This window comes from Cobetia sp. 5-25-4-2, from assembly GCF_013374075.1.
Lineage (GTDB): Bacteria > Pseudomonadota > Gammaproteobacteria > Pseudomonadales > Halomonadaceae > Cobetia > Cobetia marina.
This window is the reverse complement of sequence record NZ_BLWK01000012.1, coordinates 1-52686: the sequence shown is the minus strand read 5'-3', so window position 1 is coordinate 52686 and position 52686 is coordinate 1. Positions and strand designations below refer to the sequence as shown.

The window sequence follows — 52686 nt, the reverse complement described above, 5'->3', positions numbered from 1 at the left end:
GTGAAACCGCTTAGCGCCGATGGTAGTGTGGAGTTTCTCCATGTGAGAGTAGGTCATCGTCAGGCACTTATACTGAACCGCCCCTGCAGCCCAGCTGCAGGGGCGGTTCTCTTTGTGCGCGGAAAAAGTGGCACGAAAGAGAAGAGAGACAAAGGAAGGACTGCGTCGTGCTTGCCAGGAGAAGCTGTAGACGGGGAGCAGAGTTCCAGGGAGTCGCAGGGGGCAAGAGAGCAAGAGGGTGTGGAAAACCTCGCTGCACGATTCCTCAGGGTATTCACATCGTGTCTGTCGAGGTGATGCACGTGAGCGCCGTGAGGCTCGCATGAGTCCGTTGTTTCCGAGAGCGAAGGAAGTGCTAGGGAGGCTTATCTTTATCGAGCGTCAAGCGTCGCGGGTTTCGCACCTCGGAGTTGCTCGACTTTTTCTTCATCAGGGTGAACTAAAGCGTCATGCCAGACTCTGAGTAGGTGAGTTTCGACGTTCCCTTGCTTAGAAACTTGTCTGTGCTATCCCATCAGCAGACTTTTTGAGATATGGCACTCCTGCCTTGCAGTCGAGCAGCCAGTCCGCCGGCCACTTCCCCAGTGGCCGGTTTTTTTATGTCTGCCGTCTGGCTCCTTGCCTTGCAGGCAAGAAAAAGCGGCCGGATGAGTGATCATCCGGCCGCTCTGGTATCTGATGGAGTCCTCGATGTGAAGACCGCATCAGGGAGGGAGGAGCTGTTTAGCTGTTCTGCTCGATACCCTGAATGTACCAGTCTGCACCATCGCGCAGCTCACGGACCAGGTGCCAGGTCTCGTTGAACTCGTTCTGCTCGCCATTCTCGTCGAGCACGCCGTGGAACAGCACTGTCGCTTCCGCCTGCTTGCCGATTTCCTGCACGCTGCCCAGTTCAGCGAACAGACGCACGACTTCGGTACGGTTGTTGGCTGGCTGCTGAGCGCGTTCTTCGCGCAGCATGTTGTAGAGCTCCGGCGTCACGTATTCCTGGATGCGCGGCAGGTCATTGTTGTCCCAGGCGCGTTGCAGGGTCATGAAGTGCTCCTTGGCACCACCGAGGAACTGTTCCTTGTCGAACCAGGCAGGCTCACTGACGGGAGCTCCGCCGCCCAGCCCTGCACCGATACCGCCAGCAGGCGCCAGCGACTCGCCCTGCTCCTGGTGCGCTTCACGTGCCTGCACGTTACGTGGCTGATCATCGTGACGGGGGGAGGCGCTACCGCTGCCTGCCGGCCCGCCGCTCGCCATGGCGGCCTTCTTGCGCGCGCTCAGGAACTTGAAGGCGATGAAGGCGATCACCGCGATGATCAGGAAGTCTGTCATGCGCAGACCATCGAAGGCGCCGCCGAAGAATAGCGATGCCAGCAGACCACCTGCCAGCAGACCTGCCAGCGGACCGGCAAACTTGGACAGACCGCTGGAGGGCTTGGACTTCGCTGCAGTGCTGCTGTTGGTGGCCTTGTTGCTGCCAAACAGTGAGCTGGAGGATTTTCCGCTGTCAGCGGATCGTGAGTAGCTACCGAAACTCTTGCCGCCGCCGAGGCGCTTGGCCTCCGCGTGTTCGACGCTCAGACCGAAGCCGAGCAAGCCGACCATCAGCATGATGAACAGATGGCGCATGTGGGATCTCCTTGGATGCGCTAGCGTGTAAGTGGAAGCCCCATTCTAGCCCTAGAATCGACGTGGGAGGACCAATGGACGACGAAAAGTCTCAACACCTGATGGCGAGACGGTCATTGTTGTTGCTGATCGACTTTCAGGCTCGCCTGATGCCGGTGCTGAGTGGCGGAACCGAAGCCATCAACAGTGCCATCTGGCTGGGCGGTATCGCCCAGGCGCTGGAAATTCCCGTGTGGCTGACGGAGCACTGTCCGGACAAGCTGGGCGAAAGTGCTCCCATGACACACTTGCTGAGCGAGCGAACCCGCTGCTTCACCAAGCGCAGCTTCAGCGCGCTGGAGGCACAGGATTTTCGAAAGGCGCTGGAGCAGAGCGGATATGATCAGCTGGTGGTATGTGGTGCCGAGGCGCATGTCTGCGTGATGCAGACCGTGCTGTCACTATGCGGTGCGGGGTATCGAGTGGCGCTGGTAGCTGATGGTGTCGCCAGTCGCCGCCCGCGTGAGGCAGCATTGGGAGTGACCCGCTGCGAGGCGGCGGGGGCCAGTGTCGTCAGCGCCGAGATGGTGGCTTACGAATGGCTTGGAAGCGCGGATCACGTCCTTTTCGGCGATATTCATCGCCGTTATCTCAAACCCCGGGCAGGAGAGCACCTGGCGTTCCCCGGGCTGGGTGGGTGAGTCGCAGGGCGACCTGCAAGGGCGACCTGCAAGGCGCGCGTCAGGCGCGTGCCGCGTCGGCTTCACTGCGCGTGAAGACCAGCGTATCGCCCTCTGAGGCGGCATTGGAGAAGCGGTAGCCGGCCACATCGAAGTCCTTGAGGTCCTCGGCCGTCTCGATATCGTGCTTGAGCATCCAGGCGCTCATCAGGCCGCGTGCACGCTTGGCGTAGAAGCTGATGATCTTGGACTGACCGTTCTTCTCGTCCTTGAAGACCGGCGTCACGATACGGTGGCGGAATGCCTTGGCGTCGATGGCCTTGAAGTACTCGTTGGAGGCCAGATTGACCAGTATCGGCGTGCCACTGTCTTCGACGGCCTGCTCCAGTGCCGGCGTCAGCGTCTTGCGCCAGTAGGCGTAGAGGTCCTTGCCGGCCGGGTTGCTCAGGCGGGTGCCCATCTCCAGGCGATACGGCTGGATGAGATCCAGCGGGCGCAGTAGCCCGTAGAGGCCGGAGAGAATGCGCAGCCTGTGTTGCGCGCGCTCGAATTCTTCCTCGCTGAACGTTTCTGCCGCCATGCCCTGATAGACATCTCCCTGAAAGGCCAGTACCGCCTGCTTGGCATTGTCTGGCGTGAAGGGGGGCTGCCATTCCTGAAAGCGAGCGGCATTGAGGCCGGCCAGCTTGTCGGAAAGCTTCATGAGGCTTGCGATGTCCTGCGGTGATTGCTCGCGCAGGATATCGATCAGTGGTTGAGCCTGATCAAGAAAGTCGGGTTGGGTATGACGGGAGGTCACGGGGGCGCTGTCGAAATCCAGCGACTTGGCGGGCGAAATCACACTCAGCATGAAGACCTCCTGACAGGGGAAAGGTCTCAGTATATCAGGCAGACAACATGGCCCCGAGTCCGTCGGGACTATCGGGGCCATAGATTGCGATGCGTGACGCCAAAGGCATCAATAGCGTCGGATCAGGAAGACGCCAGCGAACAGCAACAGCACGCCCGCCACGCGCCCCAGCGAGAGATCATGCTGCGGGAAGGTTGCCCAACCGAAGTGATCCAGAACGACCGAAGCCGTCAGCTGGCCCGCCAGGAAGGTGGCCATCATGGTGGCCGCGCCCAGCTTGGGTACCAGGATCACGCTGGCTGCCACGAAGAAGGCCCCCAGCAGACCACCGGTCCAGCTCCACCAGGGAGCCGCTTTCAGGGCACCAATACCCGGCATGGGCAATCGCATGGCCAGCACGATACCGATCAGGGCGATCGAGCCGATCACGAAGCTGACCATGGCGGCCATGAGCGAACTGTGGGTCTGCAGGGCCAGCGTGGAATTGACGCCGGCCTGGATCGGCATCATGGCACCGGCGGCCACGGCCATGAGAATCATGCTCAGTTCAGCGGGATTCATGGGGTTTCCTTGGAGACGAACAGGCCGGTCATCACGACCGGCCTGTCGGGTTGCGCGTCAGGGGCAGATCAGGGGCAGGGGTTCGGCGCGGTGTTGTGGATCATCTCGATCTCGGCCAGCACCTCGTCGCTCAGTTCCACCTCGAGGCTTTTGATGTTGCTCTCCAGCTGCAGCATGGTGGTGGCACCGATGATGTTGCTGGTCAGGAACGGACGCGTGTTGACGAAGGCGAGTGCCATCTGCGCCGGGTTCAGGCCATGACGGCGTGCGATATCCACGTAGCAGGCGATGACGTGCTGGGCCGGCTCCGCGTTGTAGCGCTGGAAGCGCTCGAACAGGGTCAGACGCGCGCCTTCCGGACGGGCGCCATCCAGGTACTTGCCGGACAGGGTGCCGAAGGCCAGCGGCGAATAGGCGAGCAGGCCCACATCTTCGCGGTGCGCGAACTCGGCCAGCCCGACCTCAAAGCTGCGGTTGACCAGATTGTAGGGATTCTGGACGCTGGCGACGCGCGGCAGATTCAGGCGCTCGGCCAGATTCAGGCACTGCATCACGCCCCAGGGCGTCTCGTTGGACAGACCCACGGCGCGAATCTTGCCCGCGGTGACCAGTTCGCCAAGGGCGGAGAGGCTTTCTTCCAGCGGCGTCATGTCCTCGTCTTCCACCGGCTGGTAACCCAGCTTGCCGAAGAAGTTGGTCTTGCGATCCGGCCAATGCAGCTGATAGAGGTCGATGTAATCGGTGCCCAGACGGCGCAGGTTGTCGTCACAGGCGGCGATGATCTGCTCGCGGGTCAGGCGTGAACCACCGCGGAGGTAGTCCATGCCCGGGCCGGTGACCTTGGTGGCGATCTTGACCTGGTCACGGTTGCCGCGTGCGGCCAGCCAGCTGCCGATGTACTGCTCGGTGCGGCCCTGGGTCTCGCCATTGGGCGGGACAGGGTACATCTCGGCGGTATCGATGAAGTCGATGCCGGCATCGAGCGCACGATCCAGCTGCTGGTGGGCATCGGCTTCGCTGTTCTGCTCACCAAAGGTCATGGTGCCAAGGCACAGCAGACTCACGTCAATGCCGGTGCGGCCTAGAGCTCTACGTTGCATGCAGGATTCCCCTGTCGGGTGGTTGGCAAAAGCGGGTAAGGCGAGCGTGCGTCGCCTGCGTGTGTCAGGGCAGGTGCAGCGGCGGTTTCACTCGCGGGACGGCGCACATATTAGCAGCGTAACAAAAACCCACAAGGCGGGCTTGAGTCCCCCTGATTGCGCGAGTATGCTTGGCGCCCCGTTGTCAGGGGAGCAGCCTCGCGAGGCCGCCCGCATGGGCAAACTGACAGCGTTGGCAAGGAGAACAGCGTCGCAGGCTCAGGAAAGGGCCAGATACGGCGTCATCCCTCTTATCTGTTTCAAGGTTACTCGTCATGCCGCAGGCCTCAACCCTGATGACCGGACTGAAATACCGCCTGGCGGAGCGTCTGTTCCACGCCTCCTGGCTTTCCGGCTCTCAGCAGAAGCATCGTCTGACCATGCGTCTGTTCAATCACTGCGCCAAGGCCGGTCATACCGGTGCGCTGTCATTGTACGGCCACATGCTGTTCCAGCGCGGCAGTTCGGCGCAGGAAAAGGCCAAGGGTGCCCGTTTCGTCGTCAAGGCGGCACAGGCGGGTGACATCCATGCCCAGTACCAGGCAGGGTGCATCTACGAGCATGGCTGCGCGCAATACCAGAGTGACCCGGCCAAGGCCGTGACCTGGTATGCACGTGCGGCAGAGCGTCATCATGCGCTTGCCGCGCAGCGCCTGGCACGTGCCTATCGTGAAGGCTCGCTGGGGCTGGCGGTCTGCCCGCACAAGGCGGAGCATTGGGAAGCGCATGCACGCAGCGGTGACGAAGCCGCCCTCCACTGAGCCAATCCGACGGCTGCTGCCGTCGTCGATCGCCTCCTCTGACAGCGCCCTCCTCGTGAGGGCGCTGTCGTCTCCGTCTCTTCTGATGTCAACCGGATGAGCAGGACTCGCCAAACGGGGGGCAATTCCCGTAACCTGAAGACATTCAACCCCTTCTTGCCTGGTCCTTGGCTGCCTGAGATACCGTGGGAGACGCGTGTGACGCTGCCTATTCTGCTCGATATTGAAGCCTCCGGCTTTGGCCGCGGCAGCTACCCGATCGAGATCGGTCTGGCGCGTACCGATGGCAGCAGCTGTGCCTTCCTCATCCAGCCGCTGGAAGAGTGGGTGCACTGGGACCCCAAGGCTGAGTTGTTGCATGGCATTTCACGCGCCCGATTGGCACGTGAAGGCCGCCCGGTGCGGGAAGTGGCGCAGTGGATCAATGATGAGCTGAGCGAGACACGTATCGCGTACAGCGACAGCTGGGGCTACGACAATACCTGGTTGTCGTTGCTGTTCCATCATGCCGGCATGCTGCCGCACTTCCGGCTGGAAGCGCTGCGCCGGCTGCTGGATGAGGAGCAGCTGAATCGCTGGGCCGAGCTCAAGGAAGCCGTGATCGCCGAAGGCGGCATCCAGCGCCATCGCGCTGGAGATGATGCCCGTCTGCTGCAACTGACCTGGCAGAAGGCCCAGGCCATCGAGCGCAACGACTGAGCGTTCAGCCCGGCGAAAGATGACCGGCGTGAAAGCCCCTGCAGAAGGCAGCCCATCGGGCTGCCTTCTTGCGTTCTGCCAGTCGACGACGGACTCAGGCCCCGCTTACCGCCAGCAGCACCTTGCCGGTGCTGGCGTTGTCCTGCACATAGGCATGTGCAGCCTCGGCGTCCTGGATCGGCCAGCTCTTGTCGATATGCGGACGTATCTCGCCTCGCGCCAGGCGTGGCCAGACGTGGACATAGAGTGCATCCAGCACCATGCCCTTGCCCTTGGGCGAGCGGGAACGCAGGGTCGAGCCGATCAACCGCTGGCGCTTCATCAGCATGCGTCCCAGATCCAGCTCGTCCATCCGCCCGCCCATCAGGCCGATCAATACCATGCGGCCATCCTGATTCAGGACCTGCTGATTGCCTGACAGGTAGCCGCCGCCGACCGGGTCGAGAATCATGTCAGCGCCGCCCCATTCGTTCACGGCATCGACGAAACTGCCATCGTGGCGATTCCAGCCGGCATCGGCCCCCAGCCGCAGGCAGGTGTCCAGCTTCTCCTGACTGCCGACGGTCACGAAGCAGGGATGGCCGAACAGGCCGCACAGCTGGATGGCAGTGGTGCCGATACCGCTGGCCCCGGCGTGCAGCAGGACGCGTTCCTTGTGCTTGAGGTTGCCCTCGATGAACAGGTTCAGCCAGGCGGTGGCGAACATCTCCGGCAGGGCGGCCGCCTCACGCAGGCCGTAGCCCTCCGGCACCGGCAGTACCTGCAGGGCATTGACCACCACCTCTTCGGCATAGCCTCCGCCTGCCAGCAGGGCGCAGACCGGGTCCCCCACCTGGAAGCGTTCCACGTGTCTGCCCACCTCGAGGATGGTGCCGCTGACCTCGAGACCGAGAATCTCGCTTTCCCCGGCCGGGGGCGGATACTTCCCGGCGCGCTGCATCAGATCCGCGCGGTTGACGCCGGCCCAGGCCACCTGGATACGCACCTCGTCCGAGGCGATACCTGAAGGGGCCTCGGTTTCCTGCCAGACCAGCGCCTCGTTCTCGACGGCTATCGCATACATTCGCTATCTCCTTGGCTTGGCAATCGTGGCTGCCTTGCTGTGATCGCTCCGTCCTCAGACGGATGTCTGTCATCTCACTGTACGGGGACTGTGACGCACCTGTCATGAAGTGGCGCGATTCTGACGTGATATCAAGCCTCTGTTTCAGACTGCGAGTGACGCACCGCGTTGCGCAAAGGAGTGAGCATGATCGATACCGCCCGTGTCATCGCCGCCAAGTATCCCGCCTTTGCCAGGCGCCACCCTCTGATTCGTCGCCCGGCGCTGGCGCTGCTGCGGCGTCTGGTTCACGAGAGCGAGATCAATGCCTTCCTCGCCGAGCATGCCGGTCTGCGCGGTTTCGACTTCATCGACCGTGTGCTCGATCACTTCTCCTTCGCCTACTCCGTCTCCTCGCGGGAGCGCGAGAACATCCCTGCCTACGGGCGAGTGGTGATCGTCGCCAACCACCCGCTGGGCTCGCTGGACGGCCTCGCGCTGCTCAAGCTGGTCGGCGAAGTGCGCCGTGACGTGAAGATCGTCGCCAACGACATCCTGATGAAGGTCGAGCCGCTGGCGCCCTTGCTGCTGCCGCTGGACAACCTCAGTCGCCGTGGGTATCGCAGGAGCAGCACCCAGATCTGCGAGGCACTGATGAATGAAGAGGCCGTCATCATCTTCCCGGCCGGAGAGGTCTCGCGCGCAGGGCCGACCGGGCCGCGTGACGGCAAGTGGCTGTCGGGCTTCCTGCATTTCGCGCGCAAGACCAACGCGCCGGTACTGCCGATTCACGTCAGTGGTCGCAACTCGACGCTCTTCTATACCCTGTCATCGATCAACCGTGGCCTCGGCACGCCGCTGCTGGCCCATGAGATGTTTCGCCAGCGCGAACGTCAGCTCAAGCTGCGCATCGGGGAACTGATTCCGCTGGCGCGTCTCGACAGTGATGCCCTGAGCACCAATGCCAAGACACGCCTGCTGCGCAAGCACCTCTATCGCATCGGCCGCGGCAAGCGCGGGCTGTTCGTGACCGAGAAGGCCATCGGTCATCCGGAGGAGCGCCAGGCGCTGCGTGAGGAACTGACGCCGTGTGAGCTGCTGGGTGAGACCCGCGACGGCAAGAAGATCTACCTGTTCGATGCCTTTCCCGGTTCCAGCGTGATGCGCGAGATCGGTCGGCTGCGCGAATTGAGCTTCCGCCGCGTCGGCGAAGGGACGGGAGAGCGTCGTGACATCGACCGTTACGACGCGCATTACCGTCATCTGGTGCTGTGGGATGACGCCGATCTCGAGATCGCCGGGGCCTATCGCATCGGTGAGGTGGGCAAGATCATGGCGGTGCATGGCGAGAAGGGGCTCTACAGTCCGACCCTGTTCCGCTTCACGCCGGAGATGTTCGCGCATATGCAGGAGGGCCTGGAGCTGGGGCGCAGCTTCGTGCAGCCACGCTATTGGGGGCGCCGCAGTCTCGATTACCTGTGGCAGGGGCTGGGTGCCTATCTGCGCCGTCACCCCGAGATTCGCTGGCTGTTCGGCCCGGTCACGCTCTCCAACAGCTACCCGGAGGCTGCTCGGGCGTTGATCGTCAGCTATTACCGCCACTACTACGGGGATGAGGAGGGGCTGGCGCGTGCACGGGCACCGGTCGCGCAGAGTGCACCGGGCAGTGCCGCCCATGAGGCGGAGCGTCTGTTCGATGGTCAGGATGCCGAGGGTGATTTCCGTCGCCTGCGCGCCCAGCTGGACGCGATGGGCGTGACGGTGCCGACCCTCTACAAGCAGTACGCCGAGGTCACCGAGCCCGGCGGCACTCGCTTCCTCGACTTCAGTGTCGATGCCGATTTCGGCTACTGCATCGATGGGCTGGTGATGGTCGATATCCGACGCATCACCGCCAGCAAGCGCAGCCGCTATCTCGGGGAGCCGGCCTGTCGCGATCAGGCCGGTGCACGACACCCCGTCACGGAGGCTTGACCCATGCTGCTTGCCGTCAGGCCTGCTCGCCTGACGAGGGGGCCAGGCGGTCCAGCAGGGGAGTGATCTCGCGTTCGCTGATCAGGCGGGCGCGAGTATCCGCGTCGAGGAAGCCCGCCTCGACGGTGCGATCCAGAAATTCCAGCAGCGGCGCGTAGAAGCCGTCACTGTCGAGGACGGCGATCGGCTTGGCGTGAAAGCGCAGGTATTGCCAGGTCCAGGTCTCGAACAGCTCCTCCAGCGTGCCGATCCCGCCCGGCAGGGTCACGAAACCATCCGCCAGCGCGGCCATCTGCGCCTTGCGCTCATGCATGTCCGCCACTTCGATCAGCCGAGTCAGCCCGGTGTGTGCCTTCTCGTTGCGCACCAGCGCCTGCGGGATCACGCCGACCACCTCTCCGCCTGCGGCCAGCGCGGCATCTGCCAAAGCGCCCATCAGTCCGGCACGTGCTCCTCCATAGACCAGTCCCCAGCCACGTTCGGCGATCGCGGTCCCCAGTGCCTCGGCCTGCTGGCGGTGATGCGGGGAGGCCCCCTCGCGGGAACCCAGATAGACACAGATGCGATGCATGTTGCTCTCCTGAAGGTGTGTTGTGGCACGCAAGGTCGAGTGCCACGCCAGAATGTCGTGGTCTCCATCCTACCCGAGTTGTGCGGCGGGGCCATGACGCCTTGGCGCAACCTTGCCTTGCAGAGTGAGAGAGCATGCTCGGCGTGGTACCTGCATTCACGGGCCTGCTCTGCTACCCTTGCCGCCCCCGCAGGCGACGGCTGGCGGGCGCTGACGCCCATGAGCCTTTTCATCGGGGTGCACTCCAACATGACGCGACGTCCTGACGGCGGGCGCGGGACAACAAGGCAGGAGAGACAGATGGCGCAGGTGCGCGGACGCTTCGCCAGTCGGCTGGGCTTCTTGATGGCCGCCGCTGGTTCGGCAGTAGGGCTTGGCAACGTCTGGGGCTTCCCGTCCCAGACCGCCAACAACGGAGGCGGGGCCTTCGTGGTGATGTATCTGGTGCTGGCCTTCCTGCTGGCGTGGCCGGCCTTGATGGCCGAGCTGGTCATCGGGCGGCATGGTCAGGCCAATATCGTCACCAGCATGAGTCTGGGGCGCGGCATCACCAAGCGCTTCGGCGCGCTGGCGGGCTGGGCGGGCATGTTGACCGCCAGCCTGATCCTGGCCTTCTACGCCATCGTCGCGGGCTGGCTGCTGGGCTATACCGCCGCGCCGGTCAGCGAGGCGTTGGGCATGTCGTCCGCCGCCAGCTGGCTGACCACCTTCGACTTCACGCGCAATGTCTCGCTGACGGCGGTCTTCCTCGCCCTGACCATGGCGATCGTGGTCGGTGGCGTGCGCGGCGGGATCGAGAAATGGTCCACACGTCTGATGCCGCTGCTGCTGGCCCTGCTGGTGGGGTTGATCGGCTACGTGCTGACCCTGCCGGGCGCCGATGAAGGCCTGAGTGTCTATCTCACCCCGCAGTGGGATCGCATCTTCGATGCTGACCTGATGCTGAGCGCGATGGGCCAGGCATTCTTCTCGCTGTCGCTCGGCGTGGGGGCAATGCTGATCTATGGCTCCTATCTGGGGCCGGAGCAGAACCTGCCGCGTCTCGGCGTGCTGGTGACGCTGATCGACGTCGGCATCGCCTTCCTGGCCGGCCTGCTGGTGATTCCGGCCATGTATGCCGCGCGTCATCTGGGCGTCGAGATCTTCGATGCCGACGGCCTGCTCAAGAGCTCCGACACCCTGCTGTTCGATACGTTGCCGGCGCTGTTCGGTCAGATGGGTGGCGCGGGAGACGTCTTGATGGTGGCGTTCTTCGCGCTGATGAGCGTGGCGGGCATCACCTCCTCCATCTCGATGCTGGAAGTGCCGGTATCCTTCGTGGTCGAGCGTGGCTGGCTGGGACGGCGTGCCGCCACCCTGGCCGTCGGGGCCGCCATCATGGCCATCAGTCTGACCATCGCCGCCAACTTCGGGGCGCTGTTCGGTCTGGTGATCATGTTGACCACCCAGTACAGCCAGCCACTGGTCGCGCTGGTGATGTGTCTGCTGGTCGGCTGGGCAATGTCGCGCCATGCGCTGCTCAAGGAGATCCAGAGCGGGGCGCCGGACATCGAGTCCAGCCTGTTCTGGAAGATCTGGCCGTGGTACGTGCGCCTGATCTGCCCGCTGTGCATCGCGTTGGTGTTCGCGCACTCGCTGTAAGCCGAAACGCCCCCTGCACGACGCAAGAAGCCCGCCAATTGGCGGGCTTCTTCGTCTTGTGCCTCCTGGCCGACGGCCTCTGCTCGAGGGATTGAGTGTCGGCTAGATCGCAGGCAGGGCTCAGGGCAGCTCGGACAGCACGTCGTAGTGGGCATCGACCCAGTGCCCGATGGCATTGCCCTCGGCATAGGCGAGGTGCTGGGCGTACTGGGTGTGCAGGCAGCGCACCTGATTCCAGTCGCGGATGCCGCCGACGCCACGCTCGCGCATCAGCTCAGCGAAGCCCTGGGACTCGATGGCGCTGCGCTCGGCCTCGCTCATGAAGCTCCAGCGCTCGGCGACATAGGCTTCATGACTGGCACGATAGCGCGCCAGCAGTTCCTCGTCGGTCTTGAGGCTCTCTTCCAGCTCCTTGATCACGCCTTCGGCCTCGATGCGTGACAGCGAGATCTTGAGGCGCTCGTCGCTCAGCCAGTAGAGGGTCGGGAAGGGTTTGCCATCCACCAGCGAATGCATGCGCAGCACCAGCGGGGTGCCCTCGCCATCGGTGGCGGCCACGGCCTGGATGCCGCGCGGCTTGCGCCCGAGCTGGCGCTCGATGATCTCGAGCTCACGCGCGTCGGGACTATGATTGGTCAGGATCACCATGCTTGCAGTCAGGCTCCAGCACACACTTGTTGGACCGGGAGACGGCCCGGAAGAACGCCTGGTTGAGCTGCTGGGGGCTCGGCACATAGCCATGCCACTCGCGCTCGCAGTAGTCACTGCCGCGCGCCATCAGCTCCGGGGCCAGACGATTGAACCAGCCATCATAATCGTAGGGGTCAAGGCCCGGCAAGCTGATGTGCGGGTAGTCGGCGAAGCGCTCGCCGAACCACTGCTCCAGCGAGGCCTCGACCTGCGCATGCAGCTCGGTCATGTCCGGATAGATCCACTTGCTGTAGCGAATGCCCATCGGGCCTCCTCGCTGGCGTGGCGGCAGGGAGCGTCAGGGTGACAGGTGGCGAGAGCCTCAGTCCTCACGCGCCAGCGGCGCGAACTGCCCATTGCCCAGTTCACACAGTAGCGCGGGAGCGAGACCGATCTCCAGTCCTCGGCGTCCACCGCTGATGAACATCTCCTCCACCCCCTCGGCGCTGTCATCCACCCACAGCGGCAGCCGCTTCTTCTGGCCCAGTGGACTGATGCCGCCGACCACATAGCCGGTGGCGCGCTCGGCGGCCTCGTGGGGGGCCAGGGCTGCCTTGCGGGCATGGCAGGCACGCGCCAGTGCCTTGAGGTTCAGCGTGCCGGTGACGGGCACCACGGCGACCACCAGCGGCTGGCGGGCACTGCTGCCTTCCAGCTGACAGACGAGTGTCTTGAAGACCCGTGCCGGCTCAAGCCCCAGCGCCTGGGCAGCCTCTTCGCCATACGCAGGCGCCCGAGGGTCATGGGCATATTCCAGGGTACGGTGAGGCTTGCCCTTGAGCAGCTTGAGCGCGGGTGTCATGCCGGTACGCTCCCGGCGGGCGCCGTGCTGTGCGTGCCGAGCGCGCGGGCTTTCTCGCGCAGAGCAGGGAGATCCAGCTCGGCGCTGTCAGTGTGTTCGTGCAGGTGGGAGAGCAGGGTCGTGCGCAGCTCGCCTTCGATGCGCTGCGATTGCTTGGCGTGATGATCGAACTGCACCAGCACGCAGTGGCCACGCGCCCCGCAGACACCGCGCTGCCAGGCTTCCTGGGTCACGGTGAAGGAGCTGCCGCCAAGCCGCGACAGCCAGGTGCGAATCTCGACATCCTGGCCGTATTGCAGCTCGGCGAGAAAGTCGACCTCGATGCGCGCCATGATCAGCGGCCATTTGCGCGGGTCGAGATCCGGCACGAAGACGCGGAACAGGTCATTGCGCGCCCACTCGAACCAGGCCGGCAGGCGCGTGTTGTTGATATGTCCGAGGGCATCGGTATCGAAGAAGGCCGGCTCCAGCGTCTTGAAGTACATGTCATCGCTCCTGTGCGTCCTTGCGGGCTTTTCAGCCTATCAGGAAGCTCAGACGCTGGCTGTACGCCGTGCGGCTAGTCGCCGTTGCAGCGGCGTGAACACGCCGAGCCATGCCGTCGCGATCACGAACCCCAGCAGGGTGCCCGCCGCGACCCCCATGCTCGGGTAGCTGAGCGAGACCACCAGTGAATAGCACAGCAGCGAACCAAGGCCCGCCGGGTAGTGCTTGATCACGGTGGCGACAGCGGCCGGCCCCTGAGTCAGATGCAGAATGATCAACAGCGGATACATGGTGACAGGGAAGGCCGCCACCAGCCCGGCCCAGGACGGTGGCAACAGATGGGCCAGCGCGGTGATGCCGAACACGATGCCGGCCGCGAGGCCCGCACGCGCCAGCAGCGAAGGCCACGAGAACGGGGCCTTGCGACTGCGGGTTTCCGGTACGTCGCGGTACAGGCGCATGCACAGCATGATGGCGATCAGCGTCACGATCACGCCGCTGACGCGGGTGAACTCGAACTGCGCCAGGACCACGCTGGCCGCCAGCCAGCCCAGCAGGCCACCCAGAGTACCGTTGATGACGCCGCGCAGCCCCTCTGCACGCCCGCATAGCCAGTAGCCGACCCCCAGGGCGAGGGTCGAGGAGAATCCGGCCAGCGTGTAGATGGCACTCTCACCGGCGAATTCGGGGGAAATCTCGACCCCGATGAAGCCCAGCGTGATGGCCGTGCCGAGCGGATAGCCGGACAGCAGCCCGGCCATGCGCGTCGAGAGACGCTCCGCGATCAACGACAGGCCGATCACCACCGCGACCGAAATCAGCAGCTTGAGCAGCTGCAGGCCCAGCTCCCCATGCAGTACCGCTGTCATCAAGTGGCGTCCCAGAACTGGCGGCGCAGCAGGGAGATCTTGCCCAGTGCCTTGCCGGAGGCCTGATGTCGGTGTGCCTCGGCGACTTCACGGAAGTCGAACTGGCGCTCGTCCAGGCGCACCTTGAACTCGCCTTCCTCGACCAGTTCCACCAGCTTGCCCAGTGCCTGACGCTGCTGCTCGTGACCGATGCCGGCGCTGAGCGGCAGCAGGATCGACAGCACTTCCAGGCTGCGACTACCGGCATGCAGCGGCGAGAGATCTACCGTGGTGCGCGCATTGATGGTCACGATGCGCCCGCCCAGCCTGCTGGCGGCGAAGCTGGCGGCCAGGTTGTCACCCCCGACGCAATCAAAGACCAGATCAAAGCCCTGGCCAGCCGTCAGGCGCTCCACGTAGTCGGCCACCGCTTCCTCGCGGTAGCGAATGACGTGGTCCGCGCCACAGGCACGTGCCAGCTGCGCCTTGTCATCCGTGGAGACGGTCGTGGCGACTTCCGCACCGATGCATCGGGCGATCTGCAGTGCGACATGACCGACACCGCCGGCGCCGCCGTGAATCAGTACGCGTTGACCCGCCTCCAGCTGGCCACGTTCCACCAGCGCCTGCCAGGCGGTGATGAACACTGCAGGCAATGCCGCGGCTTCCATGAAGCTCAGGCGGCGGGGCTTGCGGGTGATCAGACGCTCATCGGCGATCATGTAATCCGCCAGCGCCCCGGGGTGAGACGCGACACCCCCGGCAAATCCGAGCACTTCATCGCCCGGTGAGAAGGTCAGCACATCGTCTCCGACGGCATCGACGATGCCGGCGACATCACCATGCAGGATGCAGGGTTCGGGGGGGAGAAGGGCGACCTGCCCGCTGGCCAGCTTGAGATCGAGCGGGTTGACGCTGGAAGCGGCGACGCGAATGCGCACCTGTCCGGGGCCGGGTTCCGGCAGTGGGCATTGCGTGCATTCGAAGTCGGCATCCGGGCCGGGGTTGCGCAGCACCATGGCGTGCATGGAAGCGAGCATGAGACGTCCTCGTTGAAACGAATTCCGGCCAGTTCGGCCAGTGAGCGCCACACCCTACCCATTGCGCTGCGCCGCGGCAATGCGACTTGGGTGGTTTCCGCCGTCCTGGTGACGGAATTGCATGATCGACAACGAAAAAGCCCCTGCCGAAGGGCAGAGGCTTTGGGTCATGCGGCGGGTGACGACTGCGTCAGACCCGCCTGAGAGGGAGAGGTGTCACGCGTTCTGGCGCTTGGTCTCCTTGTCGATCGGGGCGATCTCGCCGGACTTCAGCTTGGCGAGGTACTGGCTCAGCTCGCGCTTCACGACCGGCATCAGGTAGTAGAGACCGATGATGTTGGCGATGGACATGGCGAAGATCATGGCGTCGGAGAAGTCGATGACCGGACCGAGGCTCATGGAGGAGCCGATGACCACGAAGGCGAGGAAGATCAGCTTGTAGACGATCTCGGCACCCTTGCTCTCACCGAACAGGTAGGTCCAGGCTTTCAGGCCGTAGTAGGACCAGGACAGCATGGTGGAGAAGGCGAACATCAGCACCGCCAGCGCCAGCACATACGGGAACCACGGGAAGGCGGTCTCGAAGGCGTAGGACGTCAGCTGGACGCCGCCGAGGCCTTCGACCTGATAGGCGCCGGTGATGACGATGACCAGTGCGGTCATGGTGCAGATGACGACGGTATCGATGAACGGTTCGAGCAGCGCGACGATGCCTTCGGTGGCCGGCTGGGAAGTCTTCACGGCAGAGTGGGCGATGGCGGCGGAGCCGATACCAGCTTCATTGGAGAAGGCGGCGCGCTTGAAGCCCTGGATCAGTACGCCGACGATACCGCCGCCGACCGCGACCGGTGCGAAGGCACCTTCGATGATGGCGCCGAAGGCCGCCGGAATCGCGCTGAAGTTGAAGCCCAGGATGATGAGAGCCGCGATCACGTAGATGACCGCCATCATCGGCACCAGCTTCTCGGTGACGCGAGCGATGGACTTGATGCCGCCGATGATGACCATGCCGACGATGGCGGCCATCACGAGACCGAACAACCAGCCGTAGCCGATCAGGAAGCTGGCATCACCGCCGGTGACGTTGACGGCCTGCTGATAGGACTGGTTGGCCTGGAACATGTTGCCGCCGCCGATGGAGCCGCCGATGGCGCAGATGGCGAAGAAGATCGCCAGGATCTTGCCAAGCCCGGCCTTGCCATTCTCCGCGAAGCCCTTGGACAGGTAGTACATCGGGCCGCCGGAGATGGAGCCATCGGCATTGACGTTGCGGTACTTCACGCCAAGGGTACATTCGCAGAACTTGGAGGCCATGCCGAGCAGGCCGGCCAGAATCATCCAGAAGGTCGCGCCCGGCCCCCCCAGCGAGACGGCGACCGCGACACCGGCGATGTTGCCCAGCCCGACCGTGCCGGAAAGCGCGGTGGCCAGTGCCTGGAAGTGGGACACCTCGCCTTCATCCTTCGGGTCGGTGTAGTCGCCCTTGACCAGACGCACGGCATGCCCGAACAGACGGAACTGCACGAAGCCGAAATAGAGCGTGAAGACGACGGCAGCGATGATCAGCCAGCCGACGATCAGCGGGAACTGGGTGCCTGCCACCGGCACGGAATAGAAGATGGTGGAGACGATCGGATTGACGATCGGCCCGACGATGTCACTGATGGCCTGATCCATGCCTTCGGCACGGGCAGAGCCTGCGGCCATGAGCGCTGCCATGGCAGCAGCCCAGGGGGCAAGGGAGCGGAATCGACTCATGAGAAGGGACCTCGGGAGCATGTTGTCATTGTTGTGGGATCAGTCTGCGGACGCCTGGCGTCATCCATCAGGGCACGACGGTGACGGGGACCGAGGCCTCCTGGATCAGATGCGCGGTCACGCTGCCGAAGATACGAGAGCGCATGCTCTCCCCCTTGCGACCGACGATGATCTGCTCGGCATTCACTTCCCGCGCCAGCAGGCTCAGGATCTCGGCGGCGTCACCGTGACGAACGCGGCCTTCCACCTGATACCCCTCCTTCTCGAGCTCCGTGATGGCAGGCGCGAGAACGCGCTCGCGTGCCAGCTTGATCTCGCTTTCACGGCGACTCGCACGCTGGGCGTTCTCTTCCGGCGTGTTGAAGCTGTAGGGCGACCATTCGACGACATAGCAGAGAATGATGCGGGTTTCGGGGCCGACCAGCGTCGCGACGCGCTTGGCGTGTGCGATGGCACTGTCGCCGCCCGGCGTTCCATCCAGTCCGACAATCAGGGAGGTGGTCATTGAGAGCTCTCCAGAAGCTTGCCGGTCACTGTGTCTCGGCGACTCGGCCAGCGGATTCTTGTTGAATTACCGTTCTTGGACGGTTGAAAGCACTTTACTCCTCGGCAGGTGCAGAAATCCCTGCGTTTATCATGCTTCATGAAACGGTGATTAAACGTAAAAGGGCGGCAGGAGGCGCCTGGGGAAGGAGTCAGGCAGACACGCAGGAGGAGGCATGTGGAGGAGAGTCGTGCCCACAGAGACGAGCCGTACCAGTCAGGCTGGCAACGAGGTTCGCCTGGAGTGCCCCACCACGCTTGTGGCCGGGTGGTGGGCGCCAGAGGTGGGGCGGGGGAAGGTGTCGTTGTCGTAGCGGGGAAGGGCATGCGCCCATGTGTCAAGGGACGACCGGGACAAGCGCTAGATCAGGCGCTGGTGGGTCAGATCCTTCCAGGCGCTTTCCATGGGCCAGGCCAGCGGCTTTCTGAGGTGGTCGGGCAGTGCCATGAGTGCGGCATCCGGACTTTCGTGCTCACGCATGCGTATCCAGCAGTACGCCCAGGCGCAGGCCTCGTCCTCATCCTGCGGCAGCGGGCGCGCCGGCATCTGCATCAGCAGGAACAGGGCGGCCTTGGGAGCCCACAGTGGGGCGCCGCCGTCATGGGCCCAGCGTTCCAGCTGCTCGCCTTCCGGATTGCTCTCAGGCTGCCCCAGCTTCGCCACGCGGGCCGTATCGGCCAGCAATACCGCCAGGCGCTGGCTGTCGCCTCTTCCATGGGTCAGCCAGGCACGCAACAGGCCGGGGAGACCGCGTTGTGCTTGCGGGTAAAAGGTGTCTTCGGACATGCACAAAGCCTTATGCTGTAGTCATTCCACGGGGTTGTCCGCCTGTTGCCGGCGGTTCGAGCGGCAGGTGGTGCCTCATGTCTTCATGGCTCGCATGGGCCAGCACCGGGAGAGATTCTACATGGAGCACGATTTCATCACCCCCATTGACCGCAGTCAGTATCCCTCCCAGAAGTGGGAGCGCTACGGCGCGGATGTCCTGCCGCTGTGGATCGCCGACATGGACTTCAGCGCGCCGCCGGCCGTGACGCGCGCACTGGCGGAACGGGTTGCTCACCCGATCTACGGCTATGCCAAGCCCTCTCAGGGGCTCGACGACAGTCTGCGCGACTGGAGCCGTGAGCACTATGGCTGGGAGATACCGCGAGAGGCCATCGTCTGGCTGCCCGGCGTGGTGCCGGCACTGCATCTCGCCAGCCTGGCATTGACGTCAGAAGGGGCGGGGGTCGTGACGACTACGCCGATCTACCCGCCCTTCCTGCAGGTCGCGCAGAAGACGGGGCGTATCGCGCAGATGGCACCATTGGCGGAGCCTGCCGAGCCAGGTGGCCTGTGGCAGCTGGACCTCGAGGCACTGGAGGCCGCGATCACTCCCGAGACGGAACTGCTGCTGTGGTGCCATCCACACAATCCTACCGGCCGTGTCTGGCGCGAGGAAGAGCTCGAGGCGCTGGCAGCACTGGTGGAGCGTCATGATCTGCTGGTGGTGTCCGACGAGCTGCATGCCGACCTGGTGGTGGACCCCGCATCGCGGCATATCCCGCTGGCCAGCCTCAATCCGCGCCTGGCGGCGCGCTGCGTGACACTGTGGGCGCCTTCCAAGACCTTCAACACGGCGGGACTGACCTTTGCCTGTGCGGTGATCACCGACCCGGACCTGCGTCAGCGCTTCGTCGCCGCGACCCGTGGCCTGATGCCGGATACCAATGTATTGGGCATGGTGGCGACGGAAGCGGCGTGGCGTGAGGGAGAGCCGTGGCGTCAGGAGCTGCTGGAGGTGCTGCGCGGCAATCTCGATCTGCTCGAAGCGCATGTGGCCGGCTGGGAGCGCGTTCGCATGACGCGCCCCCAGGCGACCTATCTGGCCTGGCTGGACATGCGTGAGGCCGGCCTGGGCGATTCGCCTCAGCAGACATTGCTGGAGGAGTGCGGTGTCGCGCTTTCCGATGGGGCCGACTTCGGCTGGCCGGGGTTCGTGCGCCTGAACTACGCCACCACACGTCAGCAGCTTGAGCAGGCATTGCAGCGTCTTGATGAACGCCTGAAAGGTGCGCTGCAGGGGTAGTCAGATGTCTGATCTGGATCAAGCGCCGATGAGATGCTGGCAGGAAGTGGCGAGCGAAACCTTGAATTGAGAATCATTATCGATAACTCTGAGGGCAGGCCGTTCATCGTGAGCGGGCATCCTCAGGAGGGATGATGATGAGACATGAGCTGGCAGAGACATCTCGTTGGGCGCGAGCCGATGTTGAGTCGTCCGGCGTGATGGCATGTCGAGAATGGTGTTGCAGGGGCGGGAGTCTCCGGTTGGCCAGGGCGAAGGAGGCGGGGGCCATCACGCCCGCGCTGGAAGAGCTCCCGCCTGGCTGTCCGCTCAGCGCCCGCGAAGCGCGTGCGAGGCCATCACTGCTGAAAGGGTGGACGCGTCGGGGCGGCTGAATCCAAGGCTCATCCGCATCCTTTCCCACCCTGCTGCACGCACACGCTTCACGACATTCATCCGCTATCTGCGACAAGGGGCCCCGAGGACAACTCACGTCCTCGGGGCCCCTTGTCGTGGGAAGGTGGTTGCCGTCTGCGACTCAGTACATCAGGGCGAACAGCTGACGGCGGAAGCGCACGGTCAGCTCATGGGTCGCGCCGAGGGCATCGAACACGCGCAGCAGCGTCTTGCGGGCCAGATCATCCCCGTATTGGCGGTCGGTCTTCATCAGGCCGATCAGGGCATCGAGCGCCAGCTCGTAGTGGCCATCGGCAAGATCACGCATGGCGCGCTGGTAGCGGGCCTCGCTGTCATCCCGCTCGATCATGGCCTGGACCTCTTCCGGGCTCGGCGCCTCGGCGATGAAATCGATGCGTGCACGCACACCACGCGCCTTCGGGCCATCACGGTCTTCCGGCTTGAGAGAGTCCAGCAGCTGGCGGGCCTCTTCGCCGTTGCCTTCGGCGACCAGGACCGAGGCGAGCTGGATGCGGTAGTCCGGTGTCTCGGGGGATTCCTGTGCCAGCTGCTGGTACATCGCCTTGGCGGTCGCCAGATCGCCGGTTTCCAGTGCGCTGGCGGCCTGCTCGACGAGGCTGGGGCCGGCACCGGCAGCAGGCATCACCTTGTGCTGCTCGAGGAACTGGCGAATCTCGGCTTCCGGACGGGCGCCGGTGAAGTTGCCTGCCAGACCGCCCTGGATGACCAGCTTGACGTCGGGTACCGAGCGCACTCCTAGCTGGGCAGCGATGTCCTGCTGTTCCTCGGCGTTCAGCTTGGCGAGGATGAAGCCACCGGCATATTCACGAGCCAGCATCTCGAGAATCGGCGTCAGGACGCGACAATGCTCGCTCTGGGGAGACCAGCAGTCCAACAGCACCGGTACCTGCTGCGAGGCCTCGAGGACCTGCTGCAGATTGCTCATGTCGACATCGATGATGTAGGTGTTGGCGTCTTCTGCCTGGCGGGGGGCGCTGGCAGCAGCTCCGCCTACCACGCCTTGTGGTTGGGCGGCGGTGGTGTCATTGCCGGTCAGTGGCTGGCCGGTATTGGGATCGATGATCATGATGCATGCCCCGGAAGTGTCTGCGATTCAAGGCTCGCACGCGAGCCGGCTGGCCTGATGATGCGGGCCGCGGCGGGCGAGTTCAAGATGTGCAGGGGTCATCTGGCGCGGGCGGGGGGCTCAAGGCTTGAGGTCGTCCCCGGCCAGGCGGGCGATGCACTGGATCTCGTCCTCGCTCAATGGCATGACGGAAAGGCGGGCACGGCGGACCAGGTGACTGTCGGCCAGCTCGGGCTTCGCCTTCAGGCGCGCGATGGGAAGTGCACTGCGCAGCGAACGCAGATAGCGCAGGCGCGGAGCGACCCAGCGCGGAGCCTTGCCGGCCTCGAGGTCCGCCATCTGGCGAGGGTCGAAGCCCTTGTGCTCGGGGTCGCTGGCTGTCGGGTCCGGCAGGGCGAGCTCGCTGACCACGGCCAGCCCGACCACTGCAGGTACCTTGCAGCTGGAGTGCTGGATGAGCACGACATCCCCGAGCTGCATCTCGCGCAGGAAGTTGCGCGCCTGATAGTTGCGCACGCCATCCCAGAGTGCCGGCGACTCGCGGCGCAGGTCTTCCAGCGAGAAGGCGTCGGGTTCGGTCTTGACCAGCCAGTGGCGCATGCAGGCACTCCTTCGAGACTGACGTGATGAGTGTGAAGGTGATGGGCGTGGAGAATGGGAGGAATGAGGTCCGGGCGCTGGCCTCGTCGATATCCTCGCACAGGAATGTCACGCATACGAAAAAGGCCTGATGCAGGGCATCAGGCCTTTCGAATTCTTGGTAGCGGGGACCGGATTTGAACCGATGACCTTCGGGTTATGAGCCCGACGAGCTACCAGACTGCTCCACCCCGCAACACTGGGTACTGCCTTTGCTCCAACTCTGACGCATCAGAGGTTGGTAGCGGGAACCGGATTTGAACCGATGACCTTCGGGTTATGAGCCCGACGAGCTACCAGACTGCTCCATCCCGCAACATCACGTTGTTTCCCAAGTGCCGAAACTGCTGGCGCTTGCTGGTAGCGGGGACCGGATTTGAACCGATGACCTTCGGGTTATGAGCCCGACGAGCTACCAGACTGCTCCACCCCGCATCAACGTGGGGCGTAGTATAAGGATATACAGTGCTGAGTCAACCGTTATCCCGTAATCAGCCGGAAGACTTTACTGAGGCGGCCAGGCGATGGGGGGGAGCGAGGGTGATGGAATTGACCTCAATCAATGTGAGAGATCTGCTACATACTTTCCGTAGGAATCCTGTCCATACTGAGAGTGACACGCCTCGCGCAGGGCGGTGACAGTCTTCACCGAGCGCACGGTTGTCGCCATGCTGTCAGAGACGCCTGTCAGTGTTTGTCGTTACCGGAAGATCGCCAGCCAGTCGATGAGCGATCAACGGCGAAATGCCATGCTGTGCTCCCTTGCGGGCACAGGACGTTCCAGGAACAGGGAGAGACAATAACATGACGCAAACAGCACCCGTTGCATGGGTCACCGGTGGCACCGGTGGCATCGGTTCCGCCATCTGTCGTGAGCTGGCGAGCCAGGGGTACCAGGTGATTGCCGGTTACAGGAACAAGGAAAAGGCAGAAGGCTGGTTGCAGGAACAGCGTGCTGCCGGGTTCGAGAACATCGCGCTTTCCGGTATCGAGCTGGACAACTTCGAAGCCTGTCAGGCAGGCGTCAATGAAATTCGCGAGCGCTTCGGGCCGGTGGCCGTGCTCGTCAACTGCGCAGGGATCACGCGTGATACCTCCATGCGCAAGATGAGCTACGAGCAGTGGCGCGAAGTCATCAACTGCAACCTCGATAGCGTCTTCAATACCTGCCGTGCCGTCATCAATGACATGCTGGAGCACAAGTACGGCCGCATCGTGAACATTTCCTCCATCAACGGCCGCAAGGGCCAGTTCGGTCAGGTGAACTACTCGGCCGCCAAGGCGGGCATGCATGGTCTGACCATGGCGCTGGCACAGGAAACCGCGACCAAGGGCATCACCGTCAATACTCTGTCGCCGGGCTATATCGCCACCGACATGATCATGAAGATTCCGGAAGAGATTCGTGAATCCATCCGCGAGACGATTCCGGTCAAGCGTTATGGTCAGCCGGACGAGATCGCTCGCGCGGTGGCATTCCTCGCGGACGAGAAATCCGGTTTCATCACCGGTGCCAATCTGGACATCAATGGTGGCCAGTTCATGGGCTGATGTCCGTTCGTGCTCATGCGCCCCGGCGTCTCGCGACGTACCCGCAGGGTGGCAGAACCCGGCAGGGCGGAAGAGGCCATCAAGCGTACAAGAGGCCGCAGAGCGCACTCACAGGAACCAGGATCTGACAGGAGAGGGGCAAGCGCACTTTTCCTGTCGTGAACACCACGAAGCCCCCGTCTCTCTCGAGACGGGGGCTTCGTCGTCGTAGGGTGCCGGTCAGCTGACTGTCTATGCCGACCCGACGCCGTCAGTGGTTGAACAGGGCATCGAAGCGCGGCAACTCGGCCTGCCAGGCTTCCCAGTCCAGCGGACCATTGGCCAGCAGCGCATCCAGCACCTCGTCGAGTTCCTCATCACGCTCAAGGCGCTCGCCCAGTTGCTGATTGATGCGGGCCACCTGAACGGTCAGGCGCCGCGATTCGTCTTCCGCACCCAGCGGCGCCTCGAACAGGATCGCCAGATGGACGCGCAGCTCCGCGAGGCGCTCATTGGCGGCGTTGGCGCTGACCGGCTCGGCACGGCGCATCTGGTTGCGCGCGGCATTGGCCTGGCGGCTGGCATCGTCGAACGCCGATGACTCGGGGAGTTCGACATCCTCGATATTGCCCTGGCGTGCACTGGCATCGGCGACGGCATGTTGCTCCAGCAGGTCGCGCCACTGCTGCCATTCCTGGCGCAGCTGCTGGGCATGGAGTTCATCCAGGCGCTGTTCGCGACGCTTGAGAATGCCATTCCAGCGCCGACGCATGCCGTCACCGCGCTTGCCACGCGGCAGGGCACCCAGCGCGTCGGCTTCCTTGAGGGCGTCGTCCAGCTGGGCGGCGTCTTCCAGGGTCGTCGGTTCCCAGCTATCGAGGCGCTCGATCAGAGCCTGCCATTGTTCGAGGCGGACCTGCTCGCGCGTGTCACGCGCTTCACGGTCCTGATCACGTGCGGCGAAGATGCGGTCGCAGGCGGCGCGGAAGGCAGACCACAGGCGTTGCTCCTCGCCCTTGGGGGCACGGCCCAGTTCCCGCCAGCGAGTCTGCAGTGCCTTGGCCTGCTCGGCGCGCGCACGTGCCGGAGCGTCTTCATCGGCCAGCGCTTCGGCGGCGTCCACCAATGCCTGCTTGGCCGCGGCGATCTCGCCGGCGCGCTGGTCGATCAAGCCTTGCAGCGCGGTCAGCGCTTCACCGAAGCGATGCGACAGCTGGCGGCCCGGGCCTGCCGGTACCGGAGTGTGACGGCGCCACTCTTCGCGTGCGCGGTCGCGGATCTGGCGCAGGGCGTCCGGGTCCGCATCGCCCATGGCGTGTCCATTGAGCGATTCCAGCTGCTCACAGAGCGCCTCACGCATGGCAAGGTTGTGCTCGCGTGCCTGCTTGCGCGCTTCGCGGTAATCCTGCAGCTGTTGCTTGATGCTGTCCGAGGCGCTGCGGAAGGACTGGCTGGACTCACGGCTGGCAGCGGCATCGCCCAGGCTGCGCCACTGCTGAATCAGTTGCTGATGCTGGCGGTCGCGCTGCTCATCACTGAGGTCCTCGCGCTCGGCCAATGTGGTGATGGCTTCCAGCAGCTGTTCACGCTTGGGAGCGGCGACGAAGTTCTGCCAGTCACGCAGCTCCGCGACGCGAGCGCCCAATTGACGAAGGCGCGTCTGACGCTCGCTGTCGAGCTGGCCTTCGGTGCGGTCGCGCAGTGAACGATGCAGGCGACTGGCGGGCTTGAGCTTGCCGGCTTCCAGGTAGGTGTCCAGCTGATCCAGTTCGGCGCTGATGGCTTCCAGATCAAGCGTTCTGGGCTTGTCGCTGCTGTCCGTGGCGGGCTCATCGGTCGCGGCGGCCTCGTCGGCACTCTCTTCATCGGTCGTCGCCGGCGGTGCAGCTGCCTCCAGCGCTTGGCGCACGGCATGCAGCGTTCTGGTGAGCGGCAGCTCTGCCGGCCAGGCGATCTCACGCTCGAGACGTGCCATCTGCTCCAGGTCATTGTCGACCAGCGCCGCGTCCATCTCGCCCTGACACAGCTGATGGCGGTACCAGGCATCGAGCGGGTCCTGCAGCTGTTGCTGCAGGCGCTGATGACGTTCGAGCAGTTCGGCCGGGGCCGAGAACTGGTCGGTCAGCTCGCGCCAGCGTTCGCCTTGCAGACGACGCTGAGCCTGAAGGCTGGCGAAGTCGTGATCATTGACGCACTCGCGACTGAGGAGGTCCGCGCGCGCCTGGTGCAGGGCCGTGAGGATCTCTTCCAGGTGGGTGCTCAGGTTGGCGCTCAGGCGTTCATGCTCACGGATGGCCTGTTCACGGGCTTCATGATCGCTGATGACCTTGTACGCCTGCAGACGCGCTTCCTCGAAACGCTGCTGGACGTCGTGGTCGGCGGCCGGCAGTCGCTCCCACTCGCGCAGCAGTGAGCGATAGCGTGATGGCACGCTGTCTTCCCAGGCCTGACGCGGCAGCTTCTCCATCTGACCCAGCAGGTTGTCACGGCTGGCATTGAGAGCGTCTGCCTGCTGGGCATCCGCGCGGCGTTGGGCGAGCGTGTCGCGGGCCTGACGCTGGACGTGACGATCGCGTCTGGCGCCGCGCACCAGCTGCTCCAGCCCGTCCTGACTGGTGATGCGAGCGGCGGCGGCATGGCGCACCGCCGCGATGCTGTTGTGGCAGGCCTGATGGATCAGGGCGGCTTCATCGGTGAGACGTTCCAGCGCGACCAGACGCAACTGTTGATTGTCCCCGCGCGCCGCGATGGCGGCCAGCAGCTCATTGTCATCGAGGCGTGCGACCAGCTGTTCGCGATCCAGCAGGGAGGGGGCGTCCTGACCACCGCTCAGCAGCTCGACGAGTCGCTCGCGTACCAGCCCGTCGGCCCGGTCCAGCAGCGGCAGCAGTCGCTCCGGTGTCGCCATGCGTGCCAGAGCGGCATGACGCACCTCCAGCGCAGGGTCCTCGAGAATCAGAGACTCGAGTATCTGGCGCTGATCCGGCGTTTCAGGGTCCAGCTGGGCCGCGGCAGCGGAGCGAATGGTCGGGTTGGCATGCTGCCAGCGAGGGGCGAACAGGCGGCCAGTGAGGCGGGAAAGCAGTCCGGTCATGAGAGAGCGGTTATCCAGGCAAAAAAATAGAGGGGCGCAACAGCGGCCAGTCACTCGGACAGGACCAGGACACTCGGGTCTGTCGGTGAACCGGGGTGACGGCGCATGAATTTCGTCACCCCGCTATCTTATCAGTCACGAGGCCATGTTGTGTGGTCTCACGCGCCCATCGGTGCAGGGAAACCGGGGGAGAGTGTCTGCCGAGCGCCTTCGCGCGGGATGAGTCAGGTCATCACGAGATGACTCTTTCGTGCGTCGTGGCCTCGCGACACCTGACAGTGTGGACTGCTGGCCGTATCATCAGTTGCAGCGCCGTGTCAGCTCACATAGCTTTGTTCAGCAGAGCGATGGTTCATGAAAGGCCATTCCTCGCTCGGGTGATACGTCATCACGAAGCTCGCTTCCTGCAGAAGTCGCACTGCGTCGCGGGGAGATGGGGCGTCTGGCCTCGGCGTTTCACCGCATGAGTCGTCGGGCAGGTACCTGCCTGCCGGGCAGATGGCCTTCTGCTTCGGGATGCCATCCCAGGGATGTCTCGAGCGTCACGAGCTTCTTTCACGAGTGTCGGAGGGTGTCACTTCCCTCACGCAACCCGGAGTCAGGTCATGAGTCTCAGTACGGACAGGGCCTCCCAGGCCTTCACCTTCAAAGGCGGCATGTTGCCGATGACGGTCATGGAACTGGTCAGTGGAGACCCGGAGCAGATCCGTGCCCAACTGGTCAGCAAACTCAGCCAGTCCCCCGCCTTCTTTCAGCACACGCCGGTGGTGTTGAGCGTCGAGAAGCTCGACGAGCCGCACCTGGCGCTGGAGCGTATCTGCGCCGTGTGTCGCGGCCACAAGCTGTTGCCGGTGGCGGTGCGCGGTGGTGGCGACCCGGTGCGCCAGTCTGCCTGGGCATTGGGTCTCGGGTGGTTCCCGCCCCAGGAAAATCGCGGCCGGACGCTGGAGTCCGTGCCGCCGGTCACGACTGTCGAGCCTGAGGCGAAAGCGACTCCCGCCGACGAGCCAGAGGCGACTGTCGCGGACGAAAAAGCCGCGGTCGTTGAGGTGCCGGCCCATGCCAGCAAGGTTTACCGTGGTACCGTGCGCTCAGGGCAGCAGGTCAGCGCGCCAGAGGGTGATCTGGTGATCATCGGTGCCGTGAATGCCGGTGCCGAGATTCTGGCCGCCGGCAGCGTGCACATCTATGGCGCCCTGCGCGGCCGGGCGCTGGCCGGTATCCATGGCGATCGCAATGCCAGCATCTACTGCAAGGAACTGCATGCCGAGCTGCTTTCGGTAGCGGGAACCTACAAGCGCCTGGACGACATCGACAATCGTCTGCTGGGTGCCAGTGTCGAAGTCGTGCTCGAACACGACCAGCTTTGTATCGCACGCCTCGGTTGAGTGATGCCGGCGTGCCTCGAACGATATCCAATATTTACCGGTGATCCCCGTTTCACGGGGGACTCTCAGCAAGGAAGATACCTTTGGCCAAGATTATCGTAGTGACGTCAGGCAAGGGCGGAGTCGGCAAGACGACCAGCGCCGCCGCCATTGCCACCGGACTGGCTCTGCGCGGCAACAAGACCGTCGTGATCGATTTCGATGTGGGTCTGCGCAACCTGGATCTGATCATGGGTTGCGAGCGGCGCGTGGTCTACGACCTCGTCAACGTCATCCAGGGCGAGGCCAATCTCAAGCAGGCGCTGATCCGCGACAAGCGCATCGACAACCTGCATATCCTTCCGGCCTCCCAGACCCGTGACAAGGATGCGCTGACGCTGGAAGGCGTCGAGAAGGTGCTCGAAAGCCTGCGGGAAGAATTTGACTACGTCATCTGTGACTCCCCGGCCGGTATCGAGCGCGGTGCCCAGCTGGCGATGTACTTCGCGGATGAAGCGGTGGTGGTCACCAACCCGGAAGTCAGCTCGGTGCGCGATTCCGATCGCATCATCGGTCTGCTGTCTTCCAAGACACGCCGTGCCGAGAACGGCGATTCTCCGGTGCGCGAACACCTGTTGATCACCCGCTACCATCCGGCGCGCGTGACCGGGGGTGACATGCTGAATCTGACGGACATCCAGGAAATCCTGTCGATCCCGCTGATCGGCCTGATTCCCGAGTCGGAGGCCGTGCTGCGCGCCTCCAACCAGGGGGTGCCGGTGACCCACGACCAGAAGAGCGATGCTGGTCAGGCCTATGTGGACTGCGTTTCCCGCCTGTTGGGCGAGGAAGTCCAGCTGCGCTTCCATGAAGTCGAGAAGCGCGGTCTGCTGGCCAGAATGTTTGGAGGGGGGCGCAAGTGAAATTACTGGATTTTCTGAAGCGAGAGCGCAAGAAGACGGCCAATGTCGCCAAGGAGCGGCTGCAGATCATCGTGGCTCACCAGCGCAGTCAGCGTGATCAGCCGGATTACATGCCGATGCTGGAGCGTGAGCTGCTGGAGGTGATTCGCAAGTACGTTCAGGTCGATCAGGATGCCATCAACATCTCGCTGGACCGCGAGGATGATTGTTCGGTGCTCGAGCTGAACGTCACTCTGCCGCGCCCCGGCGAGGCATGAGCAGACTCGATAACCGCTGATTCGTACGACTTTCCTGCCAGAACATCGCCCCCCTCGGGCGCGGTGTTCTGGCATGTGCATTTTCTGACCGTCCGCGTGGAGATTTCCTGTGGCAGAGCCCACCTTCCTGTGGCACGACTACGAGACCTTCGGTGCTGACCCGCGCCGCGACCGTCCATCGCAGTTTGCCGCCATTCGTACTGATGCGGAGCTCAACGAGATCGGTGAGCCGCTGACGCTCTTCTGCAAGCCCGCTGACGACTTCCTGCCTCATCCGATGGCGTGCCTGATTACGGGGATCACGCCGCAGCAGGCCGAGCGTCGCGGCCTGCCGGAGGCCGAGTTCGCCGGGCGCATCAACGACGAGATGAGCGTGCCGGGCACCTGCTCGGTGGGCTACAACAGCCTGCGTTTCGATGATGAAGTCAGCCGTCACCTGTTCTATCGCAACTTCCTCGACCCCTACGGGCGTGAGTGGCAGAACGGCAATTCGCGCTGGGACCTGATCGATGTGGTGCGCGCCTTCCATGCGCTGCGCCCCGAGGGGATCGAGTGGCCCCGGCGCGAGGACGGAGCCCCCAGCTTCCGTCTGGAAGATTTGACGGCCGCCAATGGCATCGAGCATGCCGGCGCGCACGATGCCCTGGTCGATGTGCGGGCCACCATCGCCCTGGCGCGTCTGCTCAAGTCACGCAATGCCCGGCTGTTCGAGTATCTGCTCAAGCTGCGCAACAAGCGTCATGTCGCCAGCCTGCTGGACATCGGTGCGCGCAAGCCGATGCTGCACATCTCACGTCGCTATCCGGCCTCGCGAGCATGCGGTGCGCTGGTGGTGCCGCTGGCGGAGCACCCCTCCAATGCCAATGGCGTCATCGTCTATGACCTGTCGGTGGACCCGGCACCGCTGATGGATCTCACTCCCGAGGAGATTCGGGCGCGGGTGTTCGCCAGCGCGGATGATCTGGCGGAAGGTGAGGAGCGCATCCCCCTCAAGGTCATTCATCTCAACAAGAGCCCGGTGCTGATGCCGGCGACGGCGCTCAAGGATGTCTCCGGCCCTCACCAGGGGGAATACGGCGAGATCGTCGCGCGCCTCAAGCTCGACCCTGCACGATGTCGTGAGCACTGGAAGTGGCTCAAGGATAATGCGGGGGTCGGCGTGAAGGTCGCCCAGGTGTTTGCCGAGACGCCGCCGGCCGGCCCGGCTGACCCGGACCTGATGCTCTATTCGGGAGGCTTCTTCTCGCCCGCGGACCGCAAGGATATGGAGCGCGTGCGTGCCTCTCACCCCGAGGCGCTGGATGACACGCCCTTCGCCTTCCAGGATGGGCGGCTCGAGGAGATGCTGTTCCGCTACCGCGCACGCAGCTACGGCTACACGCTTGATTCAGCCGAGCGGGAGCGCTGGGAGCAGTGGCGCTGGGAGCGCATGAATGACGAGCAGGTCGCCAGCCTGACCGTGAAGGGCTTCGTCAGCGAGATCCAGCGTCTGGCCCAGAACGAGCAGGATCCGGCGCGCGTGCAGATTCTGGAAGAACTGGCGATGTATGTGGAAGGCATCATGCCGCCACAGGCCTTTGGCTGATTCTCGAAATTCTCGCAGCCACAACGACACGACCCCGGCGAATTCGCCGGGGTCGTGTCGTTCATCTCTCGGAAAAAACTGACGCTCCACTCGTCTCTGATCTGCCCTTCACTTCACGGCTCCGTTCCTCACGGAAGCGTTCTGACTGACCCGCCTGACCGTCGGGCATGCACGCGTGGCGCGATCAATGCTGGGCATTGCCCGCAGGTTGCGCCGAGGGAGCGGCGGTGGTGGCACCGTGCTCGGCACGTGGCGCCTCCGGCAGCAGGGGGAGCGCGAGCGTCGGCAGGCGCTGATCGAAGTCGCTGGGGATCTCGGGATCAAAGGCCAGTTCCAGCGGCGCCGCCTGAGTCACCTGCTGCCAGGCGTCACGGATGTCCTGGACGCTGACCTGCTCCACGGCGTGGATCAGCTGCTGGCGGCGATCAAAGTCGGTCCAGCCGAAGCTCAGTTCGCTCCAGTTGCGTGATGCAAGCTCGGAGAGGCGGCGCGGCTTCTGCTCGAGACCATCGATCACTGCACTGCGATAGCTGGCGAGCGTGGCCTCATCCAGCGCCGTGATGCGCTCATCGAAGGTCGTGAAGAAGGCATCCATGCGCGAGAACAGGGTCTTGCTGTCCTTGGAAGGCGACTGGACCAGCAGGCTCAGGCCCGGGGCATCCAGCATGGGGGAGTAGCTGGCCGAAACGATGTAGCCCAGTTGCTCATCGGTGCGCAGCCGGCTGTAGAACGGGGCTTCGATCAGCTGGCCCAGCACGGCCAGACTGGCCTGACTCTCGAGCGTGCGATCCTTGCCCTGCAGGTAGCGCAGTGCGCCGGCATCACCGCGTGAGCTTTCCGGTCGCAACGCGAGGGGCTGGTCCACCCGGTGGATGGCAAGCTCCGGGATGCCGTCGCGCGTGACGCGGGGGGCCAGGCCATTGATCACCAGCTGACCGGTCTCGCGTGCCTGAGTGTCGCTCAGGTTGCCTGTCACCATGGCCTGGACATGCAGGCGTGCCAGGAAGCGCTTGCGGAAGGCGTCCAGACGTTCGCTGGTGACCTGCGCCAGCACGTCCTGCTGCTGCGAGACGGTGGTGGGCTGGCCGACCAGCGCTTCACTGAGACTGCGGCCCAGTTGCGTATACAGGGGCGCCTGGGCGCGATTGCTCAGGCTGCGTGTCATGCGCTGCGTGATGCGTGCCAGTCGTTGAGAGTCGATGTCACCATTGACCAGTTGATCCAGCACCTCGCGCATTTCCGGCTGCTGGCCGTCGCGCCAGCCACTGAACTGCAGCGTGATGCCGCGGCCATGGGCATAGGCCAGAGCATCCTGTCCGGCCAGACGTGCCGGGTACAGGCGGGCATTCAGGCTGTCGTTCAGCCATGCCGCCAATACGCGACTCATGACCTCATCCTCGACCGAGGCACTCACGGCGGGGTTGAGCAGCCCGAAGCGCCACTCGGCCTTCGGGACCCCGAAACTGTCATCACCCTGATACCAGAGTTCGGCGCCGGGCTCGTCGATGAGCTGACGTGGCGGCGCATCGGGCAGATTCAGGACCTGGAAGTCGCTGGCCAGATAAGGATTGGGGGCCGGAAGGGCAAGCCGGGCGGCCAGCGAGGGATCGTCTCCGGCACGGGCGACGGCATCGTCCGTGAGGCGCGTCAGGGTATAGGGCGCCTTGAACCATTTACCCTGTTGGTCTCCCGTGACATCAGGGCCGGAGTAGACCTCCAGCAGATTCTCTGGCGTCAGGCGATCAAGGGTCGACTCGATCAGCTCGGCGTCATAGTCCTGCATCAGGTAGGGCGCGGCCAGCACATCCTTGACCGGATAGCGCGTCATCATCATGGCCAGGCTGCTGGCCAGGTCCACGGGAGAGCTGCGCTGCTGGAAGCGGAATTCCTGCTCGCCCAGCGCCGCCTGCTCCTTGTAGCGCCACTCCTCCAGGCCCTGCTGGCGAATCAATGCCAGATAGTCGAACAGCGCGGCGCGGATTGCCGGCTGATGCCGGGCGCCCTCGGGCGTCAGGGTGACACTGATGCTGAGCAGGGCATTCTCGCCATCGCTGGGGCCGCCGCCGGCCGAGAGCCCATCCGCCCAGCCCTTGTCCTTGAGTACCGCCAGCAGGCTGCCTTCCCCTTCATGTCCGATGAGGTTGGCAAGATAGCTGACCGGTTTGACGCGATACTGCGCGACGGGGTCCTCGATGGGGAACATGAAGTCGAGCTCGCGCTCCTGCTTGAGTGCCTTGACCTCCACGCGTGCGGGCAGCTCATCGGCAGTGACCAGCGGCGCGTCGATCTGTGGCCGTGAGAGCTCGCGATTCGGGACATCGGAGAAGTTGTGGCGCGTCAGTGACTCCAGCGTGTCCAGCGATTGGGGGCCGACCAGGGTGAGGCGCATCACGCCGGCGCCGTAATGCGCCTGATAGAAGTCCACCAGGCGTTGGCGCAGGCTGCCGGCCTCGCTGTCCTTGAGTGTCTCGAGGCTGCCGACGCTGAAGCGGTTGAAGGGGTGCTCTGGATTGAGCGCCTGCTCGACAGCCTCATTCACGCGCCGCCCGTCATCCTGCAGGCGTGCCTGATATTCGGAATGCACGGCATGACGCTCGCGGTCGACGTAGTCGGCATTGAACTGTGGTGCGACGAAGAAGCGGGCAAAGCGCGGCAGGGCCTCGGCGAAGGCATCCGGTGCGATATCGAAGAAGTAGTTGGTGTCCTGGCTGGCGGTGAAGGCGTTGTGCTGTCCGCCGTGACGGGTGATGAATTCCTGATAGGCATCAGGCTCTGGATAACGATCGGTGCCGAGGAACAGCATATGCTCGAGGAAGTGAGCAAGTCCGGGAACGTCATCGGGGTCCTGGGCGCTGCCCACTTCCACGTCCATGGCAGCGGCAGCCTTGTCAGCCGCCGGGTCGCTCACCAGCAGCACCTTGAGGCCATTGTCGAGCGTCAGGCTGCGATAGTCGCGCTGGTCATTGGCGCTCTTGATCACCGGGCCTGCCTGGGTGATGGCAGAGGCCGCGGTGGCTGACGTCATGGAGGACGGTGCGGGGGGCGTGGAGGAATCGGCCAGGCTGACGCCGGGCGACAGGCCGGTGATGACGATGGCGGCAATGGCAGCGCTCAATGCGAGCGGACGGAATCCTGATGGCAAGGACATCTTCTCTCCTGGTTCACGGCACCGATGACACTGGCATGGTGGTTCGATAAGGGCGATTCATGCGTCGCAAGCGCGCAGGTAGATCAGCAACGCCTCACAAGCAGCGCAGGTCCGAGGATGTGCTCCCCTTCTAGCGATACGCGTGTTTGACCGGCCTGGATTCAGCGTTCCCGATCTGAGCATGCTGTCCGGGCGCCGAGTGGCGTCTCTCAGCTCAGCATCGGGCCGGTGGGGTGCGCGACGCTCCATTCCTGGTGCGCGGGATCATTGACCCGGCGAGCGACGGGGAAGGCCGCGAGGCTGGCGTCCGGTGTCAGCATGGCACGTACCCTGTCCAGCGGGGTATCGGCGCTCAGCCATTCCCGCACCTGATGCGGGGCGATCACCGCCGGCATGCGGTCGGTCAGACGTGCGGTGACACCCGCGCACGCCACGCTGATCAAGGCAAAGCTGTCGCGCCCCTCGGGGGGCAGTCCTTCCATCAGCGGGGGGCTGAAGTGGCGGGTCCACAGCGCGGCGAGCAACAGCGGAGCGCGGGTGGCGTGCGTGACCAGAAAGGGCTGCTTCATGCGCGGCTGTTCCTTCCAGACATAGACCCCACCGACGGGAATCAGTGCCCGTTGACTGGTAAAGGATTCGCGGAACATGCGTCGCGTTTCCAGCGACTCGGCGCGCGCCACGTGGGGCGCGTGGTCCATGACCTCCAGCCAGCTGGGCGTCAGCCCCCAGAGCGCTGGCACCTGGCGAAGCCTCGGGCCTTCCAGGCGCAGCATCGAAACCGGCAGGCGCGGAGCGCGATTGGCGCTCACCAGACGCTCCTCCCGCAGCTGACGCGTGAGGGCAGGCGTCGCGAGTGATCCGAACAGTTCACTGGGCGGCAGGTCTTCGGGAAACGGGGGAAGGTACAGGCGTCCGGCCACGGAAATCCTTTGAGATGAAGGGCAGGGGGGAACATGCAGGGCGACGCATTGCCCAATCATGAGCGCGAGAGCCCCGCTGCACGCGGCAGTCGCCAGCATGCCACACCTTGGTGGCGCTTGCGTTTGTGCTCAGTCTCGATATGCTGGACGGAAACACTGTTCGATTCAATGGCTGACACGGGGCGCTTCAAGAGCAGGATGCTCAGGTATCGTGACTCTCTCTGCCAACCCGCGCAGTCCGGACACACACCGCGCCAGATTCGCTGCGCGGTAACGCATCTCAGCACCAGAGGAATTCGATGGCCCGTCCACGTCAGCATGCACCGGAAGCGCTGCATGCGCGGGTAATGGAGACATGCGATGAATGGCTCAAGCAGCAGCCCGTTCACGCCTTGTCCTTGCGCAACCTGGCTCGCGAAGTCGGTTGCGCCCCCAGTACCCTGCTCAAGCTCTACGGCAGTTTTGGCAACCTGCTCCAGCACGTCAATCTGACGACCCTGGACCGTCTGCGCGATGCGATTGCCGGGCAGGAGACCCCGAGCCCCTCCCAGCGTCTCAAGGCATTGGCGCGAGCCTATTGGGGCTTTGCCCAGCGCGACCCCTATCGCTGGCAGCTGCTGTTCGATTTCCCGCTGGCTCAGGAAGGGGAGCTGGATCAGCGTCAGAACGCCATGATCGAAGGCTTGTTCGAGCGAGTGGAGCTGGCTCTGGTCGAGTACGCTCCCAAGGTGGAGTCAGTGGAAGCCAAGCGCATGGCGCGAACCCTGTGGGGCAGCGTGCATGGCCTGGTCCAGCTGGGCATGAATGAACGCCTGGGTCTGTGGCAAGGACAGCCGCTGGAAGTCACGGAACTGCTCGACCAGCTGCTGGATACCATGCTGGCGGGGCTCAAGGTGCGCAGCGAGGCTGCAGGCTCGGGGGATGCCACGGAAGCAGGGCGATGAGTCGAGACCTTCTGCGGCGGCCACGCTTTGCCCCCTTCTTCTGGACCCAGGCCCTCGGGGCCTTCAATGACAATCTCTTCAAGAACGCGCTGCTGCTGCTGCTGACCTTCGTGGTCATCGAGCAGCGCGGTTGGGACACCGGCGTCGTCAACAATCTGGCCGCCGGGTTGTTCATCCTGCCTTTTCTGCTGTTTTCCGCCTGGGGCGGCCTGCTGGCGGACCGCCTCGACAAGCAGCGGCTGATCGTCAGGCTCAAGTGGCTGGAGCTTGCCACCATGAGCGTGGCGGCGGGTGCCTTGATCTTCGAGGCCTGGGAGCTCTTGCTGGCGCTGCTGTTCATGATGGGCACCCAGTCCGCGCTGTTCGGCCCGGTCAAGTACGCCATCCTGCCTCAGCATCTCAAGGCCGATGAGCTGGTCAGTGGCAACGCCTGGGTCGAACTGGGTACCTTCCTCGCCATTCTGGTCGGTACCTTGGCGGCTGCGGCCTTGATGGCGCTGGGCGGTGAGCTGGCGCGCTGGGCGCTGTCGGCATCGCTGGTGTCGCTGGCGGTGCTGGGCGTACTGGCTGCCATGCGCATTCCGCCGGCGCCTTCCGCTTCTCCGGGGCCGGTGCCCTGGCGGCCGCTGTCCGGCAGCGTGGCGGTGATGCGCGAGGGGCTGAGCAATAGTCGGCTACGCTGGGCGCTGCTCGGCATCAGTGCGTTCTGGTTCCTCGGTGCGAGCTATCTGACGCAATTGCCGGCGTATGCGCGGGATATCGTCCATGGGGCCGAAGGGGCGACATCGGCCCTGCTGGCGGCCTTTGCCATCGGCATTGGCCTGGGGTCGCTGGCTTGTGAGCGTGTCTCGCGTGGACGACTCGAGACAGGGCTTGTGCCCTTCGGGGCGCTGATCATCTTTGCCGGCGGGCTGGACCTTGCCTTGCGCCCGGCGCTGGCTGAGGCCCAGATGGCCACGCCGCTGATCGAGCTGCTGGGCATCGCCGGATTCTGGCGCATGTGGCTGGATCTCGGCGTCATCGGCTTCGGCGGCGGCCTGTATATCGTGCCGCTCTACACGCTGTTGCAGCTGCGCAGCCCCGAGGACCATCGCGCGCGCATGATCGCGGCCAACAATGTGCTCAATGCCTTGCTGATGGTGCTCTCGGCCGGTGCCGGCATTCTGGTGCTGGGCGTGATGGGGCGTGATATTCCGGACTTCCTGCTGCTGCTGTCCTTGATCAGTGGATTGATCGCGGTGATCTGCATGCTGCGTGACCCGCGGCCCTTCCTGCGGCTGATCATCTTCATCCTCATTCACCTGATGTATCGGCTGCACCTCAAGGGGCGCTGGCGGATACCGGCGGAAGGCGCGGCACTGGTGGTGTGCAACCACGTCAGCTTCATGGATGCGCTGATACTCGGCGGCGCCAGCCCGCGCCCATTGCGGTTTCTGATGGATGCCGAGATCTATCACTCTCCCTGGCTGAAATGGTTCTTCCGCATTGCGGGGGCCATTCCGGTGGATTCCTCGCGCAAGGACCCCGCCGGTGTGCGTCGTTCACTGGAAGAGGTCGGCAAGGCGCTGCGCGATGGCGAGGTGGTCATGATCTTCCCGGAAGGCAAGCTGACGCGAGATGGGGAAGTGGGACGCTTCCGGCGTGGGCTGGAGCTGATCCTCGCGCGTGATCCGGCGCCGGTGATCCCGATGGCTCTGGGGGGGCTGTGGGGGTCGTGGTTCTCCCACGGCGGCGGGCCGGCCTTTGCCAAGTGGCCGCGTCGCCTGCGTGGTCGGGTGGAGTTGTGTGTCGGTCGCACCTTCGCGCCGGAGAACGTCAAGGCTGCGGAGCTGGAAGAGGCCGTGCGCGATCTGCATCGCAAGGCGACACGCCTGGCGGACTGCCAATGACGGGGTGAAGCTGCTCTGGTCGAGGGTGGCTGCCCCCTCACGTGGTGAGCGCAAGAGCGTTCCCTGAAAAAAACGCCGTCCGTGGCTTCACGGGCGGCGTCTTTGCGTATGCGGTTCACGTTCTGCGGACAGTGATGGCGCTTACGCGGGGGCGCTGGAACTGCTGCCGTGGGCGGCAGGCTGATTGGATGGCGCGGTGTGGCGGGTGACCCAGAAGCCGATGCCGCCCACCAGGCATGCGGCAAGCATGACCAGCGGTACCGGCAGCATGTTGGAGCCGTTCAGCCACAGGCTGGCAATCGCACCGTAGAGTCCGCCGCCCAGGAAGAGCGCGGTGCCCGAGATGGCGTTGGCGACCCCGTGGCCGCGGGTGAACAGCGACTGGTAGTCCGCCATCACGTTGGGGGTGATCATGGCGCCTGCGCCAAGTACCACCAGCATGCCGGGAATCAGGGTGGCGGCGCTGATCGTGCCAGTGAGGCCCAGTCCCAGCAGCCAGGTGATGCCGGTCAGCTGGACGCTCAATGCCAGCTTGACCAGCGTGCGCGTGCGCAGGTGCTTGAGGCCGAGATGATTGAGACGGTTGCCGACGAACATCGCGACCACATTGGCGCCGAAGGCCAGCGCGAACTGCGGCGGGGTCATCCCGAGCAGCCCTTGATACAGGTAGCTGGCATTGGTGATGAAGGTGAACATGATGCCGGGCCCGCACAGGATCAGCATCAGGTGCCCCGGGACTCCCCGGGTGGTGAGGACGTCGCCATAGCTGCGCAGCACGTTGCGTGGTCTGAAGGGCGTGCGCTCGCTGGCGGGGTGGGTCTCCGGCAGCCAGCGATGGATGATCAGACCGACTATCAGCCCGTAGACTCCCAGCGCGAAGAAGATCGTCGTCCAGTGGCTCAGCGAGATCACCAGGGCGCCCAGGGACGGCGCTATCAGTGGCGCCGTCATCAGTACCATGGTCACGTTGGTCATCAGGCGCGCGGCGTCCTTGCCGGTCGCGACGTCTCTCACCACGGTGCGCGAGACACCGCCGGTCATGCCGGTGGCGATGCCCTGAAGCACTCGCCAGACCAGCAGCCAGTGGAAGTCTCGTGTCAGTGCGCAACCGAGTCCGGCGACGAGAAACAGCACGAAACCACTCAGGGCGACGGGGCGGCGTCCGAGACTGTCGGACAGCGGACCACCGCCCAGCTGACCCATCGCGTAGCCGAAGAAGAACATGGTGATGGTCAGGCCGATGCGATGCTCGTCCACACCGAAGTCGCCTGCCATGGAAGGCATGGCGGGCAGGTAGGCGTCGGTCGCCAGAGGCGCGAGCGCCACCATCAGTGCCAGCATCAGCGTGAAGCGTGCGGGGTGGTGGTGCAGGACAGTCGTCGGGGAAGAGGCTTGGGTCATGAGGGCCATTTGCGGGTAGTGGGCAGTGCAGGAAAAGGTGGTCCGGCGATCCGGCGATCCGGCGATCCGGCGGCCCGGCGAGCCGGCGGCCCGGCGTTCCGGGCAGGCACAGGATAGCGTGTGTCTCCGGCATTGGCCGCCCCGTGGCGTGCAACACCGCATTGCAATGGACGTGAACGCGAAGGGCCCGCCAGATGGCGGGCCCTTCGCGCATGACGCTGCAACGTTACCCTGCAGGCGCTGGATCAGGTACGCGTGGTGCGCGAGGCCTGCCAGCAGCGTGCCGAGGTGATCTGGTTGTCCTTGACCTGCTGGATCTCGATGCGGGTCGTGCCGATGGCCAGACTGGCTGGCGCATCCGGGAAGGATTCCAGGTGCTCGAGGATCAGACCATTGAGCGTCTTGGGGCCATCGGTCGGCAGCTGCCAGCCGATGGCCTTGTTGATCTCGCGGATGTTGGCGGTACCCTCGATCACGTAGCTGCCGTTGTCCTGAGGATGGATTTCCTGATGGGTGCCGGCCACGTCGGTGGTGAACTCGCCGACGATCTCCTCAAGGATATCCTCCAGTGTCGCCAGCCCCTGCACATCGCCATACTCGTCGACCACGATGCCGATGCGGCGCTTCTGCTTCTGGAAATTGAGCAGCTGGGTATGCAGCGGGGTGGATTCCGGGATGAAGTAGGGCTCGCGGGCCTCCTGGATGATGGAGGCCTTGGTGACCTCGTCCAGTGACAGGAAACGGGCCGCATTTCGCAGGTGCAGGATGCCGATGATGTTGTTGATGTCACCCTTGTAGATCGGCACTCGCGTGTGCTGACTGGCGCGGATATGACTGAGAATGATGTCGAGATCATCATCGAGGTCGATACCGAAGATTTCCTGACGCGGCACCATGATGTCATCGACGGTGACGTTCTCGAGGTCGAGGATCGACAGCAGCATGCCCTGGTGACGGCGCGGGATCATGCTGCCAGCCTCGTGGACCACGGTGCGCAGCTCGTCACGGGTCAGGCTGTCGGCCCCGCCGCTGACATCGCGAACGCCGAACAGGCGCAGCAGGCCATTGGAAATGCCATTGACCAGCCAGACCAGCGGATAGAGCAGCTTGAGCATGGGTTCGAGAATCACCGACGCCGGATAGGCGATACGCTCGGGATTCACGGCGGCCATGGTCTTGGGCGTCACTTCGGCGAAGATCAGCACCACGATGGTGAGGACGGCAGTGGAGATGGCAGGGCCGGAGACATCACCGAAGTAATGGATGGCAATGATGGTGGCCAGAGACGCTGCCAGATTGTTGACGAAGTTGTTGCCGATCAGGATGACGCCGATCAGACGGTCCGGGCGAGATAGCAGGCGGGTGACGCGCTTGGCGCCGCGCTCACCGCTCTTCTCGCGGTGGCTCAGGCGATAGCGGTTGATCGACATCATGCCGGTCTCGGAGCTCGAGAAGAAGGCAGACAGGAAGATCAGGATGACCAGCAGGCCGAACAGCAGCCCCAGCGGGGTGTCGTCGCTCAAGAGTGAAGGGTCCTCGGTGGCGGATTTACGCGCATGATACTGCTGCCGTGACGGCAATGCACCAGCTGCTGCGGGTGCTGCTCGTCACGACAGCGACGCTCAGTGGGAAAACACGACCTGCAGGGCGAACTTGGTGCCGAAGAAGGCCAGCGCCAGCACCAGGCAGCCGCCCAGCGTCCAGCGCGCCGCGCGCTGTCCGCGCCAGCCCAGGACATGATGGCCGAACAGCAGCACGGCAAAGATCACCCAGGCGCCGAAGCTCAGGACCGTCTTGTGCGCGAGGTGCTGGGCGAACAGGTTGTCGAGGTAGATCATGCCGCTGAGAATCGACACGCTGAGCAGGATCATTCCGGCCCAGATCAGCTCGAACAGTGCGCGCTCCATGCTGGTCAGCGCGGGCAGTACCTGGACGATGCCGCGGGTGTGACGCTTCTTCAGCGCATGTTGCTGCAATGACAGCAGACCGGCCTGCATGGCCGAGATGCTGAAGAAGGCCAGTGCCGCCACCGAGGTGAGGATGTGGGCGATGAGTCCCGCAGAAAGTGGATTCTCGGTATTGGCGCTGGGAAGATTCATCACGCCAAGGACGCAGATGGCCGCCACGGGGAAGAGGGCAGCACCGCCGGCAATCACCGGCTTGAACATGCTGGCCAGGATCAGCAGCAGGCTGATGGCCCAGCTGACCAGCGAAGCGCTCTCGAACAGTCCGAGGTGCAGCTCGCCGCCATGGCTGATGGTGAGCCAGACGATCACGGCATGGCAGGCGACGGCTACCAGTGCCAGGCCGCGTACCAGACGTGGTCTGGACGGTACCCGGCGGATGAGCGTCAGGCCCTGCCACAGGCCGGCGCCGAGATAGAAGATGATGGCCAGAAAGGCAAAGGGCAGAGCCTGCATGTGCTGTTGTCCAGGTGCCGAGGATGTACGAGGAGGCAGGTCCTGTACGAGACGCTGCCTATATGATGTGACTATACCGAATGCACTCATGTGATTGCATCCACGCCACGCGCTTTGAGGAGGCTGGCGGAGCCGTGTCGGGGAGAGAATTCCCGGCGAGAGAGGATTTGGTCGGCGCTTGAGTGTCCCCATCATGGAGACAGACCCGCCCTGTGCGTATAATGCGCCACAGGATGAACCATTCACGCGCTGGGGCGTCATGCCGTGACCCCCGGAATCGAGGACAGCACTGTTCTCGAGCCGCTGCGAGCGGCCCCCAGACGTCCCTAGCCGGAGAGGCCCATGTTTCAAAGTTTGAGTGATCGCCTGTCGCAGACGCTGAAGTCGATTACCGGCCAGGCCAAGCTGACGGAAGACAACATCAAGGACACGCTGCGTGAAGTGCGCCGTGCGTTGCTTGAGGCGGATGTCGCACTGTCGGTGGTCAAGGCCTTCATCGACCGCGTGCGCGAGCGTGCCGTCGGTCAGGAAGTGTCCAAGAGCCTGTCGCCGGGTCAGCAGTTCGTCAAGATCGTCCAGCAGGAGCTGGAAGCGATCATGGGCGAAGCCAATGAAGGTCTGGTGCTCAAGGGCAGCCCGGCCGTCATTCTGATGGCGGGTCTGCAGGGTGCGGGCAAGACGACCACCGTCGCCAAGCTGGCGCGTTATCTGCGTGAGCGCGAGAAGAAGAAGGTGCTGGTGGTCTCGGCGGACGTCTATCGTCCGGCCGCCATCGACCAGCTGGAAACGCTGGCCAGGGAAGTCGAGGTGGATTTCTTCCCCTCCGACTCCTCCCAGCAGCCTGTCGCCATCGCTGAAGCGGCGATGAAGCACGCGCGTATCCAGTTCCACGACGTGGTGCTGGTGGATACCGCCGGCCGTCTGCATGTCGATGCCGACATGATGGACGAGATCGCGGCGCTGCATCGCAGCGTCAATCCTGATGAGACGCTGTTCGTCGTCGATGCGATGACCGGTCAGGATGCCGCCAATACCGCCAAGGCCTTCCATGAAGCCCTGCCGCTGACCGGTGTCGTGCTGACCAAGGCCGATGGTGATGCGCGTGGTGGTGCGGCGCTGTCCGTTCGCCACATCACCGGCAAGCCGATCAAGTTCATGGGGATGGGGGAGAAGGTCGATGCCCTCGAGCCCTTCCACCCGGACCGCATCGCCTCGCGCATCCTCGGCATGGGCGACATGCTGTCGCTGATCGAGGAAGCCGAGCGCAGCGTCGACAAGACCAAGGCCGAGCAGCTGGCCAAGAAGGTCCAGAAAGGCTCGGGCTTCGATCTCGAGGACTTCCGCGACCAGCTTCAGCAGCTCAAGAACATGGGTGGCATGGGCAGCCTGATGTCCAAGCTGCCGGGCATGGGGCAGCTGGCGGAAGTTGCTCAGAGCCAGGCCAGCGAGAAGGAGCTGGGCAAGCTCGAGGCGATGATCAACTCCATGACACCCAAGGAGCGTCGCAACCCGGATCTCATCAATGGCTCGCGCAAGCGTCGCATCTGCATGGGCTCCGGTACCCAGGTGCCGGACCTCAATCGTCTGCTCAAGCAGCACAAGCAGATGGCCAAGATGATGAAGAAGGCCGGCAAGAAAGGTGGCATGCAGAAGATGATGCGTGGCATGTCCGGCATGATGGGCGGCGGCGGTCCCGGTGGCATGGGTGGCCCCGGCGGCATGGGCGGTCCCGGCGGAATGGGAGGCATGGGTGGCCCGGGCGGCGGACGCTTCCCGCGTCGCTGAGTCTCCGGCAAGGCTCTGAGGTTCTCGCCGACAGGATTTCGTGGCGTCAGAGTCACGAATCGCGCCCCGTGACACGGCTCGTGTCGCGGGGCGCGCGTATGGCCATGGAAAAAGGTTTCCAAGGCTTGGCATTTTCCGTAGAATGTCGCCTCTTCGTGTGGACCCTCCATGCGAAGCCGAGTTCTGTGGCACGATTTTCACTTCAACACGAAGGACAGATTACGCAATGGTTACCATTCGTCTGGCACGTGGTGGCGCCAAGAAGCGTCCCTTCTACCACCTGGCTGTAGCTGATTCCCGCACAGCCCGTGATGGCCGCTTCATCGAGCGCGTCGGCTTCTTCAACCCGGTCGCTCGCGGCCAGGAAGAGCGTCTGCGCATCGATCTCGAGCGCATCGCTCACTGGCAGCAGCAGGGCGCACAGGTCTCTGACCGTGTCGCTCAGCTGATCAAGGAAGCTGGCAAGCAGCAGGCTTGATTTCCAGGATGCCTACTCACTCGAACAACCCGCAGCCGACCGCACACACCTCGCATGGCGATGATGTGGTGGTCATGGGGAAGCTTACCAGCCCCTATGGCGTGAAAGGCTGGCTCAAGGTGTACTCCTACACCAGCCCGATCGATGGCATCTTCGACTATGCCGGCTGGATCCTGAAGCTTGACGGGAAGCAGATTCCCGCGCGACTTGCCCAGGCACGTCGTCATGGCAAGGGTCTGGTGGCGCAGCTGGAAGGTGTCGACGATCGCGAAGCGGCGCAGGCGCTGGCCGGGGCGGAGATTCTCCTGCCCAAGCAGCAACTGCCGCAGCTCGAGGTGGGTGAGTACTACTGGCATCAACTGGAAGGTCTCGAGGTGGTGACGCTGGATGGCCAGCGCCTCGGACAAGTGAACACCCTGATGGAAACCGGTGCCAACGACGTTCTGGTGATCAAGCCGAACGACGACAGCATCGATGAGAAGGAACGGCTCGTGCCGTACCTGCCCGATCAGGTGGTTCGCGATGTGGATCTCGTCAATGGACGCATGAGCGTCGATTGGGATCCCGAATTCTGATGAAAAGCACAGAGAGCTGACGCCTGTGTGGATTGGTGTAGTAAGTCTGTTTCCGGAAATGTTCACGGCGATCACCGCCAGTGGCGTGACCGGCCGAGCGGTCGACAAGGGCCTGCTCGAGGTCGATTTCTGGAACCCGCGTGACTACGCCACCGACAGGCACCGTACGGTCGATGATCGTCCCTACGGCGGTGGTCCCGGCATGTTGATGAAGGTCGAGACCCTGCGAGGCGCCATTCGTGACGCCCGTGCCGCTGGCGGTGACGACGCCCGCGTGATCTATCTCTCCCCGCAAGGCCGCAAGCTGGATCAGGCCGGTGCCCGCGAACTGGCGACGAATGAGCGCCTGATCGTGGTGGCCGGACGCTATGAAGGCATTGACGAACGCGTGGTGGAAGAGGAGATCGACGAGGAATGGTCGATCGGCGATTACGTCCTGTCTGGCGGTGAGCTGCCAGCCATGGTCCTGATCGATACGGTAGCGCGCCTGGTGCCGGGCGTACTCGGGCATGAAGCCAGTGCGGAGGAGGATTCCTTCACCGACGGCCTGCTCGATTGTCCGCACTACACTCGCCCCGAAGTCATCGACGGCAAGCGAGTGCCGGAAGTGCTGCTCAGTGGCAATCATGCCCTGATCAAGCGCTGGCGGTTGCAACAGTCTCTGGGACGTACCTGGCTCAGGCGTCCGGATCTGCTGGAGAGCCGCACGTTGACTCGTGAGGAGCGCAAGCTGCTCGACGAGTTCATCGCGCAGCACGCCCGGAAAGGCAAGGCCTGACCTTCGCGGACCTCGCGTTCGCCGTCAGGAGAAGGCCGCCACCGTGGCGGAGGTGCGGCACGGCCCGGAGTCATCTTGCGGGAGCCCCGTGGCGCGTCACACACAAGGTCGATCCCCGTGTTCAAGGCCGTTTGCGGTGCCGGGGTCATGACGAACATCAGCCTCAGGGTTGATGCTAACGAATTTGGAGCTAGCGATGAGCAGCAAGAACAAACTGATCCAGGCGATCGAAAACGAGCAGATGGCCAAGGAAATCCCGGCCTTTGCACCGGGCGACACCATCGTCGTCCAGGTCAAGGTCGTCGAAGGTACCCGCGAGCGTCTGCAGGCCTTCGAAGGCGTGGTGATCGGCAAGCGTAACCGCGGTCTGAACTCCGCCTTCACCGTCCGCAAGATCTCCCACGGTGTGGGCGTCGAGCGTACTTTCCAGACTTACAGCCCGCAGGTTGCTGCCATCGACGTCAAGCGTCGTGGTGACGTCCGTCAGGCCAAGCTGTACTACCTCCGTGAGCGTAGCGGCAAGTCTGCACGCATCAAGGAAAAGCTGGGCTAAGCGCTCCGCATTCCCTGACTGCAGAACTCGGCAGTACGGCGGAGGAGCGAATTGCCACTTGCTCCTCCGCCACACAAAGACCCCGCCATGCCTCGCATGGCGGGGTCTTTGTGTCTGTGGATGAGGGAAAGTTGCCGCAGTGACCGTCGGATTCATTTCAACGTCAGGGCGTCACGGTAGAATTCGGCAGTCGTCGCGCCGGAAGGTGTCGGTTGCGCGCATCGGGAAGGAGGAAGCAGGCATGAAGGATGACGAGACGCTGGTCGCGGCATTTCTCGATACGTTGTGGCTGGAGCGCGGCGCCAGTGACAACACGCTTGGTGCCTATCGAAGTGACCTCGAGAGCTGGCAGCGGTGGTTGCTGGAGCAGCAGGAGTCCGGAGGCGAAGCCACGCCATTGCTGGAGGCGACCCCTGTGCAGGTGCAGGCATTCTGTGACTCACGACGTGAATCGCATGCGCTTCGCTCCACCGCGCGACTGTTGTCTGCGTTGCGGCGGTTCTATCGCTGGGCACTGGCCGAGGGCATGATCGAGGCGGATCCCGTGCATGAGGTGCGCCTTCCCCGCGTGATCCCCAGCCTGCCCGGCACGCTCGACGAGGAGGAAGTCGAGCGCCTGCTGGAGGCGCCGGATCTCGAGACGGCCATCGGCCTGCGCGACCGGACCATGCTGGAGGTGCTCTATGGCGCGGGATTGCGCATCAGTGAACTGGTCGGTCTGCGGGTCGATGCGCTCAATCTGCGCCAGGGTGTGGTCAGAGTGATCGGCAAGGGCGATCGCGAGCGTCTGGTGCCGTTGGGCGAGGAGGCCTGTGACTGGCTGTCACGCTGGCTGTCGGCTGGCCGACCTGCGATGATGGCCGACCAGACGCGCCCGGCGCTGTTTCCCGGTCGGCATGACAAGGCCATGACGCGGCAGACCTTCTGGCACCGCATCCGGCGCCACGCCGTCACGGCCGGTATCGACAAGCCCCTGTCACCGCATACCCTGCGCCACGCCTTTGCGACGCACCTGCTCAATCATGGTGCCAACCTGCGTGTCGTGCAGCTGTTGCTGGGTCATCGTGATCTATCCACGACCCAGATCTATACCCATGTGGCTCAGGCGCGTCTGGAACGCCTGCACGCCGAACATCATCCGCGTGGTTGATACCAGGCACTTCGCCCCGCGGACGCCAAGGAGAGTCTGATGAGCAAGTTCACCCGCCGCCCGCAGCGCCTGCCACAGGCGTTGCGTCTGTTGAGCGCTGCTACCCTGCTGAGCGTGATGGCACCGCTCGCCCAGGCTGACGCGCTGGATGACCTGCGTGACAAGCTGGTGGTCAATGGCCAGCCGTTGCCGGTGGAGTCGCTGGCTTCCAGTCCGATCGAGGGTCTCTTCGAGGTGAAGCTCACCAGCGGCGAGACCTTCTTCACCGATGCGACGGGCAAGCACCTGATCGTCGGGGAAATGTACCGCAACGACGGTGACAAGGGGCTGGTGAATCTCAGCGAGCAGAAGGCCAATGGCGAGCGCCAGAAGCTGCTGGCCGAGGTCAGTGAGGACGACATGGTCATCTTCCGGCCGGCGGGTGAGGTCAAGGCGGTGATCAGCGTCTTCACTGACACCACCTGCCCCTATTGCCGCAAGCTGCATGAGGAAGTGCCGGAGCTCAATGCGCGTGGTGTCGAAGTGCGTTATCTGGCCTTCCCGCGTGGCGGTCTGCGCTCGCAGGGCGCACGCGAGCTGGCTCAGGTATGGTGTGCCGAGAATCGCACCGAGGCGATGAACCAGATCAAGAATCAGAGGCAGGCGCCCAAGCAGGAAGCCAGCTGTGATGCCCCGGTGGAAAGCCAGTATCAGCTCGGTACGCGCATGGGCGTGCAGGGCACACCGGCCATCGTGATGCCGGATGGCAAGATGGTGCCGGGCTATCTGCCGGTGGATCGCCTGACCACCATGTTGGGACTGGATGGCTGATGGCGTGACGCCTCAGAGTGGCTGCGCGTTGACAGGGCGTCCTGCCTTGCTACCGTGGTCACGAAAGACACAGACGCGAGCCGTCTGGATAATAGACCGACGACAGGTCGGCAAGGCCATGGCGCTCCGGCGCGGCCTCCAAGGCTGGATACCGTAACAAGAGAGGAAAGCGACGTTGAAACCGGTGAAAGTAGGAATCTGTGGTCTGGGTACCGTAGGCGGCGGCACGTTCAACGTGCTGGTACGCAATGCCGATGAGATTGCGCGTCGTGCTGGACGCCCGATTATCGTCGAACAGGTTGGCGCTCGTCGTGACAACCCTGACTGCGATATCACCGGCGTCAGCCGCACGCATGACATCTTCGAGGTCGCGCGCAACCCCGAGATCGATGTGCTGGTCGAACTGATCGGTGGCTATGATGTGGCCTATGAGTTGGTGATGGAAGCGATCGCCAACGGCAAGCATGTCGTGACCGCCAACAAGGCGCTGATCGCCGTGCACGGCAACGAGATCTTCCGCGCCGCGGCCGAGAAAGGGGTGATGGTGGCCTTCGAGGCAGCGGTCGCCGGTGGCATCCCGGTCATCAAGTCCCTGCGGGAAGGCCTGGGCGCCAACCGTATCCAGTGGCTGGCCGGCATCATCAACGGCACCGGCAACTTCATTCTCAGCGCGATGCGCGATGAAGGCCGCAGTTTCGATGACGTGCTGGCCGAGGCGCAGGCGCTGGGCTATGCCGAAGCGGACCCGACCTTCGACGTTGAAGGCATCGATGCTGCCCACAAGCTGACCATCCTGGCCTCCATCGCCTTCGGCGTGCCGCTGCAGTTCGACAAGGCCTACACCGAAGGCATCTCGCGCATCACGGCCGATGACATCGAGCAGGCCGACAACCTGGGCTATATCATCAAGCACCTGGGGATCACCCGCGCCACGGCCAAGGGCCTTGAGCTGCGCGTGCATCCGACGCTGATTCCCAAGGAGCGCCTGCTGGCCAACGTGCATGGCGTCAAGAATGCCATCGAGGTGATGGGCGATGCAGTGGGCCCCACCCTCTACTATGGTGCCGGCGCCGGTGCCGAGCCGACTGCCTCTGCCGTCGTGGCGGATCTGCTCGATGTGGCGCGCGATATCGCCACCGACCACCGCTACCGCGTGCCGTATCTGGCCTTCGCCGAGATCAATCAGCACGGTGACACCCTGCCGATCCTGCCGATGGAGGAGATCGAGACGGCCTGCTACCTGCGTCTGCATGCGGTGGATCGTCCGGGCGTGCTGGCGCGTGTCGCGTCGATTCTCTCCGAACAGGGCATCTCCATCGAGGCGATCATCCAGAAGGAAGCCACCGAAGGCGAGCTGGTGCCGATCATTCTGCTCACGCACCGCGCGCGCGAACTGCACATGAACGAAGCGATTCGCCAGCTGGAAGCGCTGGTGGATGTCGCCGGTTCCGTGGTGCGCATTCGCGTCGAGGATCTCGACGACAACGCCTGATCGCGGGCAAACGGTACCGGGTCATCGAGGTAGATGGCTCGGTACCGCTGGGCAGCCGGCGCAGGCCGGAAGAGCAAGAATCATAACGGTGGCGAACGCCACGGGAAGACACGACATGCGTTATATCTCCACGCGCGGCCAGGCGCCGGCGCTCGGTTTTGAAGATGTGGTCCTCACGGGGCTTGCCAGCGATGGTGGCCTGTATGTGCCGGAAACCCTGCCGCAGTTCAGTGCCGAGGAACTGACGGCGATGGCTGGTGAGTCCTATGCGGAAATCGCCTTCCGTGTCATGAAGCCCTTCGTCGATGGTGCCATCGATGACGAGACCTTCCGTGAACTCGTGCGCGAGACCTACGCGACCTTCAGTCACGATGCGGTCGTGCCGCTCAATCAGCTCGACAGCAACCATTACCTGCTGGAGCTGTTCCACGGCCCGACGCTGGCCTTCAAGGATGTCGCGCTGCAGCTGCTGGGTCGCCTGCTCGATCACTTCCTCGCCAAGCGTGGCGAGCGTGCGGTGATCATGGGCGCGACCTCCGGTGATACCGGTTCTGCCGCCATCGAGGGCTGCCGTGCCTGCGATCATGTGGATATCTTCATCCTGCATCCGCACAACCGCGTCTCCGAAGTGCAGCGCCGCCAGATGACCTCCGTGCTGGCACCCAACGTCTTCAACGTCGCCATCGAAGGCAACTTCGACGATGCCCAGGCGATGGTGAAGGCCAGCTTCGCCGACCAGGATTTCCTGGATGGCACGCGTCTGGTCGCGGTCAACTCGATCAACTGGGCGCGCATCATGGCCCAGACCGTCTACTACGTGGCCGCCGGTGTGGCGCTGGGCGCTCCGGCGCGTCAGGTCAGCTTCACGGTGCCGTCGGCCAACTTCGGCAACATCTTTGCCGGCTATCTGGCCTCGCGCATGGGTCTGCCGGTACGTCAGCTGGTGATCGCCACCAACGCCAATGACATCCTGCATCGCACCATCTCCTCCAACGACTTCTCGCGTCAGGAGCTGAAGGCGACGCTGGCACCGTCAATGGATATCGTGGTGTCCTCCAACTTCGAGCGTCTGCTGTTCGAAGCCTATGGCCGTGATGGTCAGGCGATCCGTGAACTGCTCGAGCACTTCTCGCGCGAACCGGCGGCGCTGGCAGATGCCCCGCTGGCCAAGCTGCGGGAGCTGTTCTCCAGCCACAGTGTCGACGACGAGACGATTCTCGAAGTCATCCGTGAAGCGCATCAGCGCACCGGCGAGATCCTCGATCCGCATACGGCGACAGGCTATCGCGCGGCAGAAGTCTGCCGGACGGATACCGCGACGCCGATGATCACGCTGGCGACGGCGCATCCGGCCAAGTTCGCCGAAGCGGTGGCGCGTGCTGGTTTCGCGGGTGTCGATCTGCCGCCACATCTGCATGACCTGCTGGAGCGCGAAGAGCGCTATAGCGTGCTGCCGGCCGAGCTGGCTGCCGTGCAGGACTTCGTGCGCGAGAATCGCCGCGGGTGATCGCATCAACGACGGCTCAGGCCTCCGGGGCTGAGCCGTCGTCCTTCTTTCATGGCCGTCATTTCGCAGTCCGCTGTCGAAATGACGGCCATGTCGTTTGTCAGGAGTTCTTCATGTCTGTCACTCCCTCCTTGTCACCCTCCTTGGCACAAGGCACCGCATCGCGCCCTGGTGAGCGTACGCTGGCGGCCAGCATCGCGCGGGTCATCCAGCCTCGCGTCAGAGATGAGCGCCTCTACCAGCAGGGGATCGCGACGGGGCTCAGCGAACTGCAGGCACGAGTACTGGCAGGGCGGTTGACGCTGGAGAGCTGCAAGGCGCCGCTGGAGGCGCTGGTCACGCCGGCGCTCCGGCACATCGAGCATCCCGAGCGGCTGGCGGATGGCCGGCGGGCGGCAGAGCGCATCGCGCGTGCTGTCGCCGAGGGTGAGCACATCGGCATCCTCACGGACTATGACGTGGACGGCATCACCTCGCATGTGGTGATGCTACGCACGCTGACGGAGCTGTTCGATGTGCCCTACGACCGCGTGCACAGTCTGATCGGTCATCGCATCCACGATGGTTACGGCATCAGTCTGCCGCTGGTCGAGCGCATCATGACACTGTCGCCGCGCCCGAGCCTGATCGTCACCGCGGATTGTGGTTCCAGCGATGAGGCGCGCCTGGCATTGCTCAAGGAGGCAGGCATTGAGGTGGTGGTGACGGATCACCATGCGCTGCCTCAGGAAGGGCCGCCGGCTTCCGCCTACGCGACCGTCAATCCGACACGTGACGATTGTGCCTATCCGGATGCGACCATCGCCGGTTGCATGGTGGCCTGGTTGACCATGTCATTGACGCGCAATGTGCTGATCGAGCAAGGCAGATTGCCGGGGGATGCACCCAAGTTGTCGCCATGGCTGTCATATGTGGCGCTGGGGACGGTGGCGGACTGTGTGTCACTGGGGGGCAGTGCGATCAATCGTGCGGTGGTCAATCTGGGTCTGACGTTGATCAATCGCATGCAGGAGCCCTGCTGGCGAGCCATGGCAGAGCGGCTCGGGGCCGATAGCGTGCCCTTCGATGCCGAGACGCTGGCCTTCCAGATGGGGCCGCGCATCAATGCCCGCTCACGACTGGATGATCCTTACGCCGCACTGCATTTCATGCTGGCGCGTGAAGATGAGGCTGCTCAGCGCGCGCTGGAGGTGCTCGATCAGGACAATCAGTCGCGCAAGGCGATCGAAGCCGAGATGGTGGAGTCGGCGCGCGCCTTGGCGCTCGCCTCGTTGCGGGAAGGGCATCAGGTGATCGTGGTGCATCTGGAAGATGGTCACCCGGGAGTGCAGGGCATTGTCGCTTCACGTCTCGTGCAGCAGTTCGGGCGTCCGACCGTCGTGCTGACACCAGCCGCGGTGCCCGGCATGTTGACCGGGTCCGGGCGCTCCATCGAAGGATTGCATCTGCGGGATGCGTTGCAGCGAGCGCATGACCTGGCACCGCAGTGTCTGCCGCGTTTCGGTGGGCACAGGGGTGCGGCAGGGGTGGGCTTGCCCCTGGCGGAGAAGGATACCTTCACTTGTGCTCTGCAACAGGCGGCCGCGGAGCAATTGGGTGAAAGGGCGCTCAACCCCTTGATTCTCAGTGATGGTGAACTGGCAGAAGGGCAGTTGAGCCTGGAGACCCTGGATGAGCTCGAGCGTCTGGCACCTTTCGGGCGTGAGTTCGAGGCACCGCTGTTCGAGGGCAGTTTCCTGGTCGAGAGTCTGCGACCGGTAGGTGCCGATGGCACACATCTGTCGCTTGAGCTCTCGCTCGGGCGTACACGCCTCAAGGCGATCTGGTTCCGGGCGCTGTCGCCGGGGGAATCGCCGGCATTCGGCGTGGGGGCCGCTCTGAAGTGTGCTTACAAGCTGTCGCGCAATCGCTGGCGGGGGAGAGAATCGCTGCAGCTGATGCTGGAGCATGCCGTACCAGCATGAGCGTGTTTGAATGAATTGCGGTATCTGGCCAGAAAGCCCTTGTGCTCAGCCCGGATCGTGCGTAAAGTACGCATCCGCTGCCGGGGACGCATGGCGTTACCAGCGGTGAAAGAGGTTTGCAGGTGATTGTTTTGTTTGATGTTTTTGAAGTCCGCTTCCAAATCATCGATTGACAATTCCGGGCGATTCGCTAGAATACGCCGCACTCCTTACGGAACAGGTGATCGAGCAACGCTCC

45 protein-coding genes, 3 tRNA genes and 1 pseudogene are annotated in these 52686 nt (G+C 63.9%); 23 read left to right on the top strand and 26 right to left on the bottom strand.

What is annotated here, in order from left to right; genetic code table 11:
* Positions 1 to 723 precede the first annotated feature (723 nt).
* The gene (locus HXS65_RS17270) at positions 724 to 1620 is read right to left on the bottom strand and encodes a Tim44 domain-containing protein (protein WP_077373522.1); all 897 of its coding nucleotides are present in this window, start codon (positions 1618 to 1620) and stop codon (positions 724 to 726) included.
* 74 nt (positions 1621 to 1694) lie between these two features.
* Between HXS65_RS17270 and HXS65_RS17265 the strand changes: the two genes are divergently transcribed.
* Positions 1695 to 2300, top strand: a complete 606-nt coding sequence (locus HXS65_RS17265; RefSeq protein ID WP_255304548.1) for an isochorismatase family protein — start codon at positions 1695 to 1697, stop codon at positions 2298 to 2300.
* 40 nt (positions 2301 to 2340) lie between these two features.
* Here HXS65_RS17265 and yaaA read toward each other — a convergent pair whose 3' ends face one another.
* The 3 genes from yaaA to HXS65_RS17250 form a co-directional block, all read right to left on the bottom strand.
* A complete protein-coding gene (gene yaaA / locus HXS65_RS17260) occupies positions 2341 to 3129 on the bottom strand; it encodes a peroxide stress protein YaaA (protein ID WP_077373525.1) in 789 nt (262 codons plus the stop codon).
* A 108-nt stretch (positions 3130 to 3237) separates the two neighbouring features.
* On the bottom strand, positions 3238 to 3690 hold the full coding sequence (locus HXS65_RS17255) for a DMT family transporter (protein WP_077373528.1): 453 nt from the start codon (positions 3688 to 3690) through the stop codon (positions 3238 to 3240).
* Positions 3691 to 3758: 68 nt separating this feature from the next.
* Positions 3759 to 4790 (bottom strand): NADP(H)-dependent aldo-keto reductase, encoded by a 1032-nt coding sequence (locus HXS65_RS17250; protein ID WP_077373531.1) that lies wholly within the window; start codon positions 4788 to 4790, stop codon positions 3759 to 3761.
* Positions 4791 to 5104: 314 nt separating this feature from the next.
* Here HXS65_RS17250 and HXS65_RS17245 point away from each other — a divergent pair, with 314 nt between their 5' ends.
* Together HXS65_RS17245 and HXS65_RS17240 are read left to right on the top strand one after the other, a co-directional pair.
* On the top strand, positions 5105 to 5590 hold the full coding sequence (locus HXS65_RS17245; protein ID WP_077373534.1) for a tetratricopeptide repeat protein: 486 nt from the start codon (positions 5105 to 5107) through the stop codon (positions 5588 to 5590).
* Between the two features lie 198 nt (positions 5591 to 5788).
* On the top strand, positions 5789 to 6289 hold the full coding sequence (locus HXS65_RS17240; RefSeq protein ID WP_077373537.1) for a hypothetical protein: 501 nt from the start codon (positions 5789 to 5791) through the stop codon (positions 6287 to 6289).
* A gap of 94 nt (positions 6290 to 6383) precedes the next feature.
* Here HXS65_RS17240 and HXS65_RS17235 read toward each other — a convergent pair whose 3' ends face one another.
* The gene (locus HXS65_RS17235) at positions 6384 to 7352 is read right to left on the bottom strand and encodes an NAD(P)H-quinone oxidoreductase (RefSeq protein WP_176494523.1); all 969 of its coding nucleotides are present in this window, start codon (positions 7350 to 7352) and stop codon (positions 6384 to 6386) included.
* A 186-nt stretch (positions 7353 to 7538) separates the two neighbouring features.
* On the opposite strand from HXS65_RS17235, the gene HXS65_RS17230 reads away from it, so the two are divergent.
* On the top strand, positions 7539 to 9305 hold the full coding sequence (locus tag HXS65_RS17230; protein ID WP_176494521.1) for a lysophospholipid acyltransferase family protein: 1767 nt from the start codon (positions 7539 to 7541) through the stop codon (positions 9303 to 9305).
* A 16-nt stretch (positions 9306 to 9321) separates the two neighbouring features.
* Here HXS65_RS17230 and HXS65_RS17225 read toward each other — a convergent pair whose 3' ends face one another.
* Positions 9322 to 9876, bottom strand: a complete 555-nt coding sequence (locus tag HXS65_RS17225) for a TIGR00730 family Rossman fold protein (RefSeq protein ID WP_077373546.1) — start codon at positions 9874 to 9876, stop codon at positions 9322 to 9324.
* 300 nt (positions 9877 to 10176) lie between these two features.
* On the opposite strand from HXS65_RS17225, the gene HXS65_RS17220 reads away from it, so the two are divergent.
* Positions 10177 to 11517, top strand: a complete 1341-nt coding sequence (locus HXS65_RS17220) for a sodium-dependent transporter (RefSeq protein WP_176494520.1) — start codon at positions 10177 to 10179, stop codon at positions 11515 to 11517.
* Between the two features lie 120 nt (positions 11518 to 11637).
* On the opposite strand, the gene HXS65_RS17215 is transcribed toward HXS65_RS17220, so the two are convergent.
* The 9 genes and pseudogenes from HXS65_RS17215 to HXS65_RS17175 form a co-directional block, all read right to left on the bottom strand.
* A complete protein-coding gene (locus tag HXS65_RS17215) occupies positions 11638 to 12165 on the bottom strand; it encodes a DUF501 domain-containing protein (protein ID WP_084207776.1) in 528 nt (175 codons plus the stop codon).
* Positions 12143 to 12472 (bottom strand): hypothetical protein, encoded by a 330-nt coding sequence (locus tag HXS65_RS17210; protein WP_077373554.1) that lies wholly within the window; start codon positions 12470 to 12472, stop codon positions 12143 to 12145. The genes HXS65_RS17215 and HXS65_RS17210 overlap by 23 nt, the downstream gene beginning before the upstream one ends.
* 57 nt (positions 12473 to 12529) lie before the next feature.
* Complete coding sequence (locus HXS65_RS17205) at positions 12530 to 13009, bottom strand: aminoacyl-tRNA deacylase (protein WP_077373557.1); 480 nt, start codon at positions 13007 to 13009, stop codon at positions 12530 to 12532.
* A 95-nt stretch (positions 13010 to 13104) separates the two neighbouring features.
* A pseudogene (locus HXS65_RS17200) lies at positions 13105 to 13494 on the bottom strand (acyl-CoA thioesterase); the annotation flags it as partial.
* A gap of 48 nt (positions 13495 to 13542) precedes the next feature.
* On the bottom strand, positions 13543 to 14364 hold the full coding sequence (locus HXS65_RS17195) for a hypothetical protein (protein WP_176494518.1): 822 nt from the start codon (positions 14362 to 14364) through the stop codon (positions 13543 to 13545).
* The gene (locus HXS65_RS17190) at positions 14364 to 15383 is read right to left on the bottom strand and encodes a zinc-binding dehydrogenase (RefSeq protein ID WP_205700551.1); all 1020 of its coding nucleotides are present in this window, start codon (positions 15381 to 15383) and stop codon (positions 14364 to 14366) included. Before HXS65_RS17190 ends, HXS65_RS17195 begins: the two co-directional genes overlap by 1 nt.
* Positions 15384 to 15599: 216 nt before the next feature.
* Positions 15600 to 17141 (bottom strand): sodium:alanine symporter family protein, encoded by a 1542-nt coding sequence (locus HXS65_RS17185; protein WP_077373566.1) that lies wholly within the window; start codon positions 17139 to 17141, stop codon positions 15600 to 15602.
* Between the two features lie 67 nt (positions 17142 to 17208).
* Positions 17209 to 17646 (bottom strand): universal stress protein, encoded by a 438-nt coding sequence (locus tag HXS65_RS17180; protein ID WP_077373569.1) that lies wholly within the window; start codon positions 17644 to 17646, stop codon positions 17209 to 17211.
* 399 nt (positions 17647 to 18045) lie between these two features.
* Complete coding sequence (locus tag HXS65_RS17175; RefSeq protein ID WP_136939740.1) at positions 18046 to 18471, bottom strand: hypothetical protein; 426 nt, start codon at positions 18469 to 18471, stop codon at positions 18046 to 18048.
* 121 nt (positions 18472 to 18592) lie between these two features.
* Between HXS65_RS17175 and HXS65_RS17170 the strand changes: the two genes are divergently transcribed.
* Positions 18593 to 19756 carry a MalY/PatB family protein gene (locus tag HXS65_RS17170; RefSeq protein ID WP_176494517.1) on the top strand — a complete coding sequence of 388 codons (1164 nt, stop codon included), beginning with the start codon at positions 18593 to 18595 and terminating at the stop codon, positions 19754 to 19756.
* 517 nt (positions 19757 to 20273) lie between these two features.
* On the opposite strand, the gene HXS65_RS17165 is transcribed toward HXS65_RS17170, so the two are convergent.
* From HXS65_RS17165 to HXS65_RS17145, 5 genes are all read right to left on the bottom strand, one after another.
* Positions 20274 to 21239 carry a tetratricopeptide repeat protein gene (locus tag HXS65_RS17165; RefSeq protein WP_308483190.1) on the bottom strand — a complete coding sequence of 322 codons (966 nt, stop codon included), beginning with the start codon at positions 21237 to 21239 and terminating at the stop codon, positions 20274 to 20276.
* Positions 21240 to 21359: 120 nt separating this feature from the next.
* Positions 21360 to 21839, bottom strand: a complete 480-nt coding sequence (locus HXS65_RS17160) for an EVE domain-containing protein (protein ID WP_136939737.1) — start codon at positions 21837 to 21839, stop codon at positions 21360 to 21362.
* Between the two features lie 158 nt (positions 21840 to 21997).
* Positions 21998 to 22074, bottom strand: a tRNA-Met gene (locus HXS65_RS17155).
* Between the two features lie 43 nt (positions 22075 to 22117).
* Positions 22118 to 22194: transfer RNA gene (locus HXS65_RS17150), tRNA-Met, on the bottom strand.
* A 42-nt stretch (positions 22195 to 22236) separates the two neighbouring features.
* A tRNA-Met gene (locus tag HXS65_RS17145) sits at positions 22237 to 22313 on the bottom strand.
* A gap of 369 nt (positions 22314 to 22682) precedes the next feature.
* Between HXS65_RS17145 and phbB the strand changes: the two genes are divergently transcribed.
* A complete protein-coding gene (phbB, locus tag HXS65_RS17140; RefSeq protein WP_077373584.1) occupies positions 22683 to 23429 on the top strand; it encodes an acetoacetyl-CoA reductase in 747 nt (248 codons plus the stop codon).
* Positions 23430 to 23679: 250 nt separating this feature from the next.
* On the opposite strand, the gene HXS65_RS17135 is transcribed toward phbB, so the two are convergent.
* Positions 23680 to 26502, bottom strand: coding sequence for a DUF349 domain-containing protein (locus HXS65_RS17135; RefSeq protein ID WP_176494515.1), 2823 nt, complete (start codon positions 26500 to 26502; stop codon positions 23680 to 23682).
* 605 nt (positions 26503 to 27107) lie between these two features.
* On the opposite strand from HXS65_RS17135, the gene minC reads away from it, so the two are divergent.
* The 4 genes from minC to sbcB all read left to right on the top strand — a co-directional run bounded on the left by minC (position 27108) and on the right by sbcB (position 30634).
* A complete protein-coding gene (gene minC / locus HXS65_RS17130) occupies positions 27108 to 27890 on the top strand; it encodes a septum site-determining protein MinC (protein ID WP_077373590.1) in 783 nt (260 codons plus the stop codon).
* Between the two features lie 83 nt (positions 27891 to 27973).
* Entirely contained in the window at positions 27974 to 28792 is an 819-nt protein-coding gene (minD, locus tag HXS65_RS17125) for a septum site-determining protein MinD (protein WP_077373593.1), read from the top strand.
* Positions 28789 to 29049 (top strand): cell division topological specificity factor MinE, encoded by a 261-nt coding sequence (gene minE, locus HXS65_RS17120; RefSeq protein WP_043336475.1) that lies wholly within the window; start codon positions 28789 to 28791, stop codon positions 29047 to 29049. The genes minD and minE overlap by 4 nt, the downstream gene beginning before the upstream one ends.
* Before the next feature lie 109 nt (positions 29050 to 29158).
* Positions 29159 to 30634 (top strand): exodeoxyribonuclease I, encoded by a 1476-nt coding sequence (sbcB, locus tag HXS65_RS17115; protein ID WP_176494513.1) that lies wholly within the window; start codon positions 29159 to 29161, stop codon positions 30632 to 30634.
* Between the two features lie 184 nt (positions 30635 to 30818).
* Here the strand turns inward: sbcB and HXS65_RS17110 are convergent, their stop codons facing one another.
* Together HXS65_RS17110 and HXS65_RS17105 are read right to left on the bottom strand one after the other, a co-directional pair.
* Positions 30819 to 33782, bottom strand: a complete 2964-nt coding sequence (locus HXS65_RS17110) for an insulinase family protein (RefSeq protein WP_176494511.1) — start codon at positions 33780 to 33782, stop codon at positions 30819 to 30821.
* Positions 33783 to 33991: 209 nt separating this feature from the next.
* On the bottom strand, positions 33992 to 34702 hold the full coding sequence (locus tag HXS65_RS17105; RefSeq protein WP_077373602.1) for an SOS response-associated peptidase: 711 nt from the start codon (positions 34700 to 34702) through the stop codon (positions 33992 to 33994).
* A 299-nt stretch (positions 34703 to 35001) separates the two neighbouring features.
* Between HXS65_RS17105 and HXS65_RS17100 the strand changes: the two genes are divergently transcribed.
* Complete coding sequence (locus tag HXS65_RS17100) at positions 35002 to 35646, top strand: TetR/AcrR family transcriptional regulator (RefSeq protein WP_077373605.1); 645 nt, start codon at positions 35002 to 35004, stop codon at positions 35644 to 35646.
* Positions 35643 to 37535, top strand: a complete 1893-nt coding sequence (locus HXS65_RS17095; protein ID WP_176494510.1) for an MFS transporter — start codon at positions 35643 to 35645, stop codon at positions 37533 to 37535. Before HXS65_RS17100 ends, HXS65_RS17095 begins: the two co-directional genes overlap by 4 nt.
* Before the next feature lie 141 nt (positions 37536 to 37676).
* On the opposite strand, the gene HXS65_RS17090 is transcribed toward HXS65_RS17095, so the two are convergent.
* The 3 genes from HXS65_RS17090 to HXS65_RS17080 form a co-directional block, all read right to left on the bottom strand.
* Positions 37677 to 38936, bottom strand: a complete 1260-nt coding sequence (locus HXS65_RS17090; RefSeq protein ID WP_176494508.1) for a multidrug effflux MFS transporter — start codon at positions 38934 to 38936, stop codon at positions 37677 to 37679.
* A 245-nt stretch (positions 38937 to 39181) separates the two neighbouring features.
* On the bottom strand, positions 39182 to 40459 hold the full coding sequence (locus HXS65_RS17085; protein ID WP_077373614.1) for an HlyC/CorC family transporter: 1278 nt from the start codon (positions 40457 to 40459) through the stop codon (positions 39182 to 39184).
* 99 nt (positions 40460 to 40558) lie between these two features.
* Entirely contained in the window at positions 40559 to 41356 is a 798-nt protein-coding gene (locus HXS65_RS17080) for an inner membrane protein YpjD (protein WP_077373617.1), read from the bottom strand.
* A gap of 342 nt (positions 41357 to 41698) precedes the next feature.
* Between HXS65_RS17080 and ffh the strand changes: the two genes are divergently transcribed.
* The 10 genes from ffh to HXS65_RS17030 all read left to right on the top strand — a co-directional run bounded on the left by ffh (position 41699) and on the right by HXS65_RS17030 (position 52448).
* Positions 41699 to 43141 (top strand): signal recognition particle protein, encoded by a 1443-nt coding sequence (gene ffh / locus HXS65_RS17075; RefSeq protein ID WP_176494506.1) that lies wholly within the window; start codon positions 41699 to 41701, stop codon positions 43139 to 43141.
* 226 nt (positions 43142 to 43367) lie between these two features.
* A complete protein-coding gene (gene rpsP, locus HXS65_RS17070; RefSeq protein WP_065392604.1) occupies positions 43368 to 43619 on the top strand; it encodes a 30S ribosomal protein S16 in 252 nt (83 codons plus the stop codon).
* Between the two features lie 8 nt (positions 43620 to 43627).
* The gene (gene rimM / locus HXS65_RS17065) at positions 43628 to 44194 is read left to right on the top strand and encodes a ribosome maturation factor RimM (protein WP_065392605.1); all 567 of its coding nucleotides are present in this window, start codon (positions 43628 to 43630) and stop codon (positions 44192 to 44194) included.
* A 25-nt stretch (positions 44195 to 44219) separates the two neighbouring features.
* Positions 44220 to 44972 carry a tRNA (guanosine(37)-N1)-methyltransferase TrmD gene (trmD, locus tag HXS65_RS17060; RefSeq protein ID WP_065392606.1) on the top strand — a complete coding sequence of 251 codons (753 nt, stop codon included), beginning with the start codon at positions 44220 to 44222 and terminating at the stop codon, positions 44970 to 44972.
* Between the two features lie 196 nt (positions 44973 to 45168).
* Complete coding sequence (gene rplS / locus HXS65_RS17055) at positions 45169 to 45525, top strand: 50S ribosomal protein L19 (protein ID WP_043336437.1); 357 nt, start codon at positions 45169 to 45171, stop codon at positions 45523 to 45525.
* Between the two features lie 241 nt (positions 45526 to 45766).
* The gene (xerD, locus tag HXS65_RS17050) at positions 45767 to 46675 is read left to right on the top strand and encodes a site-specific tyrosine recombinase XerD (RefSeq protein ID WP_077373623.1); all 909 of its coding nucleotides are present in this window, start codon (positions 45767 to 45769) and stop codon (positions 46673 to 46675) included.
* Positions 46676 to 46714: 39 nt separating this feature from the next.
* Positions 46715 to 47485: a DsbC family protein gene (locus HXS65_RS17045; RefSeq protein ID WP_077373626.1), complete on the top strand. Its 771-nt coding sequence runs from the start codon at positions 46715 to 46717 to the stop codon at positions 47483 to 47485.
* Between the two features lie 175 nt (positions 47486 to 47660).
* Positions 47661 to 48977, top strand: coding sequence for a homoserine dehydrogenase (locus HXS65_RS17040; protein WP_077373629.1), 1317 nt, complete (start codon positions 47661 to 47663; stop codon positions 48975 to 48977).
* Between the two features lie 115 nt (positions 48978 to 49092).
* Positions 49093 to 50484, top strand: coding sequence for a threonine synthase (gene thrC, locus HXS65_RS17035; protein WP_077373632.1), 1392 nt, complete (start codon positions 49093 to 49095; stop codon positions 50482 to 50484).
* A gap of 113 nt (positions 50485 to 50597) precedes the next feature.
* Entirely contained in the window at positions 50598 to 52448 is a 1851-nt protein-coding gene (locus tag HXS65_RS17030) for a DHH family phosphoesterase (RefSeq protein ID WP_176494505.1), read from the top strand.
* Positions 52449 to 52686: the final 238 nt, after the last annotated feature.

Bases quoted from the DNA above. Each gene is read 5' to 3' on its own strand.
- thrC (WP_077373632.1), top strand. From the start codon at position 49,093: ATGCGTTATATCTCCACGCGCGGCCAGGCGCCGGCGCTCGGTTTTGAA.
- ffh (WP_176494506.1), top strand. From the start codon at position 41,699: ATGTTTCAAAGTTTGAGTGATCGCCTGTCGCAGACGCTGAAGTCGATT.
- HXS65_RS17165 (WP_308483190.1), bottom strand. From the start codon at position 21,239: ATGATCATCGATCCCAATACCGGCCAGCCACTGACCGGCAATGACACC.
- HXS65_RS17170 (WP_176494517.1), top strand. From the start codon at position 18,593: ATGGAGCACGATTTCATCACCCCCATTGACCGCAGTCAGTATCCCTCC.
- HXS65_RS17160 (WP_136939737.1), bottom strand. From the start codon at position 21,839: ATGCGCCACTGGCTGGTCAAGACCGAACCCGACGCCTTCTCGCTGGAA.
- HXS65_RS17090 (WP_176494508.1), bottom strand. From the start codon at position 38,936: ATGACCCAAGCCTCTTCCCCGACGACTGTCCTGCACCACCACCCCGCA.
- HXS65_RS17180 (WP_077373569.1), bottom strand. From the start codon at position 17,646: ATGACCACCTCCCTGATTGTCGGACTGGATGGAACGCCGGGCGGCGAC.
- HXS65_RS17250 (WP_077373531.1), bottom strand. From the start codon at position 4,790: ATGCAACGTAGAGCTCTAGGCCGCACCGGCATTGACGTGAGTCTGCTG.
- HXS65_RS17195 (WP_176494518.1), bottom strand. From the start codon at position 14,364: ATGACAGCGGTACTGCATGGGGAGCTGGGCCTGCAGCTGCTCAAGCTG.
- HXS65_RS17205 (WP_077373557.1), bottom strand. From the start codon at position 13,009: ATGACACCCGCGCTCAAGCTGCTCAAGGGCAAGCCTCACCGTACCCTG.
- HXS65_RS17215 (WP_084207776.1), bottom strand. From the start codon at position 12,165: ATGGTGATCCTGACCAATCATAGTCCCGACGCGCGTGAGCTCGAGATC.
- minC (WP_077373590.1), top strand. From the start codon at position 27,108: ATGAGTCTCAGTACGGACAGGGCCTCCCAGGCCTTCACCTTCAAAGGC.
- HXS65_RS17235 (WP_176494523.1), bottom strand. From the start codon at position 7,352: ATGTATGCGATAGCCGTCGAGAACGAGGCGCTGGTCTGGCAGGAAACC.
- rplS (WP_043336437.1), top strand. From the start codon at position 45,169: ATGAGCAGCAAGAACAAACTGATCCAGGCGATCGAAAACGAGCAGATG.
- HXS65_RS17255 (WP_077373528.1), bottom strand. From the start codon at position 3,690: ATGAATCCCGCTGAACTGAGCATGATTCTCATGGCCGTGGCCGCCGGT.
- rimM (WP_065392605.1), top strand. From the start codon at position 43,628: ATGCCTACTCACTCGAACAACCCGCAGCCGACCGCACACACCTCGCAT.
- HXS65_RS17245 (WP_077373534.1), top strand. From the start codon at position 5,105: ATGCCGCAGGCCTCAACCCTGATGACCGGACTGAAATACCGCCTGGCG.
- yaaA (WP_077373525.1), bottom strand. From the start codon at position 3,129: ATGCTGAGTGTGATTTCGCCCGCCAAGTCGCTGGATTTCGACAGCGCC.
- HXS65_RS17230 (WP_176494521.1), top strand. From the start codon at position 7,539: ATGATCGATACCGCCCGTGTCATCGCCGCCAAGTATCCCGCCTTTGCC.
- phbB (WP_077373584.1), top strand. From the start codon at position 22,683: ATGACGCAAACAGCACCCGTTGCATGGGTCACCGGTGGCACCGGTGGC.
- HXS65_RS17270 (WP_077373522.1), bottom strand. From the start codon at position 1,620: ATGCGCCATCTGTTCATCATGCTGATGGTCGGCTTGCTCGGCTTCGGT.
- HXS65_RS17265 (WP_255304548.1), top strand. From the start codon at position 1,695: ATGGACGACGAAAAGTCTCAACACCTGATGGCGAGACGGTCATTGTTG.
- HXS65_RS17095 (WP_176494510.1), top strand. From the start codon at position 35,643: ATGAGTCGAGACCTTCTGCGGCGGCCACGCTTTGCCCCCTTCTTCTGG.
- HXS65_RS17225 (WP_077373546.1), bottom strand. From the start codon at position 9,876: ATGCATCGCATCTGTGTCTATCTGGGTTCCCGCGAGGGGGCCTCCCCG.
- HXS65_RS17190 (WP_205700551.1), bottom strand. From the start codon at position 15,383: ATGCTCGCTTCCATGCACGCCATGGTGCTGCGCAACCCCGGCCCGGAT.
- HXS65_RS17135 (WP_176494515.1), bottom strand. From the start codon at position 26,502: ATGACCGGACTGCTTTCCCGCCTCACTGGCCGCCTGTTCGCCCCTCGC.
- HXS65_RS17220 (WP_176494520.1), top strand. From the start codon at position 10,177: ATGGCGCAGGTGCGCGGACGCTTCGCCAGTCGGCTGGGCTTCTTGATG.
- HXS65_RS17175 (WP_136939740.1), bottom strand. From the start codon at position 18,471: ATGTCCGAAGACACCTTTTACCCGCAAGCACAACGCGGTCTCCCCGGC.
- rpsP (WP_065392604.1), top strand. From the start codon at position 43,368: ATGGTTACCATTCGTCTGGCACGTGGTGGCGCCAAGAAGCGTCCCTTC.
- HXS65_RS17080 (WP_077373617.1), bottom strand. From the start codon at position 41,356: ATGCAGGCTCTGCCCTTTGCCTTTCTGGCCATCATCTTCTATCTCGGC.
- HXS65_RS17030 (WP_176494505.1), top strand. From the start codon at position 50,598: ATGTCTGTCACTCCCTCCTTGTCACCCTCCTTGGCACAAGGCACCGCA.
- HXS65_RS17045 (WP_077373626.1), top strand. From the start codon at position 46,715: ATGAGCAAGTTCACCCGCCGCCCGCAGCGCCTGCCACAGGCGTTGCGT.
- HXS65_RS17185 (WP_077373566.1), bottom strand. From the start codon at position 17,141: ATGAGTCGATTCCGCTCCCTTGCCCCCTGGGCTGCTGCCATGGCAGCG.
- HXS65_RS17100 (WP_077373605.1), top strand. From the start codon at position 35,002: ATGGCCCGTCCACGTCAGCATGCACCGGAAGCGCTGCATGCGCGGGTA.
- HXS65_RS17110 (WP_176494511.1), bottom strand. From the start codon at position 33,782: ATGTCCTTGCCATCAGGATTCCGTCCGCTCGCATTGAGCGCTGCCATT.
- xerD (WP_077373623.1), top strand. From the start codon at position 45,767: ATGAAGGATGACGAGACGCTGGTCGCGGCATTTCTCGATACGTTGTGG.
- HXS65_RS17210 (WP_077373554.1), bottom strand. From the start codon at position 12,472: ATGGGCATTCGCTACAGCAAGTGGATCTATCCGGACATGACCGAGCTG.